Annotated in this window: 39 protein-coding genes (2 of these 39 running past the window's edge); 15 read left to right on the top strand and 24 right to left on the bottom strand. The window is 69.2% G+C overall.

Annotated features, from left to right (window positions below; genetic code table 11):
* Positions 1-864, top strand: partial view of a M23 family metallopeptidase gene (locus SL003B_RS02400; RefSeq protein WP_013651239.1) — the final stretch only. Its footprint begins 1,095 nt before the window's first position; only the last 864 of its 1,959 coding nucleotides appear in the window; its start codon lies off the left edge, out of view; its stop codon occupies positions 862-864.
* A gap of 291 nt (positions 865-1,155) precedes the next feature.
* Here SL003B_RS02400 and clpB read toward each other — a convergent pair whose 3' ends face one another.
* The 6 genes from clpB to SL003B_RS02370 form a co-directional block, all read right to left on the bottom strand.
* Positions 1,156-3,753 (bottom strand): ATP-dependent chaperone ClpB, encoded by a 2,598-nt coding sequence (gene clpB / locus SL003B_RS02395; RefSeq protein WP_013651238.1) that lies wholly within the window; start codon positions 3,751-3,753, stop codon positions 1,156-1,158.
* 492 nt (positions 3,754-4,245) lie between these two features.
* On the bottom strand, positions 4,246-5,052 hold the full coding sequence (locus tag SL003B_RS22195) for a DUF4167 domain-containing protein (RefSeq protein ID WP_085997567.1): 807 nt from the start codon (positions 5,050-5,052) through the stop codon (positions 4,246-4,248).
* A 416-nt stretch (positions 5,053-5,468) separates the two neighbouring features.
* Positions 5,469-6,314, bottom strand: coding sequence for a peptide chain release factor N(5)-glutamine methyltransferase (prmC, locus tag SL003B_RS02385; protein ID WP_013651235.1), 846 nt, complete (start codon positions 6,312-6,314; stop codon positions 5,469-5,471).
* 1 nt (position 6,315) lies between these two features.
* Positions 6,316-7,389 (bottom strand): peptide chain release factor 1, encoded by a 1,074-nt coding sequence (gene prfA, locus SL003B_RS02380; RefSeq protein WP_013651234.1) that lies wholly within the window; start codon positions 7,387-7,389, stop codon positions 6,316-6,318.
* Between the two features lie 53 nt (positions 7,390-7,442).
* The gene (ptsP, locus tag SL003B_RS02375) at positions 7,443-9,710 is read right to left on the bottom strand and encodes a phosphoenolpyruvate--protein phosphotransferase (protein ID WP_013651233.1); all 2,268 of its coding nucleotides are present in this window, start codon (positions 9,708-9,710) and stop codon (positions 7,443-7,445) included.
* Positions 9,711-9,787: 77 nt separating this feature from the next.
* On the bottom strand, positions 9,788-11,038 hold the full coding sequence (locus SL003B_RS02370) for an aspartate kinase (RefSeq protein ID WP_013651232.1): 1,251 nt from the start codon (positions 11,036-11,038) through the stop codon (positions 9,788-9,790).
* A gap of 168 nt (positions 11,039-11,206) precedes the next feature.
* On the opposite strand from SL003B_RS02370, the gene ubiG reads away from it, so the two are divergent.
* Both ubiG and SL003B_RS02360 read left to right on the top strand, forming a co-directional pair.
* Positions 11,207-11,965, top strand: coding sequence for a bifunctional 2-polyprenyl-6-hydroxyphenol methylase/3-demethylubiquinol 3-O-methyltransferase UbiG (gene ubiG / locus SL003B_RS02365; protein ID WP_013651231.1), 759 nt, complete (start codon positions 11,207-11,209; stop codon positions 11,963-11,965).
* 11 nt (positions 11,966-11,976) lie between these two features.
* Positions 11,977-12,666 (top strand): alpha/beta fold hydrolase, encoded by a 690-nt coding sequence (locus SL003B_RS02360; RefSeq protein WP_013651230.1) that lies wholly within the window; start codon positions 11,977-11,979, stop codon positions 12,664-12,666.
* A 91-nt stretch (positions 12,667-12,757) separates the two neighbouring features.
* On the opposite strand, the gene SL003B_RS02355 is transcribed toward SL003B_RS02360, so the two are convergent.
* Positions 12,758-14,602, bottom strand: coding sequence for a PHA/PHB synthase family protein (locus tag SL003B_RS02355; protein ID WP_013651229.1), 1,845 nt, complete (start codon positions 14,600-14,602; stop codon positions 12,758-12,760).
* A 219-nt stretch (positions 14,603-14,821) separates the two neighbouring features.
* Between SL003B_RS02355 and SL003B_RS02350 the strand changes: the two genes are divergently transcribed.
* Positions 14,822-15,337 carry a hypothetical protein gene (locus SL003B_RS02350; RefSeq protein WP_013651228.1) on the top strand — a complete coding sequence of 172 codons (516 nt, stop codon included), beginning with the start codon at positions 14,822-14,824 and terminating at the stop codon, positions 15,335-15,337.
* Between the two features lie 88 nt (positions 15,338-15,425).
* Here the strand turns inward: SL003B_RS02350 and SL003B_RS02345 are convergent, their stop codons facing one another.
* The 4 genes from SL003B_RS02345 to SL003B_RS02330 all read right to left on the bottom strand — a co-directional run bounded on the left by SL003B_RS02345 (position 15,426) and on the right by SL003B_RS02330 (position 17,989).
* Positions 15,426-15,878 (bottom strand): DUF1178 family protein, encoded by a 453-nt coding sequence (locus tag SL003B_RS02345; protein WP_013651227.1) that lies wholly within the window; start codon positions 15,876-15,878, stop codon positions 15,426-15,428.
* Positions 15,875-16,720 carry a carbon-nitrogen hydrolase family protein gene (locus SL003B_RS02340; protein ID WP_013651226.1) on the bottom strand — a complete coding sequence of 282 codons (846 nt, stop codon included), beginning with the start codon at positions 16,718-16,720 and terminating at the stop codon, positions 15,875-15,877. Before SL003B_RS02340 ends, SL003B_RS02345 begins: the two co-directional genes overlap by 4 nt.
* 73 nt (positions 16,721-16,793) lie before the next feature.
* Positions 16,794-17,087, bottom strand: a complete 294-nt coding sequence (gene grxC / locus SL003B_RS02335; protein WP_013651225.1) for a glutaredoxin 3 — start codon at positions 17,085-17,087, stop codon at positions 16,794-16,796.
* A 128-nt stretch (positions 17,088-17,215) separates the two neighbouring features.
* Positions 17,216-17,989: a ComF family protein gene (locus SL003B_RS02330; protein WP_013651224.1), complete on the bottom strand. Its 774-nt coding sequence runs from the start codon at positions 17,987-17,989 to the stop codon at positions 17,216-17,218.
* Between the two features lie 114 nt (positions 17,990-18,103).
* Between SL003B_RS02330 and SL003B_RS02325 the strand changes: the two genes are divergently transcribed.
* The gene (locus SL003B_RS02325) at positions 18,104-19,006 is read left to right on the top strand and encodes a class I SAM-dependent methyltransferase (RefSeq protein WP_013651223.1); all 903 of its coding nucleotides are present in this window, start codon (positions 18,104-18,106) and stop codon (positions 19,004-19,006) included.
* Positions 19,007-19,019: 13 nt separating this feature from the next.
* Here SL003B_RS02325 and SL003B_RS02320 read toward each other — a convergent pair whose 3' ends face one another.
* The 4 genes from SL003B_RS02320 to SL003B_RS02305 all read right to left on the bottom strand — a co-directional run bounded on the left by SL003B_RS02320 (position 19,020) and on the right by SL003B_RS02305 (position 22,004).
* A complete protein-coding gene (locus SL003B_RS02320; protein WP_013651222.1) occupies positions 19,020-19,235 on the bottom strand; it encodes a Flp family type IVb pilin in 216 nt (71 codons plus the stop codon).
* A 29-nt stretch (positions 19,236-19,264) separates the two neighbouring features.
* Complete coding sequence (mutT, locus tag SL003B_RS02315) at positions 19,265-19,672, bottom strand: 8-oxo-dGTP diphosphatase MutT (RefSeq protein ID WP_013651221.1); 408 nt, start codon at positions 19,670-19,672, stop codon at positions 19,265-19,267.
* A gap of 116 nt (positions 19,673-19,788) precedes the next feature.
* Positions 19,789-21,030, bottom strand: a complete 1,242-nt coding sequence (argJ, locus tag SL003B_RS02310) for a bifunctional glutamate N-acetyltransferase/amino-acid acetyltransferase ArgJ (protein ID WP_013651220.1) — start codon at positions 21,028-21,030, stop codon at positions 19,789-19,791.
* A gap of 110 nt (positions 21,031-21,140) precedes the next feature.
* Positions 21,141-22,004, bottom strand: a complete 864-nt coding sequence (locus tag SL003B_RS02305; protein ID WP_013651219.1) for a peptidylprolyl isomerase — start codon at positions 22,002-22,004, stop codon at positions 21,141-21,143.
* A 317-nt stretch (positions 22,005-22,321) separates the two neighbouring features.
* Between SL003B_RS02305 and secA the strand changes: the two genes are divergently transcribed.
* The 4 genes from secA to SL003B_RS02285 all read left to right on the top strand — a co-directional run bounded on the left by secA (position 22,322) and on the right by SL003B_RS02285 (position 27,978).
* Positions 22,322-25,111, top strand: a complete 2,790-nt coding sequence (gene secA, locus SL003B_RS02300; protein WP_013651218.1) for a preprotein translocase subunit SecA — start codon at positions 22,322-22,324, stop codon at positions 25,109-25,111.
* A gap of 133 nt (positions 25,112-25,244) precedes the next feature.
* Entirely contained in the window at positions 25,245-26,279 is a 1,035-nt protein-coding gene (locus tag SL003B_RS02295; protein WP_013651217.1) for a glycosyltransferase family 2 protein, read from the top strand.
* Positions 26,272-26,709: a GtrA family protein gene (locus SL003B_RS02290; RefSeq protein ID WP_013651216.1), complete on the top strand. Its 438-nt coding sequence runs from the start codon at positions 26,272-26,274 to the stop codon at positions 26,707-26,709. Before SL003B_RS02295 ends, SL003B_RS02290 begins: the two co-directional genes overlap by 8 nt.
* Positions 26,710-26,802: 93 nt before the next feature.
* On the top strand, positions 26,803-27,978 hold the full coding sequence (locus SL003B_RS02285; RefSeq protein ID WP_242390316.1) for an adenylate/guanylate cyclase domain-containing protein: 1,176 nt from the start codon (positions 26,803-26,805) through the stop codon (positions 27,976-27,978).
* 109 nt (positions 27,979-28,087) lie between these two features.
* Here SL003B_RS02285 and SL003B_RS02280 read toward each other — a convergent pair whose 3' ends face one another.
* Positions 28,088-28,687 carry a L,D-transpeptidase gene (locus SL003B_RS02280; RefSeq protein ID WP_013651214.1) on the bottom strand — a complete coding sequence of 200 codons (600 nt, stop codon included), beginning with the start codon at positions 28,685-28,687 and terminating at the stop codon, positions 28,088-28,090.
* Between the two features lie 189 nt (positions 28,688-28,876).
* Positions 28,877-29,797: a sugar kinase gene (locus SL003B_RS02275; RefSeq protein WP_013651213.1), complete on the bottom strand. Its 921-nt coding sequence runs from the start codon at positions 29,795-29,797 to the stop codon at positions 28,877-28,879.
* Positions 29,798-30,011: 214 nt separating this feature from the next.
* Here SL003B_RS02275 and SL003B_RS02270 point away from each other — a divergent pair, with 214 nt between their 5' ends.
* Positions 30,012-30,800 (top strand): alpha/beta fold hydrolase, encoded by a 789-nt coding sequence (locus SL003B_RS02270; RefSeq protein WP_013651212.1) that lies wholly within the window; start codon positions 30,012-30,014, stop codon positions 30,798-30,800.
* 78 nt (positions 30,801-30,878) lie between these two features.
* On the opposite strand, the gene SL003B_RS02265 is transcribed toward SL003B_RS02270, so the two are convergent.
* Together SL003B_RS02265 and SL003B_RS02260 are read right to left on the bottom strand one after the other, a co-directional pair.
* Entirely contained in the window at positions 30,879-32,063 is a 1,185-nt protein-coding gene (locus tag SL003B_RS02265) for an NAD(P)/FAD-dependent oxidoreductase (protein WP_013651211.1), read from the bottom strand.
* 165 nt (positions 32,064-32,228) lie between these two features.
* Positions 32,229-34,268, bottom strand: coding sequence for a methyl-accepting chemotaxis protein (locus tag SL003B_RS02260; protein WP_148259229.1), 2,040 nt, complete (start codon positions 34,266-34,268; stop codon positions 32,229-32,231).
* Between the two features lie 166 nt (positions 34,269-34,434).
* Here SL003B_RS02260 and SL003B_RS02255 point away from each other — a divergent pair, with 166 nt between their 5' ends.
* The gene (locus SL003B_RS02255; protein ID WP_013651209.1) at positions 34,435-35,328 is read left to right on the top strand and encodes a DMT family transporter; all 894 of its coding nucleotides are present in this window, start codon (positions 34,435-34,437) and stop codon (positions 35,326-35,328) included.
* On the opposite strand, the gene SL003B_RS02250 is transcribed toward SL003B_RS02255, so the two are convergent.
* On the bottom strand, positions 35,291-36,166 hold the full coding sequence (locus SL003B_RS02250; RefSeq protein WP_013651208.1) for a YihY/virulence factor BrkB family protein: 876 nt from the start codon (positions 36,164-36,166) through the stop codon (positions 35,291-35,293). The two genes, SL003B_RS02255 and SL003B_RS02250, sit on opposite strands and share 38 nt — an antisense overlap.
* A 169-nt stretch (positions 36,167-36,335) precedes the next feature.
* Here SL003B_RS02250 and SL003B_RS02245 point away from each other — a divergent pair, with 169 nt between their 5' ends.
* A complete protein-coding gene (locus SL003B_RS02245) occupies positions 36,336-38,024 on the top strand; it encodes an acyl-CoA dehydrogenase family protein (protein WP_013651207.1) in 1,689 nt (562 codons plus the stop codon).
* 106 nt (positions 38,025-38,130) lie between these two features.
* Entirely contained in the window at positions 38,131-38,502 is a 372-nt protein-coding gene (locus tag SL003B_RS02240) for a YkvA family protein (protein WP_013651206.1), read from the top strand.
* Positions 38,503-38,531: 29 nt separating this feature from the next.
* On the opposite strand, the gene SL003B_RS02235 is transcribed toward SL003B_RS02240, so the two are convergent.
* The 4 genes from SL003B_RS02235 to SL003B_RS02220 all read right to left on the bottom strand — a co-directional run bounded on the left by SL003B_RS02235 (position 38,532) and on the right by SL003B_RS02220 (position 41,446).
* On the bottom strand, positions 38,532-38,957 hold the full coding sequence (locus SL003B_RS02235) for a hypothetical protein (protein WP_013651205.1): 426 nt from the start codon (positions 38,955-38,957) through the stop codon (positions 38,532-38,534).
* Positions 38,958-38,992: 35 nt separating this feature from the next.
* Positions 38,993-39,529: an RNA 2',3'-cyclic phosphodiesterase gene (thpR, locus tag SL003B_RS02230; RefSeq protein WP_013651204.1), complete on the bottom strand. Its 537-nt coding sequence runs from the start codon at positions 39,527-39,529 to the stop codon at positions 38,993-38,995.
* Between the two features lie 172 nt (positions 39,530-39,701).
* Complete coding sequence (locus tag SL003B_RS02225) at positions 39,702-40,754, bottom strand: aldo/keto reductase (protein WP_013651203.1); 1,053 nt, start codon at positions 40,752-40,754, stop codon at positions 39,702-39,704.
* 50 nt (positions 40,755-40,804) lie between these two features.
* Positions 40,805-41,446, bottom strand: coding sequence for an arylesterase (locus SL003B_RS02220; RefSeq protein WP_013651202.1), 642 nt, complete (start codon positions 41,444-41,446; stop codon positions 40,805-40,807).
* 102 nt (positions 41,447-41,548) lie between these two features.
* Between SL003B_RS02220 and SL003B_RS02215 the strand changes: the two genes are divergently transcribed.
* Positions 41,549-42,256 carry an ABC transporter ATP-binding protein gene (locus SL003B_RS02215; protein ID WP_013651201.1) on the top strand — a complete coding sequence of 236 codons (708 nt, stop codon included), beginning with the start codon at positions 41,549-41,551 and terminating at the stop codon, positions 42,254-42,256.
* Positions 42,253-44,386, top strand: the 5' portion of a protein-coding gene (locus SL003B_RS02210) for an ABC transporter permease (protein ID WP_013651200.1). Its footprint extends 446 nt past the window's final position; 2,134 of the gene's 2,580 nt are visible here — the first part of the coding sequence; its start codon is at positions 42,253-42,255; the stop codon falls past the right edge of the window. Before SL003B_RS02215 ends, SL003B_RS02210 begins: the two co-directional genes overlap by 4 nt.

The following is a 44,386-nucleotide window of genomic DNA, read 5'->3' as shown; positions in this document are numbered from 1 at the left end:
CCGGCCAGCTTCCTGCCGGACGCCTTCGCAGAAGCCGACCGGATCTCCTACGGCGGACCGACCCCGGCGCTCTACGACAGCATCTACCAGACCGCGCTGGAGCAGGACGTGCCCGAGCCACTGATCGGCGAACTGGTGCGCGCCTTCTCCTACGACGTCGATTTCAACGCCCGCGTCCAGCCCGGCGATTCGCTGGAGGTCTTCTACGGCCTGGAGGGCGAGGACGCCCAGACGCCTGCCGAAATCCTCTATGCCGCGCTCAACACCGGTTCGGCGCAGCGCCGCTTCTACCGCTTCCGCACGCCGGACGACGGCGCCGTCGACTATTACGACGAAAACGGACGCAGCGCGAAGAAGTTCCTCATGCGCAAGCCGCTGTCGGGCGGTCGCTTCCGCTCCGGCTTCGGCATGCGCCGCCATCCCATCCACGGCTTCCAGAAGATGCACACGGGCGTCGACTGGTCCGCCACATCGGGCACGCCGATCATGGCGTCCGGCGCCGGCACGGTGATCCAGGCGAAATGGGTATCCGGCTACGGCCGCCGCGTCGAACTGCGCCACGCCAACGGCTATGTCACCACCTACAGCCACATGACCGGCTTCGCGCCCGGAATCGCCGAGGGCGTCAAGGTCAACCAGGGCCAGGTCATCGGCTATGTCGGCTCGACCGGCCTGTCTACCGGCCCGCACCTTCACTACGAGGTCAAGGTCAACGACCACTACGTCGACCCGATGCGCATCCGCCTGCCGCGCGGACGGGTGCTTGAGGGAGACATGCTGGTCGCCTTCGAGCGCGAACGCGACCGCATCGACGCCCTGCTCGACCGCGGCCTCAAGCCATCCCGCCTGGCCTCGGCGCGCTGACGACGCCGACCTTGAACGAAACCGGCCCGGCGCTTGCCGCGCCGGGCCGTCAGCTTGTTGCCAAAGACTGCATTCCCTTCCGATGTCATCCCGGGCGAGCCCCGCGAGGCCCGGGATCGGCGAGCCCAAGGCCCATTGCTTTCGACAGGGCGAGCACAGCGACACCCCGGCTCACCGGCCCCGCATCTGCGCTCCGCTGCGTGCGGGATGACGAAGGCGAGACGTGTCAGTGGCCTCACGGCCCGGCGCTTGCGGCTCCGGGCCGGTTGCCCTCGCAGCGGCTCGGGCGGCTCAGGCCGCCGCCGAGGCCGGCGTTTCGGTGGTGAACACCAGCCGGTCGACGCCGGCGGAGACAGTCACCCGCTGGCCGTCGACGATCTCCCCGCCGAGGATCTTCTCGGCCAGCGGGTCCTGCACTTCCTTCTGGATCACGCGCTTGAGCGGGCGCGCGCCATAGGCCGGATCGTAGCCCTTCTGCGACAGCCAGCCGATCGCGCCGTCGTCGAGCTGCAGCTCGATCTTGCGGTCGGCGAGCAGGGCCCGCAGCCGTTCCAGCTGGATCGCCACGATCGAGGCCATCTGGCTGCGCTGCAGACGGTGGAACAGCACGATCTCGTCGAGCCGGTTGAGGAATTCGGGTCGGAAATGCCCGCGCACCACTGCCATGACCTCGCCGCGCACCGCATCCGAGTCCTGCCCCTCCGGCTGGCTGGCCAGGTATTCGGCGCCGAGGTTCGAGGTCATGATGATCAGCGTGTTGCGGAAATCCACGGTACGGCCTTGGCCGTCGGTCAGCCGGCCGTCGTCGAGAACCTGCAGCAGCACGTTGAACACGTCCGGATGCGCCTTCTCGATCTCGTCGAACAGCACGACCTGGTAGGGTCGGCGCCGCACCGCCTCGGTCAGCGCGCCGCCCTCCTCGTAGCCGACGTAGCCCGGAGGCGCGCCGATCAGGCGGGCGACGGAGTGCTTCTCCATGAACTCCGACATGTCGATCCTGACCATCGCGGTGTCGTCGTCGAACAGGAAGGCGGCGAGCGCCTTGGTCAGTTCGGTCTTGCCGACGCCGGTCGGGCCGAGGAACATGAACGAGCCGATCGGCCGGTTCGGATCCTGCAGCCCGGCGCGCGCCCGGCGCACCGCGGTAGAGACGGCGTGGATCGCCTCCGCCTGACCGACGACCCGCCTGGCGAGATCGTCCTCCATGCGCAGCAGCTTCTCCCGCTCGCCCTCCAGCATCTTGTCGACCGGGATGCCGGTCCATTTCGACACCACCTGGGCGATGTGATTCGGCGTCACGGCCTCATCGAGCATGGCGCCCTTGTCGCCGCTCGCGACACCCTCGGCGAGCTTGCGCTCCAGCTCCGGGATGACGCCGTAGGCAAGTTCGCCGGCACGCGCGAGGTCGCCCTGGCGCTGCGCCTTCTCCAGGTCGATGCGCGCCTGGTCGAGCTGCTCCTTGAGCTTCTGCTCGGAACTCAGCTTCTCCTTCTCGCCCTGCCAGCGGCGGGTCAGCGCGTCCGACTCCTCCTCAAGCTCGGTCAGTTCCTTCTCCAGCTTGCCGAGCCGGTCCTGCGCCGCCGGATCGCTTTCCTTCTTCAGCGCCTCGCGCTCGATCTTGATCTGGATGATACGCCGGTCGAGCTCATCGAGCTCCTCGGGCTTCGAATCCACCTGCATGCGCAGCCGGCTGGCGGCCTCGTCGACCAGGTCGATCGCCTTGTCCGGCAGGAAGCGGTCGGTGATGTAGCGGTTGGACAGCGTCGCCGCCGACACGATCGCCGAATCGGTGATGCGCACGCCATGGTGCAGCTCGTATTTCTCCTTGATGCCGCGCAGGATCGAAATCGTGTCTTCCACCGTCGGCTCGTCGACGAACACCGGCTGGAACCGGCGGGCGAGCGCGGCGTCCTTTTCCACGTGCTTGCGGTATTCGTCGAGCGTGGTCGCGCCGACGCAATGCAGCTCGCCGCGGGCGAGCGCCGGCTTCAGGAGGTTGGAGGCGTCCATCGCGCCTTCCGCCTTGCCGGCGCCGACCAGCGTGTGCATCTCGTCGATGAACAGCACCACGCCGCCGGCGGCCGACTGCACCTCCGACAGGATCGCCTTCAGACGCTCTTCGAATTCGCCGCGGTACTTGGCACCGGCGATCAGCGCGCCCATGTCGAGGGCGAGCAGCTGCTTGTCCTTCAGCGATTCGGGCACGTCGCCGTTGACGATCCTGAGCGCCAGGCCCTCCGCGATGGCGGTCTTGCCGACGCCCGGCTCGCCGATCAGCACGGGATTGTTCTTGGTCCGGCGCGACAGCACCTGGATGGTGCGGCGGATCTCCTCGTCGCGGCCGATGACCGGGTCGAGCTTGCCGTCGCGCGCCGCCTGAGTCAGGTCGCGGGCGTATTTCTTCAGGGCGTCGTACTGGCTCTCGGCGCTCGCCGAATCGGCGGTGCGGCCCTTGCGCAGCGAATTGACCGCCTGGTTGAGTGCGGTCGGCGTCACACCGGCCCGGGCGAGCAGCTTGCCGGCGTCGCTGTCGCCGTCCATGGCCAGCGCCAGCAGCATGCGTTCGACGGTGACGAAGGAATCGCCAGCCTTTTCCGCCAGCTTCTCGACCTGGTCGAAGAAGCGCGCCATGGCCGGCGCCATGTAGAGCTGGCCGGAGCCGCCCGTCACCTTGGGCATCTTGTCGAGCACGCGCTCGACCTCGGCAAGCGCCTCGCGCGCCCGGCCTCCGGCGCGCTCGATCAAGCCGGCGGCAAGGCCTTCCGGATCGTCGAGCAAAACTTTGAGAACATGTTCGGGTGCGAACTGCTGATGCCCCCGACCGAGCGCATGGGTCTGCGCGGACTGAATGAAGCCGCGGGCACGTTCAGTGTATTTGTCGAAATTCATCCTCAACCTCCTTGGCGCCGGACCACCCGAAGCATGGCCAGCGTGTCGGATTGCGGACCCCAGAACCTGGGCATCCGAACGACCCTTTCGGATCGCCACTTCGATATAGTGTTGCAATCCGACAACAAAAGAGGGGCGGGCGGCAACTCCGGATTTTTCCTGACCGGAGATGGTTGCTCGAAGCTTGCCGCCACGAGCCGGCGGTCAAAGACGGGCGCTCCGCCGAAAACGAAAACGGCGCCCCGAGGGCGCCGCCAGACTGCGGACAAACCTCCAACGCGTCATCCCGCACGCCGCGAAGCGGAGATGTGGGATCGGTGAGCCGGGGCATCTCCGTTATTATCTTGATGAAATGGGATGGGCTTCAGGCTCTTCGATCCCGGCTCGCGCTGCACTTGGCCGGGACGACACCGGAGAGGCGGGTCGTCAAAAAGCTGACGGCGCCCCGAGGGGCGCCGCATGATGATGGCCTCGATCGAAGTGCAGTGGCACTCAGGCGTCGCCGGCAGCGACGGCTTCGGCATCGCCCTCCGCATCCTTGGCGCGGCGGGGTCGCGGCGTGCGGCGCGCGCGCGCCTTGGGTGCCTCGTCCCCTCCGTCGCCAGCCGGTGCATCTTCGTCCGGCCCGCCGCTGCCCTGGGCCTGCGTCTCGGGCGAACCGTCGCCAGTCCGGCGCATGCCGCGACCGCGCGTGCCGCGCAGGCGCCGACGCGGCTTGGTCTCGTCACCCTCGGACTGGTCGTCCACATCGGCCCCCGCGTGCTCGGCGACCTCCGCGACGGCATGACCGTTCAGGTTCCCGTTGAGGTCGATGCCCGGCATATGGTCGATGAACGGCTGCGGGGAATCCGTGGTGACGAGGTCCGCGTGTCGGGCGGGCCGCTCAAGGCGCTCCGGCCGCTCTGTCCTCTCCGGCCGTTCGGACCGTTCGGGCCGGTCACGGCGGTCCTGGCGCTCCGGTCGATCCGTCCGTTCCGACCGCTCAGGCCTGTCGGATCGCTCCGAGCGCTCCGGTGTCGCCAGTTCGAGGTCGTCCTCGTCCTGGCCGTTGTCGAAGCGCAGTCCCGGACTGCCCGCAGGCAGGTTGGGCTGGGCGGCCGCCACGATACGGTAATAGTGTTCGGCATGCTGGAAGTAGTTCTCAGACATGACCCGATCGCCGGAAGCCTGGGCATCGCGCGCAAGCTGCTGGTACTTCTCGGCGATATGCAGAGCCGTACCACGGATCTTCACGTCCGGACCGTTGGATTCATAGGCCCGGCTGAGCGGATTCGGTCCCTTGCGGCCCCGACTCCGCATACGCTGTTTGTTCTGATTTCCTGGTCTCATCCTGCCGTTTTCTCTTAAGGAACGGCGACCGACTCAACGCCGGCCAGTCATTGCGATAATCTATAACCGGCTGCCAAAGCAGCGCCAGACCCAACCGCTGGAAACACGGCCGCCATACCGCAAAACGCGATGCGAACCGCATCCGGCCGCTGTTGCGGTGGACGCATTCGCCATATTCTGCGACGGACCGATCTTCCGGATAGTCTGAAAGGCTACGATTTCCAAAACACGTCGTGATCGCTCGGCCTACCGCTCCCTAGAAGGCTGGACGCCAATTAGGCAAGCCCCGTTGGCCCCGATCACATCATTCCGGCTTCGGCGAGGTGAACCTAACCGGTTCCGGGCGGATTTCCAAGCGTTTTTTCGGCTTGTGCGAAAAACCCCGCTCACCTCGCCCGGCAGCCGCTGACCACGCGCGGCCTGCCGGCGAGATCGCGAATGATTTCAACGTCGAAAAAGCCGTTTTCGGCCATCAGCTCCGCGACCTCAGCGCCTTGATCGGCGCCGATCTCGACAGCCAGCCGCCCGCCCGGGCGCAGGCTGTGCCGCGCTGCGGGAACGATCGCCCGATAGGCGTCGAGACCGTCCGCGCCGCCGTCGAGCGCGCGGCGCGGGTCGTGCTCGCGCACCTCGCGAGCGAGCCGGTCGACCTCGGCGCTGGCGATGTAGGGCGGATTGCTGACGATCCAGTCGAAGCCCGCGCCGAGCGGCGCGCCGTAGCTGCCCTGCACGAACAGCATGCGGCCGTCGACGCCGTGACGAAGCGCGTTCGCCCGCGCCGTCGCCAGCGCCTCAAGGGAGATGTCGGTCGCCACCGCGCACGCCTCGGGCAGCGCCGTCAGCACGGCGATGGCGATCGCGCCGCTGCCCGTGCCGATGTCCGCCAGGACTGGCGCCGCCTCACCGCCCGCGCGTGCCAGAACCGCCTCGACCAGGGTTTCGGTGTCCGGTCTGGGCTCCAGCGTCGCCGGCGACAGGGAAAGCTCCAGGCCCCAGAATTCGCGCCGGCCGAGGATGCGGCCGACCGGCGTGCCGCCGCAGCGGGCCGCCACATGGGCGCGCGCCAGCGCCTCGCGGGCCGGGTCGACCTCGGCGTCTTCGCGCAGGACGATGTCGCCCGGCGACAGGCCGGCAGCGTCCGCCGTGAGCATGCGCGCGTCGAGTTCGGGCGTGTCGACGCCGGCCCGGCGCAGCGCGTCGCGCAGCTCCCGATAGAGCGCGCCGAGCTTCACCTCACGCCTCTTCCGCGGCGAGCAAGCTCGCCTGGTGGTCCATGGTCAAGGCGTCGATGACCTCGTCGAGCGCCTCGCCGGAGATCACCTGGTCGAGCTTGTACAGCGTCAGGCCGATGCGGTGATCGGTGACCCGTCCCTGCGGGAAGTTGTAGGTGCGGATGCGCTCCGAGCGGTCGCCGGAGCCGACCTGCAGGCGGCGCGCCTCGGTGCGCTCGCTGGCCGCCTTCTCGCGCTCGGCGTCGTAGATCTTGGCGCGCAGCAGCTGCATCGCCTTGGCCTTGTTCTTGTGCTGCGAGCGTTCGTCCTGCACGGCGACGACGATGCCGGTCGGCAGGTGGGTGATGCGCACGGCCGAATCGGTGGTGTTGACGTGCTGGCCGCCGGCGCCCGAGGCGCGGTAGGTGTCGATCCGCAGATCCGAGTCGTGGACGTCGATGTCGACGTCCTCCGCCTGCGGCAGCACTGCGACCGTCGCCGCCGAGGTGTGGATGCGGCCACCCGACTCCGTCTCCGGCACGCGCTGGACCCGGTGCACGCCGGATTCGAACTTCAGCCGGGCAAACACGTTCTCGCCCGACACCGACGCGATCACCTCCTTGAAGCCGCCCATCTCGCCCTCGCTGGCCGACAGGATCTCCACCTTCCAGCCCTTCAGGTCGGCGTAGCGCTGGTACATGCGGAACAGATCGCCGGCGAATAGCGCCGCCTCGTCGCCGCCGGTGCCGGCGCGCACTTCCAGGATGGCGTCGTTGGTGTCGGCGGAATCCTTCGGCAACAGGCCGATGCGCACCTCCTGGGTCAGCGCCTCCACCCGCGCGGCCAGCGCCTCGCGCTCGGCCTCGGCGAGCTCGGCCATGTCCGGATCGCCGACCGAATCCTCCAGCAGCGCCTCGGCGTCGGCCAGTTCCGCCTCGGCCCTGCGCAGCGCGCGCACCCGGGCCACCAGCGGCTCCAGGTCGGAATATTCGCGCGACAGCCTGACGTAGGTCGCGGCGTCCGGATTCGACGACATGCGATGTTCGATCTCGGCGAACCGGGCCAGCAGCGTGTCGAGTTTTGCTTGCGCCAGCATGAGCGCATGTCTCCTTGCGGTCCGCCCCTGCGGCGGAACGGTGTCGTGAAAGGCTAGAGCGCGACGTCCTGCTCGGCGGCGAACTGGCGCAGGAAGGCGCGCACGTCTCGGTCCGGATGGCCCGGCTCCAGGCGCGGCAGCAGGCGCGCCGACAACCGGCCCGCGTCGAGGCTGCGCAGCATCGCCTTGACCGGCCCGAGCGAGGCCGGCGACATCGACAGGTCGCGGAAGCCGAGGCCGATCAGGGCCATGGCCTCCAGCGGCCGGCCGGCGATCTCGCCGCACAGCGTGACCGGGACATGGGCGCGGTTGGCCGCGTCGAGGATCAGCTTCAGCGCCCTCAGGAAGCCGACGCCGAGCGTGTCGAAGCGGTCGGCGACGCGGGTGTTGCCGCGGTCGACCGCGCAGAAGAACTGGAACAGGTCGTTCGAGCCGATCGAAATAAAGTCGACCTCCGTCATCAGCTCGTCGAGCTGGAACAGCAGCGAGGGGACTTCGACCATGACGCCGAGGCGGATCGTCTCGGGCACCGGATGGCCGTGCCGGCGCGAATGCTTCAGTTCGCGCTCGACCAGTTCGCGCGCCTTGATGAACTCCTCCACGTGGGAGACCATCGGGAACATGAGCTTCAGCTCCCGCCCGACCGCGGCGCGAAGCAGCGCGCGCACCTGGGTGCGCAGCAGGCCCGGCCGGTCGAGCCCCAGGCGCAGCGCGCGCCAGCCCATGGCCGGGTTCTCCTCCTGGATCGAGCGCAGGTAGGGCAGCACCTTGTCGCCACCGATGTCGAGCGAGCGGAAGGTCACCGGCCTGCCGCCGACCGCGTCCAGCACCTGGGCGTACTGGGACAACTGTTCGCTCATGCGCGGGAACGACGAGGCGACCATGAACTGCAGCTCGGTACGGAACAGGCCAACGCCTGCCGCGCCCGCCTCGGCGATATGCGGCAGGTCGACCAGCAGGCCGGCATTCATCAGCAGGCGGATCTCGACGCCGTCCTTGGTCACCGACGGTTTGTTGCGCAGGCGCCGGTACTGCGCCTGCCGGCGCGCCCGGAAGCGGACCTTCTCGCCGTAGGCCTGCTGCACGTCGGCAGCCGGGCGCAGATAGACTTCGCCGGCGTCGCCGTCGACGATGATGGCGTCGCCCGCGTCCGCCAGGCTGACGATGTCCTGCACCTGGCTGACAGTGGCGATGCCCAGCGCCCGCGCCACGATGGTGACGTGGCTGGTCGGCCCGCCTTCTTCCAGCACCAGGGCGCGGATGCGGTCTCGGCCGTAGTCGAGCAGTTCGGCCGCACCCATGGTGCGCGCGACGATGATGGCGTCCTGCGGCAGGTCCGAGGTCGTCGGTCCGTGCTGGCGGCCCATCAGCTCGCGGATCAGCCGGTGCGCCAGGTCGTCGAGGTCGTGCAGCCGCTCGCGCAGGTAGGGATCGGTCTGGCGCAGCATGCGCGCGCGCATGTCGCTCTGCACCTTCTCCACCGCCGCCTCGGCGGTGAGGCCGTTGCGGATCGCCTCCTCGATCTTGCGGATCCAGCCGCGGTCGTAGGCGAACATGCGGTAGGCTTCCAGCACGTCCCGGTGCTCGCCCATCTGCGCCACGTCGCCGCTCGACAGCAGGCCGTCGATCGACAGCCGCAGCCGGTTGATCGCCCCTTCCAGCCGCGTCTTCTCGTGGTCGCTGTCCTCGGCGATCAGATTGGTGACGACGACTCTCGGCTCGTGCAGCACGACGTGGCCGAGGCCGACGCCATCGGCCAGCCCCACGCCGTGGAAGCGGATCGGCCGCGACAGGTCGAGCGCGGTGCCGGGCTTGGCGATGGCTTCCAGCTCGCCGGCGGCGACCATCTCCGCGATCACCATAGCGGTGGTCTGCAGCGCCTCGACCTCGTCCTCGTAGTAGGTGCGGTGCGACTGGTTCTGCACGACCAGCACGCCGAGGGTGCGGCCGGCGCGCAGGATCGGCACGCCGAGGAACGAATTGTAGGCTTCCTCGCCGGTCTCCGGCAGGTAGGCGAAGGCGGGATGGGCGCGCGCGTTGGGCAGGTTCAGCGGCCGGGCCTCGGCCGCGATCAGGCCGACCAGACCCTGGCCGACCCGCAGCGAGGCCTGGTGCACGGCTTCCCGCTTGAGGCCTTCAGTGGCGTAGAGTTCGAGCACGCCGTCGGCGCGCAGGATGTACACCGAACACACTTCCGCGACCACGTTGGCCGCGATCAGAACCACGATCTTGTCGAGCCGTTCCTGCGCGTTGATCGGCTCCGCCATGACTTCGCGAAGCCGGCGGAGCAGCAGGCGCGGACCGGCCAGGTTGCTGCGCATCGTCAGCTCCGTTTCGCCCGGCGTGGAATCAGCCGGCGTCAGCCCTGTGCACCGGGAATCGCGCCGCCACGGTCAACCTATCCGTCCAGACCGTATAGCGAATGCAGAGTCCGGACCGCAAGTTCCGTGTACGCGGAATCGATCAGCACCGAAATCTTGATCTCGGAAGTGGTGATCGCCCGGATGTTGATGCCCTTCTCCGCCAGGCCGCGGAAGCACTGCGCCGCGACGCCCGCATGCGAGCGCATGCCGATGCCGATCACCGACACCTTGACGACGTCGCGCGCGCCTTCCAGCGCCGCGAAGCCGATCGCCTCGCGCCGGTCCTCGAGCACCTTGAGGGCTCGGTCGTATTCGGACTCCGGCACGGTGAAGGTGATGTCCGTCGTCTTGCCGTCCGGCGAGATGTTCTGGACGATCATGTCGACGTTGATGTTGGCGTCGGAGAGCGGGCCGAACACGGAAGCGGCGACGCCCGGCTTGTCGGCGACGTTGCGGATGGAAATCTGGGCCTCGTCCTTCGCGAAGGCGATGCCGGTCACGACTTGCTGTTCCACGAGTTCGTCCTCGTCGCAGATAAGGGTTCCGGGGGGAAGGCCATCCTTGCCCGTCTGGGGGGCGTCGGGATCGTCGAAGCTTGAACGCACGAAGGTCCGCACGCCGTGCACCATCGCCATCTCGACCGAGCGCACCTGCAGCACTTTCGCCCCGAGCGAGGCCATCTCGAGCATTTCCTCGAAGGCGATGCGGTCGAGCCGGCGCGCCTTCGGAACGATGCGCGGGTCGGTCGTGTAGACGCCGTCGACGTCGGTGTAGATGTCGCAGCGGTCGGCCTGGATCGCCGCCGCGATCGCCACCGCGCTGGTGTCGGAGCCGCCGCGGCCGAGCGTCGAGATGCGGTTGTCCGGCGCCAGGCCCTGGAAGCCGGCGACCACCGCCACCTGACCCTGCTTCAGGCGCTCGATCAGCACCGCGCCGTCAATCTCGCGGATGCGCGCCGCGCCGTGGCTCTCGTCGGTCCTGATCGGGATCTGCCAGCCCTGCCAGGAGCGGGCGTTGACGCCCATTTCCTGCAGCGCGATCGCCAGCAGGCCGGAGGTCACCTGCTCGCCGGAAGCGACGACCGCGTCATATTCGCGCGCATCGTGCAGCGGCGCCGCATCCCGGCAGTAGCCCACCAGCGTATTGGTCTGCCCGGCCATCGCCGACACGACGACGGCGACTTCGTGGCCGGCATCGACTTCCCGTTTGACGTGACGGGCGACATTGCGGATGCGATCAAGGTCTGCGACGGACGTGCCGCCGAATTTCATAACCAGTCGGGCCATCGTGGTCGTGGTCTTCGTGTCGGGGGCCATTGGGCGCGGGCGCGCCCGGGCGGATCGGGCGCCATCCATACAGCGACGGCGATCTTGCTGCAACCGGGTGCCTTGACAAAGTCGCCGCGAGCGAGAAGGTCACCCGGACGGCACGACCGGCAGAGGAAAGGACCGAGCATGACCGACCAGCACCAGACCGGCGGCACCGTGGACGAGCAGGAGGTCGCGCGCTTCTCCGCGATGGCGGCCGAGTGGTGGGACCCGACCGGCAAGTTCAAGCCGCTGCACAAGTTCAGCCCCGTCCGCCTCGGCTACATCAAGGAACAGGTCTGCGCCCGCTTCGGCCGCGATCCGAAAGCGCCGGACGCCTTCAAGGGCCTGCGCTTCCTCGATATCGGCTGCGGCGGCGGACTGTTGTGCGAACCCATGGCCCGCCTCGGCGCCGAGGTGGTCGGCGCCGATCCCTCGACCGTCAACATCGAGGTCGCCCGCCTGCACGCCGCCCAGTCCGGCCTTGCGATCGACTACCGGGCCGAGACCGCCGAACGGCTCGCAGCCGCCGGCGAGACCTTCGACGTCGTGCTCAACATGGAGGTGGTCGAGCATGTCGCCGACGTGCCGCTGTTCCTCTCCGAGGTCGCGCGCATGGTCCGCCCGGGCGGACTGATGGTCGTCGCCACCATCAACCGCACGCTGAAGGCCTATGCGCTGGCGATCGTCGGCGCCGAATACGTTCTGCGCTGGCTGCCGAAGGGCACCCACTCCTACGACAGGCTGGTCCGTCCGGAAGAGATCGAGGGCCCGCTTGCGGCCGCCGGCCTGACCGTCGTCGACCGCACCGGCGTCACCTACAATCCGCTCCTGGACAGCTGGAGTCGCTCGCGCGACATGGACGTCAACTACATGCTGCTCGCCGAGCGGCCGAAAGCCGGTTGAGGCAACCGAGGATGGATCCGATCGTCTTCATTCCCGGCCTGCTGTGCACGGAAACGCTCTACGCACCGCAGATCGTCGCCTTCGCCGACCGGCCGCTGATGGTCGCCGATCACCGGCGCCACGACACCATCGCCGCGATCGCCGAAGACATCCTCGCGCAGGCGCCGCAGCGCTTCGCGCTCGTCGGCCTGTCGATGGGCGGCTACATCGCCATGGAGATCCTGCGCGTCGCGCCCGAACGGGTCGCGCGCCTCGCCCTGCTCGACACCAGCGCCCGCCCGGATGCGCCCGAGCAGGGCGAGCGCCGCCGCGTGCTGATGGACCTCGCCGACAAGGGCCGTTTCTCGAAGGTGCCGCACCTGCTCTATCCGGGCCTGGTCGACGCCGGCCGCGAGCATGACGAGGACCTGAAGGCTGTCGTAGTCGAGATGGCGATGGAAACCGGACCGGAGGCCTTCGTCCGCCAGCAGCGGGCGATCATGGCACGCGTCGACGCGCGACCGCGCCTCGGCGAGATCGGCTGCCCGACGCTGGTGCTGGTCGGCGCCGGCGACACGCTGACGCCGCCGCATCTGGCGCAGGAGATGCACGAGGCGATCCCGGCGAGCCGCATGGCGGTGATCCCCGGCTGCGGCCACCTGTCGACGCTGGAGGCGCCCGGCGCGGTGACCGCCGAGCTGACGGCCTGGCTCGGCGCCTGAGGAGGACTGCGACCGAAGGGATCCGGCGCCCTCAGGGTGACGGCACACGCGACGCGACCGGCCGGTCAGCCCATCCGGTCAGTCCATCCGGTCAGTCCATCAGCACGTAGCTGCCCGGCGCCGCCGCCAGAGCGGCGTAGCCCTTGTCCTCGCGACCCATCGGGGGCGGCGGCACCGGCGCGCCGGAATGCCGATCGAGCCAGTCGGTCCAGGCCTCCCACCACGAGCCCTCGCTGTAGGTCGCCTTCTCCAGCCAGGTGTCGGCATCGATGAAGCCGTCGTGTTCCGGGCTGGTCATGATCCGGTAGTGGCGGTTCTTGTGCCCCGGCTCGCTGACGATGCCGGCATTGTGTCCGCCCGCCGTCAGCACGAAGGTGACCTCGCTGTCGGCGAGGTGGGTGATCTTGAACACCGAGCGCCACGGCGCGACGTGGTCGTGCTCCGTGCCGACGGCGAAGAACGGCGCCTGGATGTCCTCCACCGACACCGCGACGCCGTCGACCTTGTAGCGGCCCTCGGCGAAGTCGTTGTGCAGGAACAGCTGGCGCAGGTATTCCGAATGCATCTTGTAGGGCATGCGCGTGCCGTCGGCGTTCCAGGCCATCAGGTCGTACATCGGCGCGCGCTCGCCGAGCATGTATTCGCGCACCATGCGCGACCAGATCAGGTCCTTCGAGCGCAGCAGCTGGAACGCGCCCGCCATCTGGCGTGTGTCCAGGAAGCCCTGCTCCCACATCATGTCCTCCAGGAACGACACCTCGCTCTCGTCGATGAACAGCGTCAGTTCGCCGGCCTCGGTGAAGTCGGTCTGGGCGGCGAACAGCGACAGGCTGGCCAGCCGGCGGTCGCCCCGGTGCATCAGGCCGGCGGCGGCGATCGACAGCAGCGTGCCGCCGAGGCAGTAGCCCGTCGCATGCGCCCTCTTCGCGCCAGTGATCGCGAGTGCGGCGTCCAGCGCCGCCTCGACGCCGAGCTTGCGGTAGTCGTCCATGCCGAGGTCGCGCTCCTGCGGTCCCGGATTGCGCCAGGAGATCATGAACACCGTGTAGCCCTGGGCGACCAGGTGCCTGACCAGCGAATTGTGCGGCGACAGGTCGAGGATGTAGTATTTCATGATCCACGCCGGCACGATCAGCACCGGCTCGGGGCGCACGCCCGGCGTGGTCGGCTCGTACTGGATCAGTTCGATCAGCCGGTTGCGGTAGACCACCTTGCCCGGCGTGACCGCAACCGCCTCGCCGGGGCGGAACTTCTCGGCGCCGACCGGCGGATGGCTGCCGCTCTGGCGCTCGACGTCCTCCAGGAAATTGTAGAACCCGCGCACGAAGTTGAGCCCGCCCTCGCGCAGGCTCGCCTCGATCACTTCCGGGTTGGTCCAGGGGAAGTTCGACGGCGACACGACGTCGAGCAGCTGGCGCGTGGTGAAGTCGATGACCCGCTCGTGATGCGCGGTCACGCCGCGCACGCCGGTCATCGCGTTGTACCACCACTGCTGGGTCAGCAGGAAACCCTGCGACAGCACGTTGAACGGATAGCGCCGCCAGCCCGGATGGTCGAAGCGCCGGTCCTGCGGCAGCGGCTCGATGCAGGGCTCGCCGTCGCCGGCGGTCATCGCGCAGGTGGCCATGAAGCGCGAGAAGCGCAGCAGCTTGCGCATCGCCTTTTCCGCCAGCCGCGCCTGCTTGCCCGGCAGCATGGCAAGGTGCAGCAGCCAGTCGATATAGGCCTCGGCCAACGCGGTCGGCGACACGCCGGAGGTCGTGCGCGCCACCGCGGCGCGGGTCGCCCGGTCGAGGACCTCGGCGAAGGCCGTCACCGAATGGCTGTCGCCGGAGTGCTCGGGAAACAGGTGCCGGAACTCCGGCATGTGCTGGCCGGGCAGGAACGCCGCGAACGGATTGGCGAGGCTCGCAGGCGTCTCGGTCTTGTTGTCCATCGACGGACTCCTTTCGGGCTCGGCGGCGGCAGGAGGAGGTGCGCCCGTGCCGTCCGGCAGCCTTCGGCCAGGAATCGGGCTTTTCCATGAGCCAGATCAAATTCTGGCCACGAAACTAGTGCTAGTTTGTAAAATATGATTGACGCTTGGTTGCGCGCATCCGGCGCGCGGCGCTTGGAAGCGTGTGCATGTCCTCGATCCAATCAAGGGAGGTTTCACATGGCCGGAAACAGCAGCCGAACCGCCGCCGACCGCAACCCCTTCCAGAACATCCCGACCTGGCCGATGATGCCGCTGAACGAGTGGAACTGGGCCGAGCGCGGCGACCGCCTGGAGGAGCGCGCGTTCGAAAGCTTCGAACACATGCGCCGGGCGCTGATCGCCAACACGGGCAAGGCGCTCGAGGGCCAGATGGACTTCGTCACCCAGCGCCTGCATGCCGACTTCGAATGCGTCAAGGCGCTGTCGGACTGCCGCATGCCGGATCAGGCCTTCCACACCCTGCAGGGCTTCTTCCTGGACATGTGGCGCGACTACGAGGCACAGGCCCAGCGCAACATCGAGTTGCTGCACGCCAGCCTGACTGAGAACCTGCACTGCGCCGAGGAGATCACCGACACTGCGATCGAGACCGTCGCCGAGATCGAGCAGGCGGCCGAGGAGGAATTCCGGCCGGCAAAGCCGGCCCGCAAGGCCGCGCCCGGGGCGAAGGCCAAGGCCGCCAATCCGGCCTGACCCGGTTGCCGGTCGCCCCGGCGCAAGATCCGAGCCGGAAGAACGCGATCCGGGCCTGTGCCCGCCCGCGCCGGAAGCGGCGCCGGTCCTAGTTGCGGTCCTCGGGCAGAACGGGCAGCGGCAGGATGCCGATGCCCTCCTCCGCCAGCGCCCTCGCCTCGTCGAGCGGTGTCTCGCCGTAGATGCTGCGCCGGTCCGCCTCGCCATAGTGAATCTTGCGCGCTTCCTCGGCGAAGGCGGTGCCGACATAGTCGGCCTCGGTCAGGATCTGCGCACGCAGATCCTTCAGCCGCGCGACCAGGTCAGCGTGGCGGGCGTCCTCCGCAATCAGCGCCGCCGCCTCGCGCGCCGGCACCTCGGTCTCGGCGCGCCTACCCGCGGTCGCCACCGCCGGCGCCATCAGCGTCTTCTCCACCGCCCTCGAGCCGCACAGCGGACAACTCACCAGCCCGCGCCCGAGCTGGGTCTCGCAATCCTGCGAATTGCGGAACCAGGCCTCGAACCCGTGCGCCTTGTCGCACTGGAGCGCGTAGCGGATCACGGCAGCGCCTCCTCCGCCCGGGCCAGCACGAAATCACGCTCGTTGGCAATCGCCGGGATGCGCTGGCGCGCCGCCGCCGCTTCCTCCGGCCGGATCTCGGCCAGGGCGATGCCCGGCTCGTCGTGGTCGGCCTCGGCCAGCACCTCCCCCCAGGGACCGACGATCAGGCTGTGGCCGTAGGTCTCGCGTCCGTCCTCGTGCCGGCCGCCCTGGGCCGCCGAGACGACGAAGGCGCCGTTCTCAATCGCCCGCGAGCGCTGCAGCACATGCCAGTGCGCCTGGCCGGTCTGGCGCGTGAACGCCGCGGGCATGGTCAGCATCTGCGCGCCCTGGCGCGCCTGGCTGCGGAAGATCGCCGGGAACCGCACGTCGTAGCACACCGCCAGGCCCATTCTGAGCCACGGCAGGTCGGCGACGACGCTCTGCGTGCCCGGGCGGTAGGTCGCCGATTCGCGCCAGCTCTCGCCGTTGGGCAGGTCGACGTCGAACATGTGGATCTTGTCGTAGCGCGCGCGCACGCCGCCATCCGGCGCGATCAGGAACGCCCGGTTGGCGACCTGCTCGCCGTCGAGGCGGATCGCCAGCGAGCCGGCGTGCAGCCAGATGCCGAGGTCCTGCGCCAGGGCGCGGAAGCGCGCCAGCGTCGGGTCGCCCGCCTCGTCGGTGATCTTGGCGAACAGGTCCGCCCGCGTCCGCTCCAGGATGTTGGTCATCTCGGGCGTCTGGACGTAGTGCGCACCCTTAGCGGCCGCCTCGCGGATCAGGCCCTCGGCCTGGGCGATGTTGTCGGCGACGCTGCGTCCCGAGCGCATCTGGATGCAGGCGGCGGTGAAGGCGGTCATGTCCGTTTCCCCGTTTCAGGTTTCCGGTCTCGGATGTCCGGTCTCGGGCTTTCTGGCTCAGCCCCTCTTTGGCTCAGGCCGCGAGCAGCAGGTCGAGCTTGCCGGCGCGCTCCAGCGCATGCAGGTCGTCGCAGCCGCCGACATGGGTCGCGCCGATGAAGATCTGCGGAAAGGTCGAACGACCGTTGGCCCGGCGCATCATTTCCTGGCGCAGCGCCGGATCGTAGGTCGCGTCATGCTCCGTGTAGGCGACGCCCTTGGCGTCCAGCAGCCGCTTGGCGGCCGTGCAGTAGCCGCAGAACTGGCGCGTATAGATCGTCACTTCAACCACGTAGAACTCCCGCGTCGAATGCTTTGGGCCGAACATATCTGGGTCCGGCCAACACCGGGCCAGCACCGGACCAGAACCGGGCCGGCACCGGGCCCGGTCGGCCACCAACCGGCTTATATGGCTCCTCCGGGCCCAGGCACAAGTCATGCCACTGTAATGACATCCTACCGGTCGCCGGTTACCGGATCGGCAACGGCGAAGGTCAGCACGTCGACGCCGGCAGCCCCCGCCGCCTTCAGCACCCGGGCACAGGCGGTTACCGTCGAGCCGGTCGTCAGCACGTCGTCGACCAGCACTACCGGCCGGCCTGCGACCTGCGCCTCGGCGCCCGCGCGCAAGCGGAACGCACCCCGCACGTTCTTCTGCCGCTCCCTGGCGTCGAGCCCGACCTGCTGGCGCGTGCGCCGCACCCGCTCCAGCACCAGCAGCCCCGCGTCGGCGCCGCTCTGGCGGGCAACCGCATCGGCCAGCAAGGCCGCTTGGTTGAACCGGCGCTGCCACAGCCGGACCCGGTGCAGCGGAACGGGCACCAGCAGCGTACCGGGTTCGATCAGTTCGTGTCCGGCGAACGCCATCCAGCGACCCATCGCCCCGGCGGTCTCGCGCCGGCCGCCGAACTTCAGCGTCAGCACGAGGTCGCGCGCCGGCCCCTTGTAGAGGGCCGCGGCACGGGCCCGGTCGAACAGGGGCGGCTCGGCGATGGCGCGCGGGCTGAGCGCCCCGGCGCCGAGGTCGTGAGAGAACGGCGTACCGAGCCGGGCGCAGCGCGGCGCCTCCAGCCAGGGCATGTCCGCCCAGCACACCGCGCACAGCCCGCCGGGCTCGGCGATGGTCCGCTCGCAGGCGAGGCAACGAGGCGGCAGCAGCAGGTCGAGCGCCGCGCCGCAGGCCTGCGCTGCCAGCCGCGTGAAGCCGTTCAGGACGATCCTGGACGTCATCCGTCGCTCCCCGTTCCGGCGGGATGCCGGCGCGCGAGCCTAGCACGTTTTGACGCGGCCCTCATGGTGACGCATATAGCGGAGCACGCCACCAGCAGCCGATCGGACCCGCGCATGCCCAGCCCCGCCCTCTTCGACCGGAGCCTCCTTGCGGCCAGGAGGACCCGCGCGCTTCGTGCGGCGCGCGCCGGCTCGGACTTCCTGCTCGCCGCCGTCGCCGAGGACCTTGCCGACCGGCTTTCGACCATCACGCGCGTCTTCGGGCATGCCGTCGACCTCGGTGGCCACACCGGCCATGTCGCCGCGCTGCTGCGTGCCAGCGGCAAGGCGGAAACCGTGCTGCGCGGCGACCTGTTCGTCGCCGATCCGTCCCTGCCGCCGCCGGACTTCGTCTTCGACGACGCGCTCCTGCCGCTTGCCGACGCATCCGTCGGCCTCGTCGTGTCCGCCTTGTCGCTCCACTTCGTCAACGACCTGCCCGGCACGCTGATCCAGATCCGTCGCGCGCTCAGGCCGGACGGGCTGTTCCTCGGCGCCCTGCTCGGCGGCGACACCTTGTCGGAACTGCGCGACGTGCTGATGCGCGCCGAGCTGGAGAGCTCCGGCGGCGCCGCACCCCGTGTCGCGCCCTTCGCCGACACGCGCGACCTCGGCACGCTGCTGCAGCGCGCCGGCTTCGCCCTGCCGGTCACCGACGCCGATCGCATCACCGTCCGCTATGCCAGCCTGTTCGACCTGATGGCCGACCTGCGCGCGATGGGCGCCACCTCGGCGCTGACGGAGCGCAGCCGCAAGCCGCTCGCCCGCTCGGTGTTCCTGCGCGCGGCCGAACTCTACGCGCAGGACCACGCCGACCCCGACGGCCGCATCCGGGCGACCTTCCAGGTCGTCTCGCTGCTCGGCTGGGCACCGCACGAAAGCCAGCAGAAGCCGCTGCGGCCCGGCTCGGCGAAGATGCGCCTCGCCGACGCGCTCGGCGTCGCCGGAGGCGCCCCGGCCGGCAGGAAAAAGGACTGAGCGGAAAACCGCCTCACTTGGCGGTGGCAAGCTTCTCGGACAGAAGCGTGAAATCGGCGGCGATCTCCTCGCCGATCGACAGCACCGTGGCCATGATGGCGACCGAGATCATGGCGAGGATCAAGCCGTATTCGACCGCGGTCACGCCGCGTTCGTCAGCGAGGAAGCGACGCAGGGTCGAGCGGCGGTCGGTCCGGCCCTGCTCCGAGCGATGCGTCCTTGCCTTCATCCTGTCCTCCTGGCCCGTGCCGTCCGCCTCTACGCCGAAACCAGGTCCATCAGATGCGGGATCAGCGGTTCGTCCGCCGGCGGCATCGGATAGTCCCTGAGCCGGACCGGACGCACCCATTTTAGGGCCTGCCCTTCCCGGCCGACCGGCGTGCCAGACCAGCGGCGGCAGACATAGAGTGGCATGAGGAGGTGAAAATCTTCATAACCGTGGCTGGCGAAGGTCAACGGGGCGAGGCACTCTTCCTTAACGGTCAGGCTGAGCTCCTCGTCCAGCTCGCGGATCAGCGTCTGCTCGGGGCGTTCGCCGGCCTCGACCTTGCCGCCCGGAAATTCCCATAGGCCCGCCATGGACTTGCCTTGCGGGCGCTGCGCCAGCAGCACCCGTCCGTCGGCATCGATGAGCGCGCAGGCCGCGACGAGCACCATCTTCTTCATTGCAGCGATGTTCCGATTTCGGACAGGGACGAGAGAACTGGGACGAGAGAACTGGGGCGAGAGAACTGGGGCGAGACAGCTGGGGCGAGGGAACCGGGATGCGGATCGCCCGCCGGTCAGCTGCGGTAGTCGCCGTTGATGGCGACATACTCCTTGGTCAGGTCGCAGGTCCACACGGTCGCCGTGCCGGCGCCGAGACCGAGCTCGACCCGGATGACGATATGCTCCTCGCGCATCACCGCGGAGGCCGCCGTCTCGCTGTAGCCGGGATCGCGCTCGCCGTCGACGGCCACGCGCACGTCGCCGAACCAGATCGCCAGCCGGTCGCGGTCGGCCGGCTCGCCGGCCTTGCCGACGGCCATGACGACCCGACCCCAGTTGGCGTCCTCGCCGGCGATCGCGGTCTTGACCAGCGGCGAATTGGCGATCGACAGGGCGATGCGCTTGGCCGAGGCGTCGCTCTGCGCGCCCTCGACGGCGACCTCGACGAACTTCCGCGCGCCCTCGCCGTCGCGCACGATCTGCTGTGCCAGGTCCAGCATGACCTCGAAGAAGGCGGTGCGGAACGCCGCCAGCCGGGCGTCGGCCGGATCCGAGATGGCCGGCGCGCCGCGCTTTACCGCCGCGCCCGTGGCGAACAGCAGCGCCGTGTCGGAGGTCGAGGTGTCGCTGTCGACCGTGATGGCGTTGAAGCTGCCGCCGACGGAGGCCGACAGCACGTCCTGCAGCACCGCCGCCGACAGCGGCGCGTCGGTGAACAGGAACGACAGCATGGTCGCCATGTCGGGAGCGATCATGCCGGCGCCCTTGGCAATGCCGTTGATCGTCACCGGCACGCCGCCGAGGTCGACCGTGCGCGTCGACACCTTCGGGAAGGTGTCGGTGGTCATGATCGCGCGCGCGGCGTCGAGCCAGGATCCGGCCGCCGCGCGCCCCGTCAGGCCGTCGATGACGCCGGCGAATTTCTCCGCCGCCAGCGGCTCGCCGATCACGCCGGTCGAGGCGAGATAGATCTCCTCGGGCGCGCAGCCGACCGCCTTGCCGACGATCTCCGCCGACAGCTCGACGGCTGCCCGACCCTTCTTGCCTGTGAAGGCGTTGGCATTGCCGGAATTGACCAGCAACGCGCGTGCAGCCCCGCCCGGAAGGTTCGCCCGGCACCAGTCGACCGGTGCCGACGGGCAGCGCGAGCGGGTGAACACGCCGGCGACCTGCGTGCCCGCGTCGAGCAGCATCAGCAGCACGTCGGTCCGGCCCTTATACTTGATGCCCGCCTCAGCGGTGGCGAAGCGCACGCCCTCGAGCAGCGGCATGTCCGGATAGGTCTTGGGAGCGAGCGGCGAAACGGCGGTCGACATGGAAGCCTCATGCGAAAGCGATGAACGTGGCGCAGCCTTGCCCGATGGCCCCGGCCGGCGCAACCCCCTTCAGCGGCGCCGATCGCGAGACTCCGCCCCGGTCCGGCGGCTTACTGGGCCGCCGCCGGCGCGTCGCCTTCGGCCGGCGCGTCCTTGGCCAGGATCTCGACCGGCGTCTCCGCCTTCAACTCGCCGATGCGCTTGGTGTAGATGTCGCGGATGAGCTTCTGGCGCAGCCCGGCCTCGACCTCCTCGAAGCTCGGCGCCGCCTGCTGGCGCTTGTCCTCGACCTTGATCACGTGCCAGCCGAACTGGCTTTCGACCGGCTCCTTGCTGTGCTCGCCCGCCGCCAGCGCGAAGGCCGCCGCCTCGAACTCCGGCACCATCTGGCCCCGGGTGAAATAGCCGAGGTCGCCGCCGCCGGCGGCCGAGCCGTCGCTGGAATGGGCCGTCGCCAGTTCGGCGAAATCCGCGCCCTCGTCGAGCTTCTTGATCAGCTCTGCGGCCTCGTCCTTCGACGCCACCAGGATGTGGCGGGCGCTGATCTCCTCGTCGCCCTCGAACCCGGCGAACTCCGTGTCATAGGCCGCCTTCAGCTCCGCCTCGGTGATGCCGGCGTCGATCTCGCGGGCGATGTAGGCGTTGCGCAGCGCCTGCATCTCGAGGAACGCGACCTGGCGGGCGAAGTCCGGTTCCTTGTCGATGCCGGCCGCGCGCGCGGCACCCGCCAGCAGTTTCATGTCGACCAGCACGTCGATCAGGATCGTGCGCCACTGCGCCGGCGGGAAGCGCCGCAGTTCCTGGCCGAGGTCCTGGGCGGCGAAGGCGATGTCCGCTTCGGTGATTTCGGCGTCGCCGACCTTGGCGACGACGTCACCGGGCTCGGCGGCCTGAAGCGCCGACACCCCCAGGGTGAGCGCCGTGGCGGCGACGAGGGCCGAACGGAGCGGCCGGCGCAGGATGGAACGGAACATTGCATGTCCTTTGCGGTTGTGAGCTGCGGTTGCGAACAGACGTGGCCCGGCCCCGGGTCGGCGACGGCAGTCCCGGGGACAGGGCGCGGCAAGGTCGCCGAAACCAGCGCCGTTGACAAGCTTCCGACCCCCTCTTATCTGTCGGACGTCCCGTCCGCCAGGGTGGGACCGCTTCTTCGTCTCGGGAACTCCGTCGCCGCGATCGGGACGGCGGATGCACCGTAGAATGCAAATGAGATCATTTGTGGGCCCGCGACAGCCGCTTGGCGGCTGGCGCGGCCCGGCACTTTGGCCAGAGACTTTGGAAGGACCGCCGCATGGCCGGCCTTGGCGCGCTAGCACGAAAGATTTTCGGTTCTGCGAACGACCGCAGAATCAAGGCCTTCAAGGCGAAGGTCGCTTCCATCAACGCCCTCGAGCCCGAGCTCCAGGCCCTGTCCGACGACGACCTGCGCGCCCGCACGGCGACGTTCCGCGAGCAGATCGCCAACGGCGCCAGCCCCGACGACCTGCTCGCCCCGGCCTTCGCCACCGTCCGCGAGGCGGCCCGGCGCACCCTCGGCCAGCGCCACTACGACGTCCAGCTGATCGGCGGCATGGTGCTCAACTCCGGCCAGATCTCGGAGATGCGCACCGGCGAGGGCAAGACGCTGGTCGCCACCGCGCCGGTCTATCTCAACGCCCTCGCCGGCAAGGGCGTGCACGTGGTCACCGTCAACGACTACCTCGCCCAGCGCGACGCCGAGTGGATGGGGCGGATCTACCGCTTCCTCGGCCTCTCCGTCGGCGTCATCGTCCACGGCCTCAGCGACGAGCAGCGCCGCGCCGCCTATGCCGCCGACGTCACCTACGGCACCAACAACGAGTTCGGCTTCGACTATCTGCGCGACAACATGAAGTACGAGCGCGCGTCGATGGTCCAGCGCGGCCACCATTTCGCCATCGTCGACGAGGTCGACTCGATCCTGATCGACGAGGCGCGCACGCCGCTGATCATCTCCGGCCCGCTTGAGGACCGCTCCGAGTTCTACAACACCGTCGACGCCTTCATCCCGCACCTGGCGCCCGTGGACTTCGACCTCGACGAGAAACAGCGCTCGACCACCTTCACCGAGGCCGGCAACGAGAAGCTCGAGGGCCTGCTGCGCGACGCCGGCCTGCTGCGCGGCGACAGCCTCTACGACGTCGAGAACGTCGCTGTCGTCCACCACCTGCAGCAGGCGCTCAAGGCGCACAAGCTGTTCCAGAAGGACCGCGACTACATCGTGCGCAACGGCGAGGTCGTCATCATCGACGAGTTCACCGGCCGCATGATGCCCGGCCGCCGCTATTCCGAAGGCCTGCACCAGGCGCTGGAGGCCAAGGAGAAGGTCCGCATCCAGCCGGAGAACCAGACGCTCGCCTCGATCACCTTCCAGAACTACTTCCGCATGTACGGCAAGCTCGCCGGCATGACCGGCACGGCCTCGACGGAGGCTGACGAGTTCATGGACATCTACGGCCTGGAAGTGGTCGAGATCCCGACCAACGTGCCGGTCAAGCGCATCGACGACGACGACGAGGTCTACCGGACCGTCCAGGAAAAATACAACGCCATCGTCGCGCTGATCGACGACTGCAAGTCGCGTGGCCAGCCGATCCTGGTCGGCACCACTTCGATCGAGAAATCCGAGTTCCTTGCCGAGCAGCTGAAGAAACACGGCTACCGCCAGGTCGACGTCACCGATCCGAACGCCTTCGCCCCGCTCATCGACGGCGACGACGGCACGGCGCGCGACAAGGTCTTCGCCGTGCTGAACGCCCGCTATCACGAGCAGGAAGCCTTCATCATCGCCCAGGCCGGCCTGCCCGGCGCGGTCACCATCGCCACCAACATGGCCGGCCGCGGCACCGACATCCAGCTCGGCGGCAATGCCGACATGCGCATCGACCGCGAACTGGCCGGCCTGCCGGAAGGCGAGGAGCGCACCGCCCGCATCGCCGCGATCCGCGCCGAGGTCGAGACGCTCAAACAGAAGGCGCTGACCGCCGGCGGCCTCTACGTCATCGGCACCGAGCGCCACGAGAGCCGGCGCATCGACAACCAGCTGCGCGGCCGTTCCGGCCGTCAGGGCGACCCCGGCCATTCCAAGTTCTTCCTGTCGCTGCAGGACGACCTGATGCGCATCTTCGGCTCCGACCGCATGGATTCCATGTTGCAGAAGCTCGGCCTGAAGGACGGCGAGGCGATCATCCACCCCTGGATCAACAAGGCCCTGGAGAAGGCTCAGCAGAAGGTCGAGGCGCGCAACTTCGACATCCGCAAGAACCTGCTGAAGTTCGACAACGTCATGAACGACCAGCGCAAGGTCGTGTTCGAGCAGCGCATCGAGCTCATGGAGGGCACCAACATCGCCGAGACCGTGGCCGACATGCGCCACGACGTCATCGACGACATCGTCGCCCGCCACATCCCCGAACGCGCCTATCCCGAACAGTGGGACGTCGAGGGCCTGCAGGAGGAAGTGCGCACGATCCTCAACCTCGACCTGCCGGTTGCCGACTGGGCGCGCGAGGAGGGCATCGCCGACGAGGAGGTGAGGGAGCGCCTCAAGAAGGCCGCCGACGAGACCATGGCCCGCAAGGTCGCCCGCTACTCGCCCGACATCATGCGCCAGGTCGAGAAGGCGATCCTGCTGCAGACGCTCGACAACCTGTGGCGCGAGCATCTGGCCAACCTCGACCACCTGCGTTCGGTGATCGGCTTCCGCGGCTACGCCCAGCGCGATCCGCTGCAGGAATACAAGACCGAGTCCTTCTCGCTGTTCGAGGCCATGCTCGCCAACCTGCGCAAGATCACCACCGCGCAGCTGCTGCGCGTCGAACTGGTCCAGCAGCAGGCGCCCGAGCTGCCGGGCGACGCCGACCTGCCCGAGATGCACGCCCATCACATCGACCCGCTGACCGGCGAGGACGAGATGGCGCTCGCCGACGCGCGTCTCGCCGCCGGCCCGGCGCCGACGCGCGATCCCGCCGATCCCGCCACCTGGGGCAAGGTCGGCCGCAACGAGGCCTGCCCCTGCGGCTCGGGCAAGAAGTACAAGCACTGCCACGGCGCGCTGGCCTGACGGTCGCGTCCCGGCGCCAAGGCGAAGGCCGGTCCTTGCAAGGGGCTGGCCTTTTTGCTTTCCAGGCGCCAAAAGGATCGCACGGCAACCAACCGCAACCGGGCCCAAAACGGGCCCAGCAACGGGCAACGCGATGGATCACACCCCGCACCTCTATGTCGAGCGCCGCGCGGCGCAGCGCCCGGCCTGTCCGCTGCTCAGTCTGATCGTGCCGGTCTACAACGAGGCCGAGGTCCTCGACCTGTTCCTCGCCGAGACCGGCTCGGCGCTCGCCGGCCAGACCGTCGCGGTCGAATACGTGTTCGTCGACGACGGCAGCCGGGACGCCAGCGCCGACCTCATCGGCGCCCGCCTGGCCGCCGGCCTGCCCGGCCGTCTGGTGGGCCTGTCGCGCAACTTCGGCAAGGAGGCGGCGATGACCGCCGGCCTGCAGCATGCCCGCGGCGACATCGTCGTGGTGCTCGACGCCGACCTGCAGGATCCCCCCGCCCTGGTGCCGCAGATGATCGACGCCTGGCGCGCCGGCTACGACGTCGTCTACGGGCTGCGCGTCGACCGCTCCAGCGACACGGCGATGAAGCGCGGCACCGCCAGCCTGTTCTACCGGCTGTTCAACCGTCTCGCCCACATCGACATGCCCGCCAACGCCGGCGATTTCCGCCTCATGGACAGACGCGTCGTCGAGGCGCTGCTGTCGTTGCCGGAACGCAACCGCTTCATGAAAGGCCTGTTCGCCTGGGTCGGCTTCCCCTCTGTGGCGATCCCCTACGAGCGCCCGCCGCGCCGCGCCGGCGCCGGCAAGTGGAACTACTGGAAGCTGTGGAACTTCGCCCTCGACGGCTTCACCGGCTTCACCACCGTGCCCCTGCGCATGTGGCTCTACGGCGGCGCGCTGGCCGCCGCCCTCGCACTCGCCTATGCCGCCTTCCTCATCGTGCGCGTGCTCGCCTACGGCATCGACGTCCCGGGCTATGCCTCGACCATGACCGCCATCCTGTTCTTCGCCGGGGTTCAGCTCTTGTCGATCGGCATGATCGGCGAATATGTCGCGCGCCTGTTCACCGAGGCCAAGCAGCGGCCGGTGTTCCTGGTCCAGGACGTGATCGAGGGCGCCCCGGCGGCGGAGGTCGGGCACACCGCCGCCGGGCACGAGGCCGGCGATGCCTGATGCCCCGGTCCCGCTTGCCGCACAGCTGCGCCGGGAAGCGCTGACCGCCGGACGCTTCGTCGTCGTCGGCCTCATCGCCACCGCCACCCATGCCGGCGTCGCGCTCGCCCTGCTCTGGCTGGGTGTCCTGCCGGCCTTCCCGGCCAATGTCATCGCCTTCCTGGTCGCCTTCCTGGTCTCCTTTACCGGCCACCACGTCTGGAGCTTCCCCGGCACCGGCGACGCCGCGCGGCGCATGCGGCGCTTCTTCTTGCTCGCCCTCGCCGGCTTCCTGGTCAACTCCGGCGCCCTCGCCGCCTGGCTCGAATGGACGCCCTGGCCGGACAGCCTCGGCATCCTCGTCGCGATCGCGGTCGTGCCGGCCGTCACCTTCCTCGGCGCCCGGCTGTGGGCCTTTGCCGGCTCCGCACCCTCCGGGCAGGGCTCCTGACCCGGCCATGCCGGCAACGCATGGCCGGGCATCCGCGGCACCTTTCCCATGGCTTTGCGGGCGCAGCCGTCCTAACCTCCAGCGATGATCGACATGACCGCCATCGACCGCATCGAGGACTGGCTGATCGGCCAGGCGCTCGGATCGCCCAATCTCGCCGAGCTGTTCGCCGGCCTGTGCGAGCGTCTGCGCGCGGTCGGTGTTCCTGTCGACAGGGCCATGCTCGGCTGGCCCACGCTGCATCCCCTGATCGAGGCGGAAACCGCCTTCTGGACTCAGGGCAATGCAGTTCTCTTCGAGCAGTTTGCCCATTCCGACGAGGACGGCGACGAGTGGCTGAGCAGCCCGATGCGCGCCGTCCTGGTCAACCGCGAGACCATGCTGCGCCGCCGGCTCGACCTCGCCAATGCCGAGCATGACTTTCCCCTGTGCCGGCAGCTCGCCGCCGACGGCTTCACCGACTACCTGATCCTCGGCACGCCCTTCGAGATGCCGGCGGTCGAGCAGCACCAGGGCTTCACCGGCATCATGGTCAGCTGGGCGACGCGTGCGCCCGGCGGCTTCTCCGAGCCCGCGATCGACGCCATCGGCTACATCCAGAAGCGCCTGGCGCTTGCCGCCCGCGCCACCCTCCACGGCCAGATCACGCGCACCATCGCCGAGACCTATCTCGGTAAATGGGCCGGGAGGCAGGTGCTCAACGGCCAGATCCGCCACGGCGACGGCCAGAGCATCGAGGCCGTGATCTTCTTTTCCGACATGCGCCGGTCGACGGCCATCGCCGAGGATCTCGGCCCGGACCGCTACCTCAAGCTGCTCAACCGCTATTTCGACGCCGCCGCCGGCGCCGTCGAGGCGGAGGGCGGCGAGATCCTCGATTTCATCGGCGACGCCGTGCTCGGCATCTTTCCCCTCGACGGCGATGGCGTCGGCCCGGCTGCCGTGCGGGCGCTTGCCGCCGCGCGCGCCTGCCTGCTCCGGCTCGCCGGTGTCGTCACCGACGTCGGCATGCCGGTGCGCGCCGGCATCGCCCTGTCGGTCGGCACGGTCATGTTCGGCAACATCGGCACCGCCAACCGACTGACCTTCTCGGTCATCGGCCAGACCGTGCATGCCGCAGCCAGGATCGAGGCGTTGACCAAGGAGCTCGACTGCACGGTGCTGATGACGCAGGAAATCGCCGCCCATGCACCGGGCGCCGCCAGGCTCAGGGGAACGTTCCGGCTGGACGGCTTCCGCCAGCCCCAGCCTCTCTACGACCTGCCCTGAGCCAACCCTGAAGCCGCCCTGAGACGGCGCGCAAACGGCAGCGCCCGCCTCCGCTGCGTGCGGAGACGGGCGTCGAAGTGCCGGCTTGGACGGGCGTGACGGCGGCTCCTTAGAGGACCACGACCTTGGTGCCGATCTTGACGCGCTCGTAGAGGTGTTCGACATCCTCGTTGAGCATGCGGATGCAGCCCGACGACACGGCCTGGCCGATGCTCCAGTCCTCGTTGGTGCCGTGGATGCGGTAGATCGTATTGCCCAGATACAGCGCCCGCGCGCCCATCGGGTTCTTCGGTCCGCCGGCCATGAAGGCCGGCAGGCGGCGGCCGTTCTTGCGCTCGCGCACGATCATCTCCGGCGGCGGCGTCCAGCCCGGCCATTCCGCCTTGCGCGTGACCTTTTCCTCGCCCTTCCAGGTGAAGCCGTCGCGGCCGACGCCGATGCCGTAGCGCACCGCCTTGCCGTTTTCCTGCACGTGGTAGAGCCAGCGCGCCTTGGTGTCGATGATGATGGTGCCGGGCTTCTCGGGGCCCGAATAGCTGATCACCGAGCGCTTGAACTTGCGCCGGGCGATCTTGCCGGCGACGTCCGGCGTGATGGAGTATTGCACCCAGGTCTGCGTCGTCGGGTCGAAAAAGGCCGCCTGGCCCTCGACCGGCACCGCGACCATGACCGCCAGCGCGGCCAGCAAGGACTTGGAGAGGCGCTTCATCCGTCTCAACCTTCCAATCAAAAAGAAAAATGGTCGGGCCGGTCCGTTTCCTGCATTCGGCACCGCCGACCGCCCGCATCTTCTGTGTGCGCAAACATGGTAAATATTACGTTACGCGCCGGCGCGCCAGCGCCAAAAACGATCCTCTCACGCGCCCCCTCTCACGCGCCCCCTCTCACGCGCCCCCTCTCACGCGCCGAGGAACCGCACCACCTCCGCCCGCGTCGGCAGCGGCGCCACGGCCCCGTAACCGGTCACCGACAGCGCCGCCGCCGCATTGGCGTGACGGGCGGCGGCGAAGGCGTCTCTGCATGCCAGATACTCGGCCAGGAACGCGCCGTCGAAGGCGTCGCCCGCCCCCGTTGCGTCGACCGCCGTCACCCGGTGCGCGCCGATCCGCTCGCGCCGCTCCGCGCTCGCCACCAGCACGCCGGCCGCGCCGAGCGTCAGCGCGACGATCTTCGCCCCGAGCCCGAGCAGATCGTCGGCGATGGCGTCCGGATCGTCGAGGCCGGTGATCTGGCGCGCGTCGTCGAGACCGGGCAGCACGATGTCGGCAAGCGCGACGCTCGCCCGGATCACCGCCCGTGCCCGCGCCAGCGGCCACAGCGCCAAGCGCAGGTTGGTGTCGTAGGAGACAAGCCCCCCGGCCGCGCGCACCGTCTCCGCCGCCGCGAAACAGGCGTCGCAGGCGTTGGTCGAGATCGCCTGGCTGATCGCTGAGAAATGCAGCGCCTTGGCCGCGCCGAGCAGTTCCTGCGGCAGGTCGGACGGCCCGTAGCGGCTCGCCGCCGACCCGGCGCGCCGATAGCTGAAGGCATGGCCCGACGGCCCGTGGCTGACGAAATAGAGCCCGGTCGGCGCGTCCGGGTCGGTGCGCACCGCGCTGGCGTCGACCCCCTCGCGCACCCACAGCGCGTGCAGCTGCTCGCCGAACGCGTCGGCGCCGAGCGCGGTCAGCATGCCCGCCCGCGCGCCCTGCCGCGCCGCGGCCACGGCGACGTTCGAGACGTCGCCGCCGAAACCCGCCACATAGGGCCCGCCGGCCTCGTGCTGGTTGAGTTCGACCATCGGCTCGCCGAGGCACAGGAGATCGGGCGCAGTCGTCATTCCGGGCTCGTCCCAGGCTCGTTGCGGTTCGCGGGCGGCGCCGGCGCCACCCTCCTTCTAAATCGATTTAGTCGATCCATCCCGGCCTTGTCCATGACCCTTTTGCCGTCGACCGCTTTGGGCAGGCCGCGCCGGCCTCGTCCCTTGGGCGGCCTTCCCATCGGCGGGCCGGACGGTTATCACCGTGCGGACAAGAACCGCCCGAGGAAACGCCATGACCGACCTTCGCCCCGCCGCGCCCGCCCATCTGCCCTTCGCCGACCAGGGCACGGGCGGCGGCAGCCCCGTGGTGCTGCTGCACGGCTTCGGCGGCGACCGCCAGACCTGGTCGACCATCCAGGCCGGTCTCGCCCCGCGCCGGCGCTCCCTGGCCTTCGACCTGCCCGGCCACGGCGACGCGCTCGGCTGGCCGCGCGTCGGCAACGCCGCCGTCGCCGCCAAGGCGGTCGTCCAGTCGCTCGATGCCCTCGGCCTCGGCAAGGTCCACCTGGTCGGCCATTCCATGGGCGGCGCGGTCGCCGCGCTGATCGCGCTGCGCGCTCCCGAGCGCCTGTCGAGCCTCACCCTGCTCGCGCCCGGCGGTTTCGGGCCCGAGATCAACCACAAGCTCCTGCGCCGCTACGCCGCCGCCTCCGACGAGGCCGAACTCGAAATGCTGCTGGAACAGTTCTTCGGCTGGGAGTTCCGCCTGCCGCGGCTGCTCGCCCGCCACGCCGCCGAGCTGCGCGCGCGCCCCGGCGCCTGCGAGACCCTGCAGGCGATCGCCGACGAGATCATCGACGGCAGCGTGCAGAAGACCCTGCCGCGCGACGAGCTCGGCAGTCTCGGCCTGCCGGTCAAGGTGGTCTGGGGCACCCAGGACAGGGTGCTGCCGACCCGCCAGTCGCACGGCCTGCCCGGCGTCGTCGCCACCCACGTCTTCGAGCGCGTCGGCCACATGCCGCATCTCGAGGTTCCGGCCGAGGTGATCCGTCTCATCGCGGAGAACGCCGCCGCCGACTGAGGCGCCGACTGGGGCGCCGACTGGGGCGCCGACTGGGGCGCCGACTGGGGCGCCAATCGGCCAGCTGGCGCCGTCCCGTCAGGCCGGCGGCAGCAGGTCGGCGCGCCACGCCTCGCCGATCACCTTGCGCGCCACCATGTGCGAGCGCGGCGCGTTGATGCTGTCGACGGCGATCAGCCGGCCGCGCTGCAGATAGGCGACATAGAACTTGTCCTCGGCCGGCGCGCCGACCGTCACCGTGTCGTCGTAGCCTTCCGACAGGCCGGCGATCTGCAGCTTGACGTGATACTGGTCGGACCAGAACCACGGCAGCGGGTCGTAGTCGACCTCCTGCCCCGTCATCGTCTGGGCCACCACCTTGGCCTGGTCGATGGCGTTCTGCACGCTTTCCAGCCGCACCGAACGGCCGTAGCGGGCGGAGAAGAAGCGGGTGCAGTCGCCCGCCGCGAAGATCGTCTCGTCGCTGGTCTGGCCGCCGCCGTCGACCAGGATGCCGTTGTCGGTCTCCAGGCCGCAGGCGGTCGCCAACTCGTCGTTGGGCTCGGCGCCGACCGCCACCAGCACCAGGTCCGCCGGCACGACCGCGCCGCCGGCGAGCCGCACGCCCTCGACCCGCTCCCCGCCCTCGATCGCCTCGACGCCGGTCGACAGCCTGAGGTCGACGCCGTTGGCCCGGTGCAGCGCCTCGTAATAGGCCGACACCACCGGCGACACGACGCGCTTCATCACCCGGTCCTGCGCCTCGATCACCGTCACCGCCTTGCCCATGGCGCGCGCCACCGCGGCCACCTCCAGGCCGATGTAGCCGGCACCGATCACCGCCAGCCGGTTGTGCACGCCGAGCGCGGCGCGGATGTGTTCGACGTCGGTGATCCTGCGCAGCGTCACCACCCCGGCCAGATCCGCGCCGGCGAGCGCGATCGCGCGCGCGCGGGTGCCGGTCGCCAGCACCAGCCGGTCGTAGCCGATCCGCTCGCCGCCGGCGCACACGAGCGACCTGGCGTCGCGGTCGATCGCCTCGACGCGGGTGCCCGGCTGCACCGCGATTCGCTGTGTCTCGTAGAAGGCCGGCGGGCGCAGCCACAGCGCCTCGCTGCCGATCTCGCCGGACAGGAACTTCTTCGACAGCGGCGGGCGTTGGTAGGGCGGATGGGGCTCGTCGCCGATCATCCGGATCGGGCCCTCGTGGCCGTTCTGGCGCAGCGACTGGGCAACCTGCGCCCCGGCCTGTCCCGCACCGACGATCGCGATGGTGTCCTGCATGGCGATACTCCCTCCAAGCGCATGGGGATGACGGAATGGCGTAGCATGACGAGGGGGAACCGGCCAGCCGGACACAAGGACGCGGCGTGGGGACGCGGCCCGCAAGAGACGGACCGCGCTGTCATGCCCTGGGATCGATAGCCGAGTGCCGGCCGCCGGTAAAGCTCAGGCGGCGCGCACCCCGTCGAGGAAGCTACGCACCTCGCCGCGCAGGATGCCGGCCTGCTCCGCCAGCGCCCGCGACAGCCGCTCCACCTCGACGCCCGACTGCCGCGCGTGCTCGCTCGCCGCGACCACCGCCGTCATCCGCTCCGCGCCCTCGTCGGAGCGGCCCGAGGCGTCGTTGACGTTGAGCGCGATCGCCTGCACGGCACCGTCCTGCTGCTCGACCGCCGCCGCCACCGACGAGGCCAAGGCATCCATGTCGTAGATGATGTCGCGCACCTCCTCGATGGCGCTGACAGCGCCGGCCGAGGCGGTCTGGATCGCCTCGATCTGGGCGGCGATGTCCTCGGTCGCCTTCGACGTCTGCTCGGCCAGCTGCTTGACCTCGGACGCGACCACAGCAAAGCCCCGGCCCGCCTCGCCGGCCCGACCCGCCTCGATGGTGGCGTTCAGCGCCAGCAGATTGGTCTGGCTGGCGATGTCGCGGATGAGGTTCATCACCGCGCCGATCCGGTCCGCTGCACCCGACAGTGCCTGCATGGTGGTGAAGGTGCTGTTGGCGCCCTCCACCGCCCGCTTGGCCACCTGCATGGAGCGTTCCGCCCGCTCGGCGATCTCGCGTATCGAGGCCGCCAGCTCCTCGGTCGCCCCGGCCGCCGAGGTAACGTTCTCGGCCGCGACGCGCACGCTGCCGCCCGCCTCTCCGGCCTGCGACGACACCTCGTCGGCGGCCGCTTCGACCGTGGCCGATGCCTGCGACAGATCGCGCGCGGCGGCGTCGAGACTGCCCAGCGCGGCCGCCATCTCGGCCTCGAAGTCGGCGATGATCTGCTCCAGCCGACGCACCCGCTCGTCGCGCCGGGCGTTCTCCTCGTCCTGCGTTCGGGCCAGCCGATGGCGCTCCAGCGCGTTGTCGCGGAACACCCGCACCGTGCGGACCATCGTGGAGATCTCGTCCTTGCCCGCATCCGAAGGCAGGTCGATGGCGGTCTCGCCGGCGGCTAGGCGCTCCATCGAACGCTGCAACTGCGCCAGGGGCGTGGAGATCGAGCGGCCGATCAGGATGCCGAGGGATGAAAGCACCACCAACAGCGCAAGGATGACGCTGACAATGACGGCGGTGGAGAACTCGCGGATGCCGGCGAGATCGGCGACGGCGGCGGCATCGCCGGCGTGGGCGGCCTCGCGCAGCGCCGATAGGTGCGGCGGCACCAGCGAAAACAGGTCCTCGACCAGGGCAATCTTGTCGCTGCGGAGACCGAGCATGGCAGCATAGCTGTCGAATGCCGCCTTGTAGCTGCTCATGGTGGCATCGATCTCGGCCTTGACCTCGCCCGGGATATAGGCTCGGCTAAGCAGCTTCTCGAATTGGGCAAAGGCGCCATCGAATGCGGCGCGCGCCTCGGCGTTCCCGCCGAGCAGCGTGAACTCGCGCTCCGTCAGTTGGACCTCGAGCACGGTACGGGCGAGCTTCTCGAAGTCGGAGGCCCCGCCGAACTTCAGTTCGTCGTTGATTCGCATCTTGGCCTTGCCGGCGAGCGTGCTCAGGTCAGCGCGCAGGCCCGAATTGCCGTCGAAGCCAACCTGCTTCTGCACCGCGTTGAGTTCGGCGAAAGCACCCTCCAGGCCAGACAGCGTATCGATGATATCGGCAGTCTCGGCGCTCAGGCCCTGGGCCGGCGCAAGCCGCTGGATCGCTGCCATCTGGCTATTCGCCGTGGCGAGTTCGTTCTGGAACGCGGCGAAGGTGACTTCGCTCGGCTCGGCGAGATAGCTCTTCTCCAGGAAGCGCATCTGGTCGCCGAGAGCGGCAAGCTCGAAGGTGGCTCGCGCAAGGCTTGCGCTCTCCTCGGAGGCGGAGAAGGCCTGTTCCACCCGCGACTGGCTCCACCAGAACACGCCGCCTACGGCCAACAGTCCGAGGGCGGTGATGAAGCTGATCGCAAGGATGCGGAAGCGGACGCTGAGGTCGACACCCAAGCCCCGCCGGACACCACTCTGCGACACGGCGGAACGGGGGGATTGCAAAGCCTGGCTCATCGGGCATAGTCCCATCTCGGCGCACGACACCTGTGCGAAAAAGTTGAACAACTCTGCCCCTCTACGGTTAACAAGCCTTCAAAACCTTGAGTCACTTTGCAGTTATCGCAGGGCCAGAATTTAGTCAGACTGCCGGAAACTTCACCAGATCAAGAAGACCATCTCCATGACCCTGAAGGGACTGATCGCCGCTCTGACGCCCGCCGTTTTCGTCCTGCTGTGGTCGACCGGCTTCATCGGCTCCAAGCTTGGCGCGCCCTATGCCGAGCCCTTCGTGTTCCTGACCCTGCGCTTCCTGCTGGTCCTGCCGGCGCTCGCGCTGATCGCCGTCCTCGCCGGCGCGAAATGGCCGGACCGCCCGGCGCTCGTCGGCCATTGCATCGTCACCGGCATGCTGGTCCACGGCGTCTATCTCGGCGGCGTGTTCTGGGCGATCGACAACGGCATGCCGGCCGGCGCCGCCTCCCTGGTCGTCGGCCTGCAGCCGCTGGTGTCCACGCTCGGCGCCGGCTGGATCCTGAACGAGAAGATCCTGTCCCGCCACTGGGCCGGCATGGCGCTCGGCGCCTTCGGCCTGGTGCTGGTGCTCGCCCCGCGCCTCGGCGAGGCCGGTTCCGGCATCACCGCGGCCACCATCGCCGCGGTCCTGCTCGCCGTCGTCGCCATCAGCCTCGGTACGGTGTACCAGAAGCGCTTCGTGCCCTTCACCGACCATGTCGCCGCCACCACCTGGCAGTATGTCGGCGCCCTGCTGGTCACCGTGCCGCTCGCCTTCACCGAGACCTGGACCGTCGAGTGGACAGGCGAATTCGTCTTCGCCCTCGGCTGGCTCGTCGTGGTGCTGTCCATCGGCGCCATCCTGCTCCTGATGGCGCTGATCCGCGCCGGCGCGGTCGCCGAGGTGGCGTCGCTGTTCTATCTCGTCCCGGTCGCGACCACGGTGGAGAGCTATCTTCTGTTCGGCGAGCGCCTGACCCTCGTCCAGATCGGCGGCATGGTGCTCGTCGTCGCCGCCATCCTGCTCATCCGCCGGCGCCAGCGCCGGCCGTCTCCCGCCTGAGGTCGCGCTGGCGGATCAGCGCGGCGTTGAGTTCGCCGCCGATCAGCAGCGCCAGCGCCACGATGTAGAGGAACACCAGAGCCGACATAACGCCGGCAAGTCCGGCGTAGGTCGACACGTAATCGGCATAGCCGGCAAGATAGGCGCCGAAGGCCGCGCCGGCTGCCAGCCACAGCGCCAGCGTCGCCGCCACCCCCGGAAGGATGTCGACGAAGCGCCGCCGGCCGGCCGGCAGCACCGCGTGGACGACGATCAGGCCGGCGACGGCGACGAGACTCGCTGCCCCGTAGCGCACCGCATTGATGCGGCCAGCGAAATCGGCCAGCCACGGGAACCAGGCGTGCGCGGCGGCAAGCGCCAGCGGCGCCAGCACCATCAGGAACGTGAAGGCGATCAGCCCGATCGAGCACAGGAGCACGAGCAGGATAGATTGCAGCCGCAGCAGCACGAAGGGGCGCGTGTCGATCACCCGATAGGCACGGTTGAGCGCCACCCGCACCGCCTCGACCCCGTTGGAGGCGAACCACAGCGCCGCCACCACACCGAAGGTCAGCAGGTCCCCGCGCGGCACCGTCAGCACCTTCTTGATCTCGTTGGCGACCGGTGCGGCAACCTGCTCCGGCCAGGCCTCGAAGATCAGCTCCGACACCCGCGCCGCGGTTCCGGTGAGGCCGAGGAAGCCGGCCAGCGCCGCGATGAAGATCAGCAACGGGAACAGCGCCAGCAGCGACGACAGCGCCACGTGGCTCGCCATCGCCCAGCCGTCGTCCCGGTTGAAATGGCCGAGCGCGTCGCCGAGCACGCGGTATCCGATCACAAGTCGCTTCGACAGGGTCATGCCTTCCGGTTTCGCGGCTTGAGGGCCCTGCGTCAAGGTGCCCGTGCGCCGAGCAAGCCATCAGCCGAAAGGCCTATGGGTCGCATCTCGACAAATTCGCTGCTGCGACGCAACATGCTGTCCCGATCGAGACCCGCCAGACACCGAACGACAAGGGAAGACCCCAAGCATGTCGATTGCCGCCGAGCCCGTGTCCCCGCCCGATACGCCCCTGCATGAGCTGACCGGCGCCGCCGTCGCCGCGCTCGACGGCCTGCTGGATGCCGCCGCGCGGCAGGTGCGCGCGCGCGTCACCCGCGACGGCCGGCTGTCGTCGGAGGCGATGGATCTCGACCAGCGCGCCACCCACGGCCTCGCCTGGCTCGCAACCTATGTCGAGGCGTTGCGCCAGTTCGACGCCTATGCCGCCCGGCTGCGCGAGCAGGGCCGCTACGGCGAGATCGAGGAGTTGATCGTCCGCCTCGGCTTCGGCGAGTATCTCGCCCAGGTGTTCGGCGGCATTCCGATGAACCAGGGCGAGTTCGTCCGCCTCGCCGACCTCGGCCTGACCGCGGCCGAGGCCGCGGCGGCGCGCGTCGCGGCGGTGGACGAGCTGATCGACACCGGCAATACCGCGGCGGTGCGCGCCCGGCTGGCCGAGCTGATCCGCCACCAGGCCGGCCGCTCGACCTTCGGCGACACCGGGCTCGACGAGACCTACGAGCAGATCCGCGAGGAGATGCGCCGCTTTGCCGAGGACAAGGTCAGCCCCCATGCCCACGAGTGGCACTTGAAGAACGACTACATCCCGCTCGAGGTCATCGCCCAGATGGCCGAACTCGGCGTCTTCGGCCTGACCATTCCGGAACAATACGGCGGCATGGGCCTCGGTAAGGAATCCATGGTCGTCGTCTCCGAGGAACTGTCGCGCGCCTATATCGGCGTCGGCTCGCTCGGCACCCGCTCCGAGATCGCCGCCGAACTGATCCTGTGCGGCGGCACGCAGGAGCAGAAGGACAAGTGGCTGCCGAAGATCGCCTCGGGCGAGATCCTGCCGACCGCTGTCTTCACCGAGCCCAACACCGGCTCCGACCTCGCCTCGCTCCGGACCCGCGCGGTCAAGGAGGGCGACGTCTGGAAGGTCTACGGCAACAAGACCTGGATCACCCATCCGGTGCGCGCCGACGTCATGACCCTGCTCGCCCGCACCGATCCCGACCAGCCCGGCTACAAGGGCCTCAGCATGTTCCTCGCCGAGAAGCCGCGCGGCACCGACGCCGATCCGTTCCCGGCCGAGGGCATGAGCGGCGGCGAGATCGAGGTGCTCGGCTACCGCGGCATGAAGGAATACGAGATCGCCTTCGACGGCTTCGAGATCAGCCACGAGAACCTGCTCGGCGGCGAGACCGGCCAGGGTTTCAAGCAGCTCATGCAGACCTTCGAGGGCGCCCGCATCCAGACCGCCGCCCGCGCGCTCGGCGTCGCCCAGGCGGCCCTCGACCTCGGCCTGCGCTACGCTGAGGAGCGCATCCAGTTCGGTCGGCCGCTGATCGCCTTCCCGCGCGTCTCCGACAAGCTGGCGCTGATGACCGCCGAACTGATGATCGCGCGGCAGCTGACCTATTTTTCCGCCTGGGAGAAGGATTCGGGCCGCCGCTGCGACCTGGAGGCCGGCATGGCCAAGCTGCTCGGCGCCCGCGTCGCCTGGGCGGCGGCCGACAATGCGCTCCAGATCCACGGCGGCAACGGCTTCGCCCAGGAGTATCCGATCTCGCGCGTCCTGTGCGATGCCCGTATCCTTAACATCTTCGAGGGCGCGGCCGAGATCCAGGCCCAGGTCATCGCCCGCCGCATCCTCGATACCCGCGCGGTCAACTGAGCGCCGCCGGGGCGCGTGCCGATCCGGCGACCGGCATTGATGCCCGCCGCCGCCGGCCCCATATCAGGGCCTTGGAGCGGGACCGGCGTCCCGCAAAGGAGTGCCCATGACCAGCCCGTTCGAGGATCTCGGCTTCGATCCGGACCTGCTCGGCCCCGAGGAGGAGCAGAGGCGCACGGTGCGCGAGAAGCTCATCGCCACCGCCCGCAAGGCCGCCCGCCAGGTGCCGTTCGTGGAGGACGTCGTCGCCGGTTACTATTGCGCGCTCGACCCGGCGACGCCGCGCAAGGTCCGCGTCACCGTGTTCGCCGCCCTCGCCTACTTCGTACTGCCGCTCGATGCCGTTCCCGACTTTCTCGTCGGCATCGGCTTCGGCGATGACGCCACGATTCTGATGGCCGCGATCGCCATGGTCCGGGCGCACATGCGCCCCGAACATGTCGAGGCCGCGCGCGCTGCATTGCGCGACGAGGCGTAAGCGGGTTTCCGGAGGGTCTCCGGAGGGTTTCAGGACACTTTCCACAGTCCGGCCCTGCGGCCGGCGACAAGCCAGTACACGGCGCCGGCGAGAAAGCCCGCAGCAAGCGCGACCGGGGTGCCGGGTGGCAGCCCACCGCCGGCCGGCTCGGCCCGCAGCAGCCACAGGGCGAAGGCAATTAGTCCTGCAGCGCCAACATGATAGACGATGCTGCGCCAGCCGGCGAGTTCGGCCAGGAGGATCGCCGCGAGCGCCGGCACGAACGTTGCGCTGCCGAGGACGGCGGCCGAAACCAGCCCCGTTCCGACCATCGCGCCGAAGCCGACCGGGTCGACCTCCGGCGGCCCGGCCCGGAACACGCCCCAGGCCAGGAACAGCCCGGCGGCGATCAGCGCGCAGATGAAGCCCGCGACGATGCGGACAAGTTGCACGGCCAGCCTGCCGCCGTCGACCATGGTCTTGCTCCGAAAGGGGTTTTTCGGTCCGCGGGTCACGCGGCGAGGGGATAGGCCTCTTCCACCAGATAGGGGCCGCCGCCCGTGCTGGCCTTCGACGAAAACAGCACGAAACGGCCCGCCGTGAACGTCGGCGCGTGAAAATTCCCCCGCTCCATCAACCACTTGGCGACATCTTCGTTGGTCGAGGTGCGGCATCTGGCGATGGTCACGTGGGGCATGTACTTGCGCCGCTCCGCCGGCAGCCGCAGGCGCTGGATGATGCGCTCCTGCTCGGCCTGCAACTCGGCCAGCTGCGCCGACGGCTCGACCCGCGCCCAGATCGAGTGCGGGCGCCCATTTCCGAATGATCCCAATCCGTTGAGCCGGATCTCGATCGGCTCGCGGCGGATCCGTGCGAGCGCGTCGGCGACCTCGTCCGCCGTGCGGTCGTCGATGTCTCCGATGAAGCGCAGGGTGATGTGGTAGTTTTCCGTATCGATCCAGCGGGCGCCGCGCAGGCCGCCCCGGAGCATGGACAGATGGAGCCCCGTCTGGGCCGGGATCTCGAGACCTGTGAACAATCGCGGCATGGGGTTGCCCTCCGCTGTCGCTGACCTGTCCATCAGGGCGAAACTTCGCGTGCAGCGCAAGAAAAATCTCAAGCCCTTGGAAAGGCTGAAATTTCCATGGCAGGGCGAGAGTCCGACGCCGGCTGGGAGGCGCGCCTGTCCCATCCGCCGGCGTGGTGATTCTCCTCTCGCCTCAGGGACAGGGATTGCCCCGCAGCTGGTGCACGGCGTCGATCCGCTCGACGAGTTCCGCCGTCATTGCCACCTCGGCGGCGTCGAGGTCGGTCTCCAGCTGGGCCAGGCTGGTCGCCCCGACGATCACCGAGGTCATGAAGCTGCGCGACAGCGCGAAGGCGATCGCCATCTGCGCCGGATCGAGGCCGAACTCGGCGGCGAGATCACAATAGGCGTCGATGGCCTCCGCCGCCCCCGGCGTCTCGTAGCGCTGCAGCCGGTCGAACAGCGTCCGCCGCGCCCCCGCCGGCCGCGCCCCGCCGCGGTACTTGCCGGTCAGATAGCCCTGCGCCAGCGGCGAATAGGCGAGCAGGCCGACATCCTCGCGCCGGGCGACCTCGGCCAGCCCGGTCTCGAACGTCCGGTTGACCAGGGAATAGGCGTTCTGGATCGACACGACCCGGGGCAAGCCCTTGGTTTCAGAGGCTTTCAGGTAGGTCATCGTGCCCCAGGGGCTTTCGTTGGACAGCCCGACGTGACGCACCTTGCCGGCCTTCACCAGGGCGCCGAGCGCCCCCAGTGTGGCCTCGATCGTAGTCTCGTCGTCGACTGGTTCGGGATCGTTCCAGCGCGTCGGATTGGAGCCGAAGCCGGACACCGGCCGGTCCGGCCAGTGCACCTGGTAGAGGTCGATATGGTCCGTCTGCAGGTTCCTCAGGCTCCGGTCGACGGCCTCCTCGATCTGCGCCCGCGTCAGTCGGCCTTCCGAGCCGTCGGCGCGAAACCAGGTGTTGGCAGTGCGCCCGACCACCTTGGTCGCCAGCACGATCCTGTCCCGCGCCCGCCGGGATTTCAGCCACGAGCCGATGATCCGCTCGGTCCGGCCCTGCGTCTCGGCCCGCGGCGGGACCGGATAAAGCTCTGCCGTGTCGAAGAAATTCACCCCGCGGTCGAGCGCGAGATCCATCTGCGCATGGCCCTCGGCCTCGGTGTTCTGCTCGCCGAAGGTCATGGTGCCAAGGCATAGGCTGCTGACGGTCACGTCGGTGCGGCCGAGACGGCGATACTCCATCGTCAGGTCCTTGTCGGTCGGTAGGGTCGGGAACGGCCGGCGCGGCGGATCTAGTCTGCGCCGACCCTGGAAATCAGGGCTTCGACGCTCGGTAGCACATTGCGCACGATGACGGAAACGCCTTCGCCGGTCGGATGCATGCCATCGGCGAGGTTCAGTTCCGGCCTCATCGCCACGCCGTCCAGGAAGAACGGATACAGCAGCGCGCCATGCGCCTCGGCGATCTCGGCGAAGATCGGATCGAAGGCGGCGGCGTAGTCCTCGCCGAGATTGCGCGGCGCCAGCATGCCCGCGACCAGGACCTCGACGCCGCGTGCCTTGAGCCGGCGGACGATCTCGTCGAGGTTCTCCCGCGTCCGCGCCGGCTCCAGACCGCGCAGCGCGTCGTTCGCCCCCAGTTCCAGGATCACCGCGTCCGTGTCCTCCGGCACCGACCAGTCGAGCCGCGACAGGCCGCCGGACGAGGTGTCGCCGGACACGCCCGCATTGACGACGGTGACGTCATGGCCCTTCTCCTTCAGCGCCTGTTCCAGCTGCACCGGGAAGGCTTCCTGCGGCGGCAGCAGGTAGCCGGCCGACAGACTGTCGCCCAGGACGACGATCTTCACCGGCTCGGCCATGGCGCGCCCCCATCCGGCGACAACGAGGACAATCAGGCCGACGACGACAAACGGATACGATTTTAACTGCATGACAGGACTGGATAGACTCCGTTCTTGGCCCCATATCGACGCGGAACGGCCGCTCGGCTGGCCACAGCTGAACACGATGCTGATTTCAATATAGGGTCGCGGATGACGAATGGACCAGCCATTGCGCTCAAGGGCGTGCATCTCAGCCTCGGCGAGGGCGCCGGACGCGTGCATATCCTGAAGGGGATCGATCTGGAGATCGACGCCGGCACCTCGGTCGGCCTGGTCGGTCCGTCGGGGTCGGGCAAGTCGACCCTGCTGATGGTCATGGCCGGCCTGGAACGGGCCGATGCTGGGACCGTGCGGGTGGCCGGCACCGAACTCGGCCCCTTGTCCGAAGACGACCTCGCCCGCTTCCGCGGCCGCAACGTCGGCATCGTGTTCCAGTCCTTCCACCTCGTCCCCAACATGACCGCGCTGGAAAACGTCGCCGTGCCGCTCGAACTGGCCGGCGACCGCGCGGCGTTCGACAAGGCCCGCGCGGAACTGGACGCCGTCGGCCTCGGTCACCGGATGCACCATTATCCGGCCCAGATGTCCGGCGGCGAGCAGCAGCGCGTCGCGGTCGCCCGCGCCCTGGTCGTCGAACCGGCGATCCTGATCGCCGACGAACCGACCGGCAACCTCGATGACGCTACCGGCGACCAGATCGTCGAGCTGATGTTCTCCGCCAAGACCCGCCATCGCACCACCCTCGTTCTGGTCACTCACGACCTTGCCCTTGCCAGGAAATGCGACCGCGTCGTGCGCGTGCGTTCCGGCGAGATCGACCATCACAGCCTGGCTCTGCGCGAGGACGCGCCCGCATGACCGCCTTCCTGTCCCGCACGCCGCCGCCGTCGGGTTCGCTCGGGCTGGCCGTCCGCTTCGCCCTGCGCGAGCTGCGTGGCGGGCTGAAGGGCTTCTACATCTTCATCGCCTGCATCGCCCTCGGCGTCGCGGCGATCTCAGGCGTCACCTCCGTGTCGCGCGCGCTGACGGAGGGCATCGCCGGCGAGGGACAGTCGATCCTGGGCGGCGATCTCGCATTCGGCCTCGTCCACCGCCAGGCCGACGAGGCCGAAGCCGCCTGGCTCGCCTCGCTCGGGCGAATGTCCCGCGTCGCCACGCTGCGCGCGATGGCCCGCTTGCCGGAAGGGAGCGACCAGGCGCTGGTCGAACTCAAGGCGATCGACGACGTCTATCCGCTCTACGGCACGTTCAGCCTCGGCGACGACGTCGCGCTGGCGAGCGCCCTGGACCGGCAGGGTGACGGTCTGTGGGGCGCGGTCGCAGACCTGTCCCTGCTCGCCCGCCTGCAGATCGGCATCGGCGACGTCGTCTCGCTCGGCCGCACCCAGGTCCGCATCACCGGGGTCATCGAGGCCGAGCCGGACAAGCTGTCCGGCGGCATGGAGTTCGGCCCGCGCCTGATGATCTCGGACGCCGCGCTCGGCGACACCGCCCTCGTCCAGCCGGGAAGCCTCGTCAGCTGGACCTATCGCATCCGGCTGGCAGGAACGGCATCCGACGACACGATCCGCGCCGTGACAGAGCAGGCCCGCGCCGAGTTCCCGCAGGCGGGCTGGCGGATCCAGTCCCGCACCAATGCCGCGCCGGGCTTGCAGCGCAACATCACCCGCTTCGCGCAGTTCCTGACCCTGGTCGGCCTGACCGCGCTTGTCGTCGGCGGCGTCGGCGTCGCCAATGCGGTGCGGGCGTTCCTGGAGACCAAGCGCGACGTGATCGCCAGCTTCAAGTGCCTCGGCGCCGGCGGCGGGCTGGTGTTTCGTATCTACCTGCTCCAGATGATGATCATCGCCGGCATCGGCATCGCGATCGGCCTCGTCCTCGGCGCGCTGATTCCCTTCGCCGCGGCCGGCGCGCTGGCCGGCGTCCTGCCGATCCGTCTCGCCGTCGCGGTTTATCCAACCGAACTTGCGCTCGGCCTCGTCTACGGGTTTCTGACCGCGCTCGCCTTCGCGCTCTGGCCGCTCGGCCGCGCGCACGACGTGCCGCCGACGGCACTGTTCCGCGACCAGGTCGCGGCCACGCGCAGCCTGCCCCGCAAGCGATACCTCGCCGCCACCGCCGCGGCGGCCGTAACCTTGGCCGCTATCGCCATCCTGCTCGCCTACGACAAGCGCATCGCGACCATCTATGTCGGCGCGTCGGTCGCCGCCTTCCTGCTCCTGGTGCTCGTCGGCCGCGCCGTCATGGCGCTCGCCCGGCGGGCGCCCAGCCTGCGGTCGACCGAACTGCGCCTGGCCGTCGCCAACATCCACCGCCCCGGCGCCCTGACGCCCTCGGTCGTTTTGTCGCTCGGCCTCGGCCTGTCGCTGCTGGTCGCCCTCGCCCTCATCGACGGCAACCTTCGGCGCGAACTGACCGCGACCATCGCCCAGAAGGCTCCGAGCTTCTTCTTCGTCGACATCCAGAGCGGCGAACGAGACGCCTTCGAGGCTCTGCTGAAGTCCGAGGCGGCCGACGCCACCATCCAGAGCGTGCCGATGCTGCGCGGCCGTCTGGTCGCGCTCGACGGCGTACCGAGCGACCAGATCCAGGCCCCGCCGAATGTCGCCTGGGCCCTGCGCGGAGACCGCGGCATCACCTATGAAGCGGACGTGCCCGACAATTCGCGCCTGGTCGAAGGCCAATGGTGGCCGTCGAACCATGGGGGAGAACCCCTGGTTTCCTTCGAGGCGGAACTGGCGCGCGGCCTCGGGCTGACGATCGGCGACACGATCACCGTCAACGTGCTCGGCCGCGACATCACCGCGCGGATTGCCAACCTGCGCGTGGTCGAATGGGAATCGCTGGCGATCAATTTCGTCATGGTGTTTTCGCCCAACACCTTCGCCGGCGCGCCCCATGCCCATCTGATAACCGTGGCATGGGACGACGACGTCGGCACCGAGCGGGAACTTGCGCTGCTGAACAGCACCTCCTCCGCCTTTCCGA

It is taken from the genome of Polymorphum gilvum SL003B-26A1, assembly GCF_000192745.1.
In the GTDB taxonomy this organism is placed as follows: Bacteria; Pseudomonadota; Alphaproteobacteria; order Rhizobiales; family Stappiaceae; genus Polymorphum; species Polymorphum gilvum.
Note: the sequence above shows the minus strand (reverse complement) of the source record. Positions and strands in the feature narration are given on the sequence as shown.

Coding starts and splice junctions, on each gene's coding strand:
- clpB (WP_013651238.1), bottom strand. CDS start 3,753: ATGAATTTCGACAAATACACTGAACGTGCCCGCGGCTTCATTCAGTCC.
- SL003B_RS22195 (WP_085997567.1), bottom strand. CDS start 5,052: ATGCGGAGTCGGGGCCGCAAGGGACCGAATCCGCTCAGCCGGGCCTAT.
- prfA (WP_013651234.1), bottom strand. CDS start 7,389: ATGCTGGCGCAAGCAAAACTCGACACGCTGCTGGCCCGGTTCGCCGAG.
- ptsP (WP_013651233.1), bottom strand. CDS start 9,710: ATGCGCAGCAACCTGGCCGGTCCGCGCCTGCTGCTCCGCCGGCTTCGC.
- SL003B_RS02370 (WP_013651232.1), bottom strand. CDS start 11,038: ATGGCCCGACTGGTTATGAAATTCGGCGGCACGTCCGTCGCAGACCTT.
- ubiG (WP_013651231.1), top strand. CDS start 11,207: ATGACCGACCAGCACCAGACCGGCGGCACCGTGGACGAGCAGGAGGTC.
- SL003B_RS02360 (WP_013651230.1), top strand. CDS start 11,977: ATGGATCCGATCGTCTTCATTCCCGGCCTGCTGTGCACGGAAACGCTC.
- SL003B_RS02355 (WP_013651229.1), bottom strand. CDS start 14,602: ATGGACAACAAGACCGAGACGCCTGCGAGCCTCGCCAATCCGTTCGCG.
- SL003B_RS02350 (WP_013651228.1), top strand. CDS start 14,822: ATGGCCGGAAACAGCAGCCGAACCGCCGCCGACCGCAACCCCTTCCAG.
- SL003B_RS02340 (WP_013651226.1), bottom strand. CDS start 16,720: ATGACCGCCTTCACCGCCGCCTGCATCCAGATGCGCTCGGGACGCAGC.
- grxC (WP_013651225.1), bottom strand. CDS start 17,087: ATGTTCGGCCCAAAGCATTCGACGCGGGAGTTCTACGTGGTTGAAGTG.
- SL003B_RS02330 (WP_013651224.1), bottom strand. CDS start 17,989: ATGACGTCCAGGATCGTCCTGAACGGCTTCACGCGGCTGGCAGCGCAG.
- SL003B_RS02325 (WP_013651223.1), top strand. CDS start 18,104: ATGCCCAGCCCCGCCCTCTTCGACCGGAGCCTCCTTGCGGCCAGGAGG.
- SL003B_RS02320 (WP_013651222.1), bottom strand. CDS start 19,235: ATGAAGGCAAGGACGCATCGCTCGGAGCAGGGCCGGACCGACCGCCGC.
- mutT (WP_013651221.1), bottom strand. CDS start 19,672: ATGAAGAAGATGGTGCTCGTCGCGGCCTGCGCGCTCATCGATGCCGAC.
- argJ (WP_013651220.1), bottom strand. CDS start 21,030: ATGTCGACCGCCGTTTCGCCGCTCGCTCCCAAGACCTATCCGGACATG.
- SL003B_RS02305 (WP_013651219.1), bottom strand. CDS start 22,004: ATGTTCCGTTCCATCCTGCGCCGGCCGCTCCGTTCGGCCCTCGTCGCC.
- secA (WP_013651218.1), top strand. CDS start 22,322: ATGGCCGGCCTTGGCGCGCTAGCACGAAAGATTTTCGGTTCTGCGAAC.
- SL003B_RS02295 (WP_013651217.1), top strand. CDS start 25,245: ATGGATCACACCCCGCACCTCTATGTCGAGCGCCGCGCGGCGCAGCGC.
- SL003B_RS02290 (WP_013651216.1), top strand. CDS start 26,272: ATGCCTGATGCCCCGGTCCCGCTTGCCGCACAGCTGCGCCGGGAAGCG.
- SL003B_RS02285 (WP_242390316.1), top strand. CDS start 26,803: ATGACCGCCATCGACCGCATCGAGGACTGGCTGATCGGCCAGGCGCTC.
- SL003B_RS02280 (WP_013651214.1), bottom strand. CDS start 28,687: ATGAAGCGCCTCTCCAAGTCCTTGCTGGCCGCGCTGGCGGTCATGGTC.
- SL003B_RS02275 (WP_013651213.1), bottom strand. CDS start 29,797: ATGACGACTGCGCCCGATCTCCTGTGCCTCGGCGAGCCGATGGTCGAA.
- SL003B_RS02270 (WP_013651212.1), top strand. CDS start 30,012: ATGACCGACCTTCGCCCCGCCGCGCCCGCCCATCTGCCCTTCGCCGAC.
- SL003B_RS02265 (WP_013651211.1), bottom strand. CDS start 32,063: ATGCAGGACACCATCGCGATCGTCGGTGCGGGACAGGCCGGGGCGCAG.
- SL003B_RS02260 (WP_148259229.1), bottom strand. CDS start 34,268: ATGAGCCAGGCTTTGCAATCCCCCCGTTCCGCCGTGTCGCAGAGTGGT.
- SL003B_RS02255 (WP_013651209.1), top strand. CDS start 34,435: ATGACCCTGAAGGGACTGATCGCCGCTCTGACGCCCGCCGTTTTCGTC.
- SL003B_RS02250 (WP_013651208.1), bottom strand. CDS start 36,166: ATGACCCTGTCGAAGCGACTTGTGATCGGATACCGCGTGCTCGGCGAC.
- SL003B_RS02245 (WP_013651207.1), top strand. CDS start 36,336: ATGTCGATTGCCGCCGAGCCCGTGTCCCCGCCCGATACGCCCCTGCAT.
- SL003B_RS02240 (WP_013651206.1), top strand. CDS start 38,131: ATGACCAGCCCGTTCGAGGATCTCGGCTTCGATCCGGACCTGCTCGGC.
- SL003B_RS02235 (WP_013651205.1), bottom strand. CDS start 38,957: ATGGTCGACGGCGGCAGGCTGGCCGTGCAACTTGTCCGCATCGTCGCG.
- thpR (WP_013651204.1), bottom strand. CDS start 39,529: ATGCCGCGATTGTTCACAGGTCTCGAGATCCCGGCCCAGACGGGGCTC.
- SL003B_RS02225 (WP_013651203.1), bottom strand. CDS start 40,754: ATGGAGTATCGCCGTCTCGGCCGCACCGACGTGACCGTCAGCAGCCTA.
- SL003B_RS02220 (WP_013651202.1), bottom strand. CDS start 41,446: ATGCAGTTAAAATCGTATCCGTTTGTCGTCGTCGGCCTGATTGTCCTC.
- SL003B_RS02215 (WP_013651201.1), top strand. CDS start 41,549: ATGACGAATGGACCAGCCATTGCGCTCAAGGGCGTGCATCTCAGCCTC.